46 protein-coding genes (1 of these 46 running past the window's edge) are annotated in these 57,671 nt (G+C 72.9%); 29 read left to right on the top strand and 17 right to left on the bottom strand.

Features of this window, described 5'->3' with window-relative positions:
- The 3 genes from ABGB14_RS14930 to ABGB14_RS14920 all read right to left on the bottom strand — a co-directional run.
- Window positions 1–555, bottom strand: partial view of an aldehyde dehydrogenase family protein gene (locus ABGB14_RS14930; protein ID WP_347644216.1) — the 5' portion only. 984 nt of this gene lie to the left of the window's left edge; the window shows 555 of its 1,539 coding nt (coding positions 1–555); it begins with the start codon at window positions 553–555; its stop codon lies beyond the left edge, outside the window.
- 70 nt (window positions 556–625) lie between these two features.
- Entirely contained in the window at window positions 626–1,504 is an 879-nt protein-coding gene (locus ABGB14_RS14925; protein ID WP_347644215.1) for an aminoglycoside phosphotransferase family protein, read from the bottom strand.
- Between the two features lie 76 nt (window positions 1,505–1,580).
- Entirely contained in the window at window positions 1,581–2,126 is a 546-nt protein-coding gene (locus ABGB14_RS14920; RefSeq protein WP_347644213.1) for a cupin domain-containing protein, read from the bottom strand.
- 132 nt (window positions 2,127–2,258) lie between these two features.
- Here ABGB14_RS14920 and ABGB14_RS14915 point away from each other — a divergent pair, with 132 nt between their 5' ends.
- From ABGB14_RS14915 to ABGB14_RS14875, 9 genes are all read left to right on the top strand, one after another.
- On the top strand, window positions 2,259–3,620 hold the full coding sequence (locus ABGB14_RS14915) for an SWIM zinc finger family protein (RefSeq protein ID WP_347644212.1): 1,362 nt from the start codon (window positions 2,259–2,261) through the stop codon (window positions 3,618–3,620).
- The gene (locus ABGB14_RS14910) at window positions 3,617–4,990 is read left to right on the top strand and encodes a DUF5691 domain-containing protein (protein WP_347644211.1); all 1,374 of its coding nucleotides are present in this window, start codon (window positions 3,617–3,619) and stop codon (window positions 4,988–4,990) included. The genes ABGB14_RS14915 and ABGB14_RS14910 overlap by 4 nt, the downstream gene beginning before the upstream one ends.
- Window positions 4,987–6,051, top strand: coding sequence for an AAA family ATPase (locus tag ABGB14_RS14905; protein WP_347644210.1), 1,065 nt, complete (start codon window positions 4,987–4,989; stop codon window positions 6,049–6,051). The genes ABGB14_RS14910 and ABGB14_RS14905 overlap by 4 nt, the downstream gene beginning before the upstream one ends.
- Window positions 6,048–8,396 carry a DUF5682 family protein gene (locus ABGB14_RS14900; RefSeq protein ID WP_347644209.1) on the top strand — a complete coding sequence of 783 codons (2,349 nt, stop codon included), beginning with the start codon at window positions 6,048–6,050 and terminating at the stop codon, window positions 8,394–8,396. The genes ABGB14_RS14905 and ABGB14_RS14900 overlap by 4 nt, the downstream gene beginning before the upstream one ends.
- On the top strand, window positions 8,393–9,553 hold the full coding sequence (locus ABGB14_RS14895; protein WP_347644354.1) for a VWA domain-containing protein: 1,161 nt from the start codon (window positions 8,393–8,395) through the stop codon (window positions 9,551–9,553). Before ABGB14_RS14900 ends, ABGB14_RS14895 begins: the two co-directional genes overlap by 4 nt.
- A 141-nt stretch (window positions 9,554–9,694) precedes the next feature.
- Complete coding sequence (locus tag ABGB14_RS14890; RefSeq protein ID WP_347644208.1) at window positions 9,695–11,080, top strand: MFS transporter; 1,386 nt, start codon at window positions 9,695–9,697, stop codon at window positions 11,078–11,080.
- Between the two features lie 98 nt (window positions 11,081–11,178).
- On the top strand, window positions 11,179–12,183 hold the full coding sequence (locus ABGB14_RS14885; protein ID WP_347644207.1) for an enolase C-terminal domain-like protein: 1,005 nt from the start codon (window positions 11,179–11,181) through the stop codon (window positions 12,181–12,183).
- A gap of 166 nt (window positions 12,184–12,349) precedes the next feature.
- Window positions 12,350–14,674, top strand: a complete 2,325-nt coding sequence (locus ABGB14_RS14880) for a LuxR C-terminal-related transcriptional regulator (RefSeq protein ID WP_347644206.1) — start codon at window positions 12,350–12,352, stop codon at window positions 14,672–14,674.
- The gene (locus ABGB14_RS14875; RefSeq protein ID WP_347644205.1) at window positions 14,671–16,731 is read left to right on the top strand and encodes an NB-ARC domain-containing protein; all 2,061 of its coding nucleotides are present in this window, start codon (window positions 14,671–14,673) and stop codon (window positions 16,729–16,731) included. The genes ABGB14_RS14880 and ABGB14_RS14875 overlap by 4 nt, the downstream gene beginning before the upstream one ends.
- 15 nt (window positions 16,732–16,746) lie before the next feature.
- On the opposite strand, the gene ABGB14_RS14870 is transcribed toward ABGB14_RS14875, so the two are convergent.
- The gene (locus ABGB14_RS14870) at window positions 16,747–17,883 is read right to left on the bottom strand and encodes an ROK family transcriptional regulator (protein WP_347644204.1); all 1,137 of its coding nucleotides are present in this window, start codon (window positions 17,881–17,883) and stop codon (window positions 16,747–16,749) included.
- Window positions 17,884–17,991: 108 nt separating this feature from the next.
- Here ABGB14_RS14870 and ABGB14_RS14865 point away from each other — a divergent pair, with 108 nt between their 5' ends.
- Genes ABGB14_RS14865 through ABGB14_RS14850 form a run of 4 tightly spaced genes read left to right on the top strand, consistent with a single transcriptional unit; the run spans window position 17,992 to window position 21,337 of the window.
- Window positions 17,992–18,900 carry a glutamate ABC transporter substrate-binding protein gene (locus ABGB14_RS14865; protein ID WP_347644203.1) on the top strand — a complete coding sequence of 303 codons (909 nt, stop codon included), beginning with the start codon at window positions 17,992–17,994 and terminating at the stop codon, window positions 18,898–18,900.
- Window positions 18,900–19,544 carry an amino acid ABC transporter permease gene (locus tag ABGB14_RS14860; RefSeq protein WP_347644202.1) on the top strand — a complete coding sequence of 215 codons (645 nt, stop codon included), beginning with the start codon at window positions 18,900–18,902 and terminating at the stop codon, window positions 19,542–19,544. Before ABGB14_RS14865 ends, ABGB14_RS14860 begins: the two co-directional genes overlap by 1 nt.
- Window positions 19,545–19,575: 31 nt before the next feature.
- Window positions 19,576–20,397, top strand: a complete 822-nt coding sequence (locus ABGB14_RS14855) for an amino acid ABC transporter permease (protein ID WP_347644201.1) — start codon at window positions 19,576–19,578, stop codon at window positions 20,395–20,397.
- Window positions 20,390–21,337, top strand: a complete 948-nt coding sequence (locus ABGB14_RS14850; RefSeq protein WP_347644200.1) for an asparaginase — start codon at window positions 20,390–20,392, stop codon at window positions 21,335–21,337. The genes ABGB14_RS14855 and ABGB14_RS14850 overlap by 8 nt, the downstream gene beginning before the upstream one ends.
- Window positions 21,338–21,362: 25 nt before the next feature.
- On the opposite strand, the gene ABGB14_RS14845 is transcribed toward ABGB14_RS14850, so the two are convergent.
- Entirely contained in the window at window positions 21,363–22,847 is a 1,485-nt protein-coding gene (locus ABGB14_RS14845; RefSeq protein WP_347644199.1) for an LCP family protein, read from the bottom strand.
- A 238-nt stretch (window positions 22,848–23,085) separates the two neighbouring features.
- Here ABGB14_RS14845 and ABGB14_RS14840 point away from each other — a divergent pair, with 238 nt between their 5' ends.
- Together ABGB14_RS14840 and ABGB14_RS14835 are read left to right on the top strand one after the other, a co-directional pair.
- The gene (locus tag ABGB14_RS14840) at window positions 23,086–23,955 is read left to right on the top strand and encodes an enoyl-CoA hydratase-related protein (protein ID WP_347644198.1); all 870 of its coding nucleotides are present in this window, start codon (window positions 23,086–23,088) and stop codon (window positions 23,953–23,955) included.
- 1 nt (window position 23,956) lies between these two features.
- Window positions 23,957–24,886, top strand: coding sequence for an alpha/beta hydrolase (locus ABGB14_RS14835; protein ID WP_347644197.1), 930 nt, complete (start codon window positions 23,957–23,959; stop codon window positions 24,884–24,886).
- On the opposite strand, the gene ABGB14_RS14830 is transcribed toward ABGB14_RS14835, so the two are convergent.
- A complete protein-coding gene (locus tag ABGB14_RS14830; RefSeq protein WP_347644196.1) occupies window positions 24,859–26,352 on the bottom strand; it encodes a prolyl oligopeptidase family serine peptidase in 1,494 nt (497 codons plus the stop codon). The genes ABGB14_RS14835 and ABGB14_RS14830 overlap by 28 nt on opposite strands.
- A 107-nt stretch (window positions 26,353–26,459) precedes the next feature.
- Between ABGB14_RS14830 and ABGB14_RS14825 the strand changes: the two genes are divergently transcribed.
- Together ABGB14_RS14825 and ABGB14_RS14820 are read left to right on the top strand one after the other, a co-directional pair.
- Window positions 26,460–27,569, top strand: a complete 1,110-nt coding sequence (locus ABGB14_RS14825; RefSeq protein WP_347644195.1) for an exonuclease SbcCD subunit D — start codon at window positions 26,460–26,462, stop codon at window positions 27,567–27,569.
- Window positions 27,570–31,517, top strand: coding sequence for an AAA family ATPase (locus ABGB14_RS14820; RefSeq protein ID WP_347644194.1), 3,948 nt, complete (start codon window positions 27,570–27,572; stop codon window positions 31,515–31,517). It begins immediately after the preceding gene.
- Between the two features lie 41 nt (window positions 31,518–31,558).
- On the opposite strand, the gene ABGB14_RS14815 is transcribed toward ABGB14_RS14820, so the two are convergent.
- From ABGB14_RS14815 to ABGB14_RS14790, 6 genes are read right to left on the bottom strand one after another with little or no spacing between them, the layout of a single operon-like run.
- A complete protein-coding gene (locus tag ABGB14_RS14815; protein WP_347644193.1) occupies window positions 31,559–32,608 on the bottom strand; it encodes an ADP-ribosylglycohydrolase family protein in 1,050 nt (349 codons plus the stop codon).
- Entirely contained in the window at window positions 32,605–33,567 is a 963-nt protein-coding gene (locus ABGB14_RS14810; RefSeq protein WP_347644192.1) for a carbohydrate kinase family protein, read from the bottom strand. Before ABGB14_RS14810 ends, ABGB14_RS14815 begins: the two co-directional genes overlap by 4 nt.
- Window positions 33,564–34,547 (bottom strand): ABC transporter permease, encoded by a 984-nt coding sequence (locus tag ABGB14_RS14805; protein WP_347644191.1) that lies wholly within the window; start codon window positions 34,545–34,547, stop codon window positions 33,564–33,566. Before ABGB14_RS14805 ends, ABGB14_RS14810 begins: the two co-directional genes overlap by 4 nt.
- A complete protein-coding gene (locus ABGB14_RS14800) occupies window positions 34,544–35,536 on the bottom strand; it encodes an ABC transporter permease (protein WP_347644190.1) in 993 nt (330 codons plus the stop codon). The genes ABGB14_RS14805 and ABGB14_RS14800 overlap by 4 nt, the downstream gene beginning before the upstream one ends.
- Entirely contained in the window at window positions 35,533–37,029 is a 1,497-nt protein-coding gene (locus ABGB14_RS14795; RefSeq protein WP_347644189.1) for a sugar ABC transporter ATP-binding protein, read from the bottom strand. Before ABGB14_RS14795 ends, ABGB14_RS14800 begins: the two co-directional genes overlap by 4 nt.
- Before the next feature lie 7 nt (window positions 37,030–37,036).
- Window positions 37,037–38,062, bottom strand: a complete 1,026-nt coding sequence (locus ABGB14_RS14790) for an autoinducer 2 ABC transporter substrate-binding protein (RefSeq protein WP_347644188.1) — start codon at window positions 38,060–38,062, stop codon at window positions 37,037–37,039.
- Between the two features lie 202 nt (window positions 38,063–38,264).
- Here ABGB14_RS14790 and ABGB14_RS14785 point away from each other — a divergent pair, with 202 nt between their 5' ends.
- Window positions 38,265–38,978, top strand: coding sequence for a GntR family transcriptional regulator (locus ABGB14_RS14785; protein WP_347644187.1), 714 nt, complete (start codon window positions 38,265–38,267; stop codon window positions 38,976–38,978).
- A gap of 24 nt (window positions 38,979–39,002) precedes the next feature.
- On the opposite strand, the gene ABGB14_RS14780 is transcribed toward ABGB14_RS14785, so the two are convergent.
- Window positions 39,003–39,635, bottom strand: a complete 633-nt coding sequence (locus ABGB14_RS14780; protein ID WP_347644186.1) for an HAD family hydrolase — start codon at window positions 39,633–39,635, stop codon at window positions 39,003–39,005.
- 114 nt (window positions 39,636–39,749) lie between these two features.
- On the opposite strand from ABGB14_RS14780, the gene ABGB14_RS14775 reads away from it, so the two are divergent.
- Window positions 39,750–41,036 carry an MFS transporter gene (locus ABGB14_RS14775; protein ID WP_347644185.1) on the top strand — a complete coding sequence of 429 codons (1,287 nt, stop codon included), beginning with the start codon at window positions 39,750–39,752 and terminating at the stop codon, window positions 41,034–41,036.
- Window positions 41,037–41,192: 156 nt separating this feature from the next.
- Here the strand turns inward: ABGB14_RS14775 and ABGB14_RS14770 are convergent, their stop codons facing one another.
- Window positions 41,193–42,413, bottom strand: coding sequence for a hypothetical protein (locus ABGB14_RS14770; protein WP_347644184.1), 1,221 nt, complete (start codon window positions 42,411–42,413; stop codon window positions 41,193–41,195).
- 53 nt (window positions 42,414–42,466) lie between these two features.
- Between ABGB14_RS14770 and ABGB14_RS14765 the strand changes: the two genes are divergently transcribed.
- From ABGB14_RS14765 to ABGB14_RS14740, 6 genes are all read left to right on the top strand, one after another.
- Window positions 42,467–43,750: a citrate/2-methylcitrate synthase gene (locus tag ABGB14_RS14765; RefSeq protein WP_347644183.1), complete on the top strand. Its 1,284-nt coding sequence runs from the start codon at window positions 42,467–42,469 to the stop codon at window positions 43,748–43,750.
- Window positions 43,751–43,841: 91 nt separating this feature from the next.
- Window positions 43,842–44,219 (top strand): hypothetical protein, encoded by a 378-nt coding sequence (locus ABGB14_RS14760; RefSeq protein WP_347644182.1) that lies wholly within the window; start codon window positions 43,842–43,844, stop codon window positions 44,217–44,219.
- A complete protein-coding gene (locus ABGB14_RS14755; RefSeq protein WP_347644181.1) occupies window positions 44,209–44,526 on the top strand; it encodes a hypothetical protein in 318 nt (105 codons plus the stop codon). The genes ABGB14_RS14760 and ABGB14_RS14755 overlap by 11 nt, the downstream gene beginning before the upstream one ends.
- Complete coding sequence (locus ABGB14_RS14750) at window positions 44,510–45,496, top strand: hypothetical protein (protein WP_347644180.1); 987 nt, start codon at window positions 44,510–44,512, stop codon at window positions 45,494–45,496. The genes ABGB14_RS14755 and ABGB14_RS14750 overlap by 17 nt, the downstream gene beginning before the upstream one ends.
- A 199-nt stretch (window positions 45,497–45,695) precedes the next feature.
- Window positions 45,696–46,013 carry a hypothetical protein gene (locus ABGB14_RS14745; protein WP_347644179.1) on the top strand — a complete coding sequence of 106 codons (318 nt, stop codon included), beginning with the start codon at window positions 45,696–45,698 and terminating at the stop codon, window positions 46,011–46,013.
- Window positions 45,997–47,004: a hypothetical protein gene (locus ABGB14_RS14740; protein ID WP_347644178.1), complete on the top strand. Its 1,008-nt coding sequence runs from the start codon at window positions 45,997–45,999 to the stop codon at window positions 47,002–47,004. The genes ABGB14_RS14745 and ABGB14_RS14740 overlap by 17 nt, the downstream gene beginning before the upstream one ends.
- Window positions 47,005–47,024: 20 nt before the next feature.
- Here ABGB14_RS14740 and ABGB14_RS14735 read toward each other — a convergent pair whose 3' ends face one another.
- The 3 genes from ABGB14_RS14735 to ABGB14_RS14725 are packed head-to-tail and all read right to left on the bottom strand — an operon-like array spanning window position 47,025 to window position 52,950.
- Window positions 47,025–50,348, bottom strand: a complete 3,324-nt coding sequence (locus ABGB14_RS14735) for a chromosome partitioning protein ParA (protein WP_347644177.1) — start codon at window positions 50,346–50,348, stop codon at window positions 47,025–47,027.
- A gap of 41 nt (window positions 50,349–50,389) precedes the next feature.
- Window positions 50,390–51,754, bottom strand: coding sequence for a hypothetical protein (locus tag ABGB14_RS14730; RefSeq protein ID WP_347644176.1), 1,365 nt, complete (start codon window positions 51,752–51,754; stop codon window positions 50,390–50,392).
- On the bottom strand, window positions 51,751–52,950 hold the full coding sequence (locus tag ABGB14_RS14725) for a hypothetical protein (RefSeq protein WP_347644175.1): 1,200 nt from the start codon (window positions 52,948–52,950) through the stop codon (window positions 51,751–51,753). The genes ABGB14_RS14730 and ABGB14_RS14725 overlap by 4 nt, the downstream gene beginning before the upstream one ends.
- A 341-nt stretch (window positions 52,951–53,291) precedes the next feature.
- Between ABGB14_RS14725 and ABGB14_RS14720 the strand changes: the two genes are divergently transcribed.
- The 4 genes from ABGB14_RS14720 to ABGB14_RS14705 all read left to right on the top strand — a co-directional run bounded on the left by ABGB14_RS14720 (window position 53,292) and on the right by ABGB14_RS14705 (window position 57,556).
- A complete protein-coding gene (locus ABGB14_RS14720) occupies window positions 53,292–54,314 on the top strand; it encodes a MoxR family ATPase (RefSeq protein WP_347644174.1) in 1,023 nt (340 codons plus the stop codon).
- A gap of 262 nt (window positions 54,315–54,576) precedes the next feature.
- Window positions 54,577–55,155, top strand: coding sequence for an RNA polymerase sigma factor (locus ABGB14_RS14715; protein ID WP_347644173.1), 579 nt, complete (start codon window positions 54,577–54,579; stop codon window positions 55,153–55,155).
- On the top strand, window positions 55,148–55,930 hold the full coding sequence (locus ABGB14_RS14710) for a hypothetical protein (RefSeq protein WP_347644172.1): 783 nt from the start codon (window positions 55,148–55,150) through the stop codon (window positions 55,928–55,930). The genes ABGB14_RS14715 and ABGB14_RS14710 overlap by 8 nt, the downstream gene beginning before the upstream one ends.
- A gap of 66 nt (window positions 55,931–55,996) precedes the next feature.
- Window positions 55,997–57,556: a heparinase II/III family protein gene (locus tag ABGB14_RS14705; protein WP_347644171.1), complete on the top strand. Its 1,560-nt coding sequence runs from the start codon at window positions 55,997–55,999 to the stop codon at window positions 57,554–57,556.
- Window positions 57,557–57,671 lie beyond the last annotated feature (115 nt).

The raw sequence follows: 57,671 nt of genomic DNA, 5'->3' as shown, positions 1-57,671 counted from the left end.
CATGGCCTCCGCGGAGGCGGCGGCGTACTCGGCGGGCTTCCAGACGACGGCGTTGCCGCAGAGCAGGGCCGGCACCAGATACCACGAGGGCACGGCGACCGGGAAGTTGCCCGCGGTGACGACCGCCGCCACGCCGATCGGGTTGCGGAACGTGAACAGGTTCTTGTCCGGCATCTCCGACGGGACCGTCTGGCCGTACAGCCTGCGCCCTTCACCGAGGAAGAAGTCGCAGGTGTCGACGATCTCCCGGACCTCGCCCAGCGCCTCGGCGTACGGCTTGCCGATCTCCTCCGTCACCAGCCGGGCCAGCCGCTCGGCGTTGGCCTCCACCAGCCGCCCGATGGAGGCGATCACCCGGCCGCGTACGGGGGCCGGCACCCTGGCCCACTCGCGCTGGGCCTCCTTGGCGGTACGGCAGGCGGCGGCGAACGTGCCCGCGTCGGCCAGCCCGACCCGGGCCACGACCTCGCCCGTGCGGGCGGGGTTCAGCGATGTGTACGTGCCGGCGACGGCGGCTTCCTTGCCACCCACCACGGAAACGATCTGACGGCTCACCGGTGCCCTCCTCATAGTTCCTCCGGACAGACAATCATCTCGCCGGAAAAAACCCAAGAAAACCGCGTCGTCAGCCGGTCAGCACGGCGTCGATCACATGCCGCGCGCCGGCGGCGATCGAGGGACTGGTGTGACGGTAGTAGGGGAGCTGGATCAGGGCCATGGACAGCGCCCAGCCGCGCCCGCGGGCCCAGGCCGCGTCGTCGGCGCCGAGCGCGTCGCGGAAGGTCCGCCGGGCGTCCGGCGGCAGCAGGTTCCAGGCCGGGATCAGGTCGCAGGCGGGATCACCCACGCCCGCGGTCGCGAAGTCGAGCACGGCGGCGAGCCGGCCGTCCTCGACCAGCAGGTTGGCCGGCATCAGGTCGGAGTGCGTCCACACGGGAGGGCCCGCCCACTCGGGGGCCCGCAGCGCCTCCTCCCACGCAGCAGTCGCCGCGGCGGTGTCGATCAGCCCTTCCAGCTCGCCGATCGCGGTCCGCGTCCCGGCGTCCACCGTCGACAGCGGCCCCGCCCGGTAGGCGACCGGCCCGCCCGGCAGATCGACGCGCTGGAACGCGGCGACGAACCGCGCCAGATCCTTGGCCAGCGACTCGGCGTCGGCGAGGTGGGCCGGGTCGGGGCCGGCGCCGTCGAGCCAGCGGTAGACGTACCACGGCCAGGGGAAGCCCTCGGCGGGCTCGCCCAGGCCGAGCACCGTGGGGACGGCGGCGGGCAGCAGCGGGGCGAGCCGCGGCAGCCAGTGGTGCTCCTTCGCCACGTCGCCGGCGCCCCACGGGACGCGCGGCAGGCGTACGGCCAGGTCGTCACCGAGCCGGAAGATCGCGTTGACCGTGCCGCCCGAGGGGAACGGCTCGATCGGCAGGCCCGCCCACTGCGGGAACCGGCCGGCCACCAACCGGCGGACGAGCCCGGCGTCGATGTCGAGCTCCTCGTCGTGCATCCTGTCCATGGGCACCCTTCTCGTTCGGACCGTGCTCATGTCAGCGTTCTCCGGCGTCGCCCGTCAACGCCCGGGCCGGGCGCGGTCAGACGGTGAAGTCGGCGAAGTCGAAGCCCGGCGAGACGACGCAGCTCACCAGCACCGGTTCGTCGCCCGCCGGCCTGGCCGACTGCCACACCCCGCCGGGCACGACGGCCTGCGGCACCTGGCCGCGTTCGACGTCGGGCCCGAGCATGATCGTGTCGTCCCCCACGGTCAGGGCCAGCGGCCCGCCACGATGCCACAACCAGACCTCGTCCGACCTCACCGCGTGCGGGACCGACTGCTCGCCCGGCTGGAGCAGGAAGTAGATGCCGGTGGCGCTGGCCCGCTGCCCCGGGTAGCCGTCCGGCCGGAACGTCGCCGCCGACCGCCACGTCTCCCTGAACCAGCCGCCTTCGGGGTGGGGGAGCAGGTCGAGGGCCTCGGCGATGGGCGGCCGCTCGACGAACGCCACCGGGGCGCCGGTCACATCCCTGCGCAGGAAGCGGTTGCCGCCGAGGACGAGCTGCCCGTCGAGCCGGCTGGCCAGCGCCGCGGCCTCGTCAGCCACCTGGACGGACGGGCCGCTGGGGTAGATCCGTAGCTCCACCCGGCCAAGTTTATGGGCAGTCGAACGTTGGCCGGGGCGGGCCCGGGGCTGTCCTGCGCCGGCCGGCCGGCGCTTTCGGTGATCTCCCGGACGGGGGGCGAAATGTCGGTCGGGCTGGCTAGTCTGCGGCAGGTGATCGAACGGTGGAGCCGTGACCAGGTGCTAGCTCTCGCCCCCGACGCCTCCTCCCGGAAGGCGGCCCAGGGGCTGGCGACGCCCGGGAGATGGGCGTCGCGCGGCACGACGGGCACGATGCTGTACGGCGAGTGCAAGGGCAGCGGGGCCGAGCCCTACCTGGCCTGTGTCGATCTCACCGAGCCCGCCTACCGATGCAGCTGCCCGAGCCGTAAGTTCCCGTGCAAGCACACGCTCGGGCTGCTGCTCCTGTGGTCCGCCGACGATGTCCCCGCCCAGGAGGCGGCGCCGCGGTGGGTGAGCGAGTGGGCGAAGGCACGCGCCGAGCGGCCCGCCGGGGAGGAAACGTCCGGGCGTGGGCGTGGTCCGGGCGGGGAGTCCGTACGCCATGGGCGGGTCGCGTCCGGGCTGGCGGAGCTGGAGCGGTGGCTGGCCGACCAGGTGCGGCAGGGGCTGGCGGGAGCCGCGGAGCACGACTGGGAGGGTCTGGCCAAGCGGCTCGTCGACGCCCAGGCGCCCGGAGTGGCGGGCATGGTCTCCAAGCTGGCCCGGGTCCGTTCCGAGGAGGGCTGGCCGGGGCGGCTGCTGGAGGAGTACGCGCTGCTCAACCTGCTGGCCGTCGCCTACCGGCGGCGGGCCGAGCTGCCCCCGGCGCTGGGGCGGACCGTGCTGATCCGCACCGGGTTCCCCGTCACGAGGGAAGAGGTGCTGGCGAGACCCGCCGTGCGGGATCACTGGGACGTTCTCGGCCGGCGTGACGAGGTGCAGGATCGGCTGACGGCACGCAAGGTCTGGTTGCGCGGCAGGCGCACGGGGCGGCCCGCGCTGGTCCTCTCGTTCGCTCCGCAGGGCCAGTCGCTCGACGCCTCCCTGGTCACGGGCACCACGATCGACGCCGACCTCGCCTACTACCCGGGTGCCGCCCCGCTTCGGGCCCTCGTCGCCGCCCGCCACGGCAGCGTCCCAGCGCCCGGACCCTCGGACCGCTCCGCGGCCGTGCCGGGACCGCCGCCCCTGCCCGAGTCCTCCGATCCGCCAGGTTCGTCCGACACTTCTGGGTTGTCCGGGTGCTGTGGTCTGTCCGGTCCGCCGGGGGTGTCGCAGGAAGAGGCGCTGGACGAGGTGGCCAGGGTGCTGGCGGGGGATCCCTGGACGGAGTCGTGGCCGCTCGTCCTCTGCGGCGTGGTGCCCGGGCGCACCCGGCTGGGCGGCCTGCCGCTGCACGTCAGGGCCCGCGATCCCTGGCGGCTCATCGCCGTTTCCGGCGGGCGCCCCGTCACGGTGGCCGTCGAGTGGACACCCCAGGGCCTGCGGCCCCTGACCACGTGGGACGGCGAGGGACGGGCGGTGATCCTGTGACGGGCTGGGAGGAGCTGGCGTCGGCGGCGCTGGTGGGCACCGACCGCCGACCGTACGCGGGAGATCTGCTCGCGAGCGCCGCCGTGGAGGTGGCGCGGCGGCGGGCGGGCCGGCCGCTCGCGGAGGGCGCTGAGAGCATGGGGCAGGCCCCCGACGAGGAGCGGCCGGCCGTCGGCGGGCGCGCGGCCGGGCGGCTGATGAGGATTCTGGGCGGCGAGCAGGAGCGGCTGCTGGCGGAGTGGCTGGCCGCGGCCGCCGCGACCGGCCGCAGGGTGCCCCCGTACGCGCTGCCCGACCTGCTCGAACGCGGCCGGCGCGACCGTTCGATCAGGGTGCACCTGGGCGTTCTCGCCGGGCAGCGCGGCCGCTGGCTGGCCGGGCTCAATCCCGCCTGGGCCTACCTCCTGGAGGAGCCCACCGGCGAGACCTGGGAGCTGGGCTCCGCCGCCGATCGGCGGGCTCACCTGCGCCGCGTCAGGTCGGCCGATCCCGCGCGGGCCCGGCGGCTGCTCGAGAGCACGTGGGAGAGCGAGACGCCGGACGACCGGGCCGAGTTCGCGGAGGTGCTGGCCGACGGGCTGAGCATGGACGACGAGCCGTTCCTCGAGCAGGCGCTCGACGACCGCCGCAGGGAGGTGCGCCAGGCCGCCGCCAACCTGCTCACCCGGTTGCCCGGGTCGCGCCTGTCGCAGCGCATGGCCGAGCGGGCGCGAGCGTGCGTGACGATCGCCGGCGACGTCATCACCGTCGAGGCCCCCGGATCCTGCGACAAGGCGATGGAGCGCGACGGCGTCAGGGCCAAGCCGCCCAGGGGCATCGGGGAGCGGGCCTGGTGGCTGCAGCAGGTCATCGCCCGCGCCCCGCTGGCGATCTGGGGCCACCCGCCCGCCCGGCTGCTCCGGATGACGATCCCCGACTGGGACGCCGAGGTGAAGACGGCCTGGGTGCGCGCCGCCGTGCTGCAGAAGGAGCCGGATTGGGCGCGGGCGATGTTCGGCTGGGACCCGATCGCGGACCTTCTCGAATGCCTCCCGCCGGACGAGCAGCAGGAGCTCGCCGCTGGTTTCGTGAAAAAGCATGACCTGGACAGCCAGTTGATCATGGTGCTGGGCGGTGTCTCGTCCCACTGGCGCGACGAACTGGCCACGGCCGTGCTCCGCAAGATCGTGAAGGTGGCCACCACGCAACCGTGGAACCTCGGCGAGCTGGTCAAGCTGGCGGGAGAGCACATCGACCCGGCCCTGTTCCCGCTGGCCGAGAGCTACTCGCCCGTGGAGCCCATCCAGCAGGTCGCCGCCCTGCTGCGTTTCCGTGCCGACATGTACAAGGAGCTTTCCGTGAGTGAGACAACGATGAGGGAGGGCTCATGACCGTTCTGCGCCCGCACGCGGAAGACCAGTACTCCGAGGAGCTGGCCCTGCTCGCCAAGGACGACGACCGGCCGAGGCCGCCCGGCTGGAAGTTGTCCCCGTGGGCCGTCACCACCTACATCCTGGGCGACGGCGAGCGCGTCACCCCGAAATACGTCGGCGCGCGGCGCATCGTCGAGGTGGCCGTCGCCACGCTGGCGACCGACCGCGCGCTGCTGCTGCTCGGGGTGCCCGGCACCGCGAAGACGTGGTTGTCGGAGCACCTCGCCGCGGCCATCAGCGGCGACTCGACGCTGCTCGTGCAGGGCACCGCGGGCACCGCGGAAGAGGCCATCAGGTACGGCTGGAACTACGCGAGGCTGCTGGCCGAGGGGCCGTCGATCGAGGCGCTGACCCCGTCGCCGGTGATGCGCGCGATGGCCGAGGGCCGCGTGGCCCGCGTCGAGGAGCTCACCCGCATGCCGACCGACGTACAGGACGCCCTCATCACCGTGCTGTCGGAGAAGACGCTGCCGATCCCCGAGCTCAACCGCGAGGTCCAGGCCGAACGTGGCTTCACCGTCATCGCCACCGCCAACGACCGTGACCGGGGCGTCAACGAGCTGTCCAGCGCGCTGCGCCGCCGCTTCAACACGGTGGTGCTGCCCGTGCCCTCCACCGCCGAGGAGGAGGTGGACATCGTCGCCCGCCGCGTCACCCAGCTCGGCGCCTCACTGGAGCTGCCGGAGACGACGACCGGACTGGCGGAGATCCGCCGGGTGGTGACGGTGTTCAGGGAGCTGCGCGCGGGCGTCACCGAAGACGGCCGCACCAAGGTCAAGTCGCCCAGCGGCACCCTGTCCACGGCTGAGGCGATCTCCGTCCTCACCAGCGGCATCGCGCTGGCGGCGCACTTCGGCGACGGCGTGCTGCGCCCGTCCGACGTGGCGGCCGGGATCGTGGGCGCGGTGGTCCAGGAGCCGGTGTCGGACCGGGTGGTGTGGCGCGAATACCTGGAGACCGTCGTACGCGAGCGGCCGGACTGGCGCGACTTCTACCGCGCCTGCCGCGAGGTCTCGTGACCTCCCGCCCACCCTCCGCCGCGGCGGGTGTGCCGAGGGCCGGGCGGGCGGACGTCTTCGTGCTGGGCGTACGCCACCACGGGCCCGGGTCGGCGCGGGCCGTGCGCGACGAGCTTGAGCGGCTGCGGCCCGACGCGATCCTCATCGAGGGCCCGCCGGAGGCCGACCCGATCGTCTCGCTCGCCCCCGGCATGGAGCCGCCCGTCGCGCTGCTCGCCCACGTGCCGGGACAACCGTCCCGTGCGGCGTTCTGGCCGTTCGCGGTGTTCTCCCCGGAATGGCAGGCCATCGTGTACGGCACGTCCGCCGGCGTCCCGGTGCGCTTCTGCGATCTGCCCGCCGCCCACTCGCTGGCAGGCGACGGCGACGAGCGGGTGGCCGGCCTGCGGGCCGATCCCATCGGGGCGCTGGCCGCGGCCGCCGGACACGACGACCCGGAACGCTGGTGGGAGGACGTCGTCGAGCACCGCGGTGACACGCCCTTCGCCGTGATCGCCGAGGCCATGGCCGCGGTGCGCGAGGGCCACCAGCCGGACGAGCGGGAGGCCCGGCGCGAGGCGTACATGCGCAAAACCCTCCGCGCGGCGATCAAGAAGGGCTACGGGCGCATCGCGGTGATCTGCGGCGCCTGGCACGTGCCCGCGCTGGCAGAGCCCCTGCCCCCGGCGGGCGCGGACAACGCGCTGCTGCGCGGCCTGCCGAAGGTGAAGGCGGAGCTGGCGTGGGTGCCGTGGACGTACGGGCGGCTGGCCTCGTGGAGCGGCTACGGCGCGGGCATCTCGTCGCCCGGCTGGTACCACCACCTGTTCGACGCGCCCGACCGGCCCGTGGAGCGGTGGCTGGCCGGGGCGGCGGGGGTGCTGCGCGACGAGGGCCTGCCGGTGTCGTCCGCGCACGTCATCGAGTCCGTACGCCTCGCGCACGGTCTCGCGGCCCTGCGCGGCAGGCCGCTGGCCGGGCTCGGCGAGGTCACCGAGGCGGCCAGGGCCGTGCTGTGCGAGGGCGACGACCTGGCCGTGGCGCTGATCCAGCGGCGCATGGTCGTCGGCGACCGGCTCGGCCACGTCAGCGACGGCACGCCGATGGTGCCGATCCAGCGCGACCTGCGCGAGCAGCAGCGGCGGCTCAGGCTCAAACCCGAGGCGCTCGACCGGGAGATCGACCTCGACCTGCGCAAGCCGCTCGACCTCGACCGCAGCCACCTGCTGCACCGCCTGCGCGTCCTCGGCGTCGGCTGGGGGACGCCTGGGCAGGCGCGGGGGAAGGGCACGTTCAGGGAGACCTGGACGCTGCGGTGGCGGCCGGAGCACGACCTGGCGCTCATCGAACACGCCGCCCTCGGCACCACCGTCGAGACCGCCGCCACCCAGCGGGCCAGGGGCCTGGCGGCGGCGGAGCCGGTGGCGCTGGCGGATCTGACGTCGCTGGTCGAGCTGTGCCTGCTGGCCGAACTCCCGGAGGCGCTGCCCGAGGTGCTGGCGGCGCTGTCGGCCAAGGCGGCCCTGGACACCGAGGTCACGCATCTCATGGCGGCGCTGCCGGCGATGGTCAGGGCCCACCGGTACGGCGACGTGCGCGGCACCCCGGCGGAGGGGCTGGCGGCGATCGTACGGTCGATGCTGGACCGGATCTGCGTGGGGTTGCCGGTGGCGGTCACGGGGCTGGACGACGAGGCGGCGGCGGGGCTGCTCAAGCACGTGGACGGCGTTCACTCGGCCGTCGCCCTCCTCAACGAGCCGGCCGGTCCCACCCCGGCCACGCCCGCCGCGCCGGTGACCGATGGGGGCGAGGAGGAGGTGATGCCGAGGGGGCAGTGGCTGGGCACACTGCGGGGCATCAGCGACAGGCAGGATCTGCACGGGCTGATCGAGGGCCGGCTCACCCGGATCCTGCTCGACTGCGGAGGCCTCGACGACGCCGGCGACCGTATGTCCAGGGCCATGTCGCGGGGCCAGCCGCCGGCGCGGGCGGCGGCGTGGGTCGAGGGGTTCCTGGCCGGGGGAGGGCTGCTGCTGGTGCACGATCCGCGGCTGCTCGGCCTGGTGGACGGCTGGCTCACCGGACTGTCCCCCGACCAGTTCACCGACGTGCTGCCGCTGCTGCGCCGTACATTCGGCACGTTCGCCGCGCCGGAGCGGCGGGCGGTCGGCGAGCGGCTGCGCTCGGCCGGTCGTGAGGCGGGAGAGAGTGCTCAGGCCGTCGACGAACGCCGCGCCGCGCCCGCCGTCGCGACCGTGCTCTCCATCCTCGGCGCTCCCCATCCCCGGCACAGCGGGCCGGTGAGCGCCCCTGGGCAGGCGGACCGGGCACCCTGGGGACGATGGCGTGGGAAGGCGGAGCGATGAGCGCGGCGGACGAGCGGATGCGCCGGTGGCGGCTGGTGCTGGGCGGCGGCGACGCCGACGGGACCGGGTGCGCACTGGAGGGCGCCGACGCGGGGATGGACGCGGCGCTGGCCGCCGTCTACGAGCCCGTTCACGAGAGGGGCGGTCGCGCGGGCGGGCTGGGGGCGTCGGCCCCGAGAGTGGCCCGCTGGCTGGGCGACATCCGCACCTATTTCCCCTCGACAGTCGTTCAGGTCATGCAGAAGGACGCGATCGAGAAGCACGACCTCACCCGGCTGCTCCTCGAACCCGAGATGCTCGAGGCGGTGGAGCCCGACGTTCACCTGGTCGGCACCCTGCTCGCGCTCAACAAGGTCATGCCCGACCAGGCCCGCGAGTCGGCCAGGGCGCTGGTCCGCCGGGTGGTGGCGGAGCTCGAACGCCGGCTCGCGCAGAAGACCAGGGCCGCGGTGACGGGCGCCCTCGACCGTTCGGCCAGGACCCACCGCCCGAAGCGGGTGGCCGACATCGACTGGAACCGTACGATCAGGGCGAACCTCAGGAACTATCTGCCCGAGCGGAACACCGTCGTCCCGTCACGCCTGGTGGGTTATGCCCGCAGGCAGCGGTCGGTGCAGCGCGAGGTGGTGTTGTGCATCGACCAGAGCGGTTCGATGGCGGCCTCGGTCGTCTATTCGAGCGTGTTCGGGGCGGTGCTGGCGTCGATGCGGTCGTTGAGGACGTCGCTGGTGGTGTTCGACACGGCGGTGGTGGATCTCACCGACCAGCTGCACGACCCGGTGGAGCTGCTGTTCGGCACGCAGCTCGGCGGCGGCACCGACATCAACAGGGCCGTCGCCTACTGCCAGGGCCTCATCACCAGGCCGGCCGACTCGATCGTCATCCTGATCAGCGACCTGTACGAGGGAGGCGTCAGGCAGGAGCTGCTGCGCAGGGTGGCGGCGATGACGCAGGCCGGGGTGCAGGTGATCGTGCTGCTCGCGCTGTCGGACGAGGGCGCGCCGTTCTACGACCACGAGAACGCCGCCGCGCTGGCCGCGATGGGCGTGCCCGCGTTCGCGTGCACGCCTGACGCGTTCCCCGACCTGATGGCGGCGGCGATCGAGCGGCGCGACATCGCCCGGTGGGCGGAGCGCCACGCCGCGGTCAGGGGCTAGGCGCCTCGGCCCTTGGGCGCCACCGGCTCGATCTCCTGCTCGACGGGATGGAGGGGCGCATGCCGTGACGGTGCCTTAGGTCCAAGGGCCTAGGGCCCGCGCCCGATGTGCTGACCTGTGGGTTCGCCATAGCTTGCCACCATGACGACAACTGTTGACGGGCCCGCGGCCGCCGCTCCGGTGAGCGTGGTGTCCCCGCCCTATCGAGCGCTCAGCGTGGGCCTGGTCGCGCTGATCATGTTGACGGCCTTCGAGGCGATGGCGGTGGCCACGGCGATGCCTGTCGTGGCCCGCGACCTCGGCGGCATGCACCTGTACAACCTGGCCTTCAGCGCCACGCTGGCGGCCAGCGTGATCGCGACGGTGCTGGGCGGGCGGTGGAGCGACGTGCGCGGGCCGTTGCCGCCGATCGCCGTCGGCGTGACGAGTTTCGTGGCCGGGCTGCTGCTGGCCGGGTTCGCGCCGACCATGGAGGTGTTCGTCGCGGGCCGGTTCGTGCAGGGCCTTGGGGCGGGTTTGATCCAAGTCGCGCTTTACGTGCTGGTTGCCAGGGTCTATCCGAGCGCGATGCATCCCAAGGTGTTCGCCCTGTTCTCCGCCGCCTGGGTGGTGCCCTCGATGGTCGGCCCGGCGATCGCCGGGTTCGTGGTCGAGAACATCGACTGGCGGTGGATCTTCCTCGGCGTCTCCCTGATCGTCATCCCGGCGGCGTTGCTGCTCTGGCGCGGCACCGCGGGACGTCAGGTGCGGGACGGCGTTGCCGGGCCCGCACCCGGCCTGGGACGCAAGCTCGTCTGGGCCATGCTGACCGCCGTCTCCGCCGCCCTCATCCAGTACGGCAGCGCGCTCAAGCTCGCCGGCCTGCCCCTGCTGCTCATCGGGATCGTGCTGCTGGTCGTGGCGCTGCCCAGGCTGCTGCTTCCCGGATCGCTCAAGGCCGCCCGCGGCCTGCCGACCGCGCCCGTGCTGCGCGGCCTGGCCTTCGGCGCGCTGACCGCGGCCGAGGTGCTCGTCCCGCTCATGCTGATCAGCGAGCGCGGCCTGACCCCGACCGGGGCCGGCATCGTGCTCACCATCGGCGCGCTCGGCTGGTCCGCCGGCTCGTGGATCAAGGGCCGCGGCGCGATCAGCGACATGACCGCCATCCGCGGCGGCGCCGCCATGATCGCCCTGGGCATCTCCCTGGTGTCGCTCGTGCTGATCGACTCGGTGCCGATCGCGGTCGCCTACGTGGCCATGGCCACCGCCGGCCTCGGCATCGGCGCCCTGCACCCCACGGTGTCCGTCCTGGTGCTGGAGATGTCCGAGGAGGGAGAGGAGGGCCAGAACAGCGCGGCCGTCGGCGTCGGCGAGTCGGTGTTCACCGTGGTGGCCGTCGCGGTCAGCGGCGCCCTGTTCACGGCCGCCGCCGAGAACTATCTCGCCGGTCTGACCTTCACCATCGTGCTGGCGGTGCTGGCCTTCCTGCTGGCCCCGCGTTTTGCCAAGCCCGCGGTACCAGGCACTATGGAGGGAAGCGCGTCATAGAACGACGAGAAATCTCCCCTTCCGCCGCCCGCTGCTGACCGGGCACGACCGTGGGGCGGCGGCCGGAGGGGCGGGGCTCTCGCCGGTGAGGGGGATACATGCCGCGAGTGCGGGAGCTTGAGGTCTTCCGACTGGCACTGCCGTTCGGCAAGAGGTCGGAGAGCCTGCTCGTGAAGCTCACCGACCACGGCGGCATGAGCGGCTGGGGCGAGGTGACCTCACCCCAGCCGAAGACCTGGTCGAGGCTGGAGGAGTCGCTGGCGGCCCTGCTCATCGGCGTGGACTGGGAGCATCCCGACACCGTGCCGAGCGGCGACTCCGCGGTCGACATGGCCTGCTGGGACCTGTGGACCAAGATGCGGGGCGTGCCGCTCGCCGAGGCGATCGGCGGCACCCGCACCTCGCTCATGGCGACCGTGCGCATCGCCCCCGACCTGTCCGTCGAGAGCCTCGTGTCCCGGGTCAACCAGCAGGTCTGCGCCGGCTACGGGCACGTCACGCTGGACATCAGGCCCGGATGGGACGTCGAGCCCGTACGCGCGGTGCGGCAGGCGTACCCTGCGCTGACCCTGGCCGTCGACTGCGGCAACGCCTACTCCGACCTGGACCAGCTCGTCGCGCTCGACTCCTACGGCCTTGAGGTCATCGAGCGGCCCTTCGACGCCGGCGACGTCCAGTCGCACGCCCTGCTGCAGGACCAGGTGGCCGCCTCGGTCGCCGTCGAGGTCGGCTCGATCGCGGGTCTCGACGACTACCTGACGCTGCGCGCGGCGCGGGTCCTGCTGCTGCGGCCCGCCGCGTTCCCGTCGTTGTCGGAGGCCAGGCGGGCGCACGACCGGGCCGCCGCGGCGGGCTGGGACATCCAGTGCGCGGGCGGTCAGGGCGCGGGGCTGGCCAGGGCGGCGACGGTGGCGGTGGCGAGCCTGCCCGGGTGCACGCTGCCGTGCGACGTGACGCAGCCGCCGCGGCAGAACCAGATCGTCACCCCGATCGTGGGCGCGAACGCCGGCGTGATCGCCGTGCCGTACACCCAGTCGGGTCTCGGTCACGACATCGACGAGACACGCCTGCGCAAACTGGCGAAGGACTCCTTCCACGCGTGACCGCGACGCGGCGCGAACCCCGGCGGGCACGCCGTTCGGCGACCCTGAGCAGGGGTTTCCCGTCCGCCCGGCGCGCTCACGTGTAACGGCCAGGGCTTAACCTGGGTTAGGGGAGGTCCGACACTGACGGCTCAGCGCGTGCTGGGCCGCTGGAGTGATCAAGGCCATGGCTGAGTCGAACATCGCGAACGACTGCCGGCTGCCGGCGGAGCTGAACAGCTTCGTGGGCCGCCGGCATGAGGCGGCCGAGGTGAAACGGCTCCTGTCCGAGTCCAGGCTGGTGACGCTCGTCGGCGTGGGAGGAGTCGGCAAGTCCCGGCTGGCCCTGCGGGTGGCGTGCGACGTGCGGCGTGCCTTCCCCGACGGTGTGTGGCTGGTCGAGCTGGCCGCGCTGGAGAGCCCCGAGCTGCTCGCCCAGACGGTCAGCGAGGCCCTGGGCATCCAGGACCGGTCCGTACGCTCCCCGATCGACGTGCTCACCGGCCACCTGCGGGACAGACACCTGCTCGTGGTCCTCGACAACTGCGAGCACCTGCTGGACGACTGCGCGGTCCTGGCGGCCACGCTGATCCGCGCGGCGCCCCGCCTGAGCATCCTCGCGACGAGCAGGCAGGCGCTCGGTGTCATGGGCGAGGTGACGATGCCGGTGCCGCCGCTGGTGGTCCCGGGCCTGGACAGCGATCGCCCGTCCACCGCGTCGCTGCGGCAGTCGGACGCGGTGCGGCTGTTCGTCGACCGCGCCCACGCCGTGCTCCCCGGCTTCGAGCTCACCGACGCCAACGGCGACAGCGTGGCGCGGATCTGCCGGCGGCTGGACGGCATCCCGCTCGCGATCGAGCTGGCCGCCGTGTCGCTGAGGGCGATCTCCGTCGACCAGTTGCTGGCCCGGCTGGACGACCGCTTCCGGCTGCTCACCAAGGGCGCGCGGACCGCCATGCCCCGCCAGCGCACGCTGCGGGCGCTGATCGACTGGAGCTACGGGCTCTGCACCGAGCAGGAACAACTGCTCTGGGCCCGGCTCTCCGTCTTCTCGGGAGGCGTCGACCTGGAGGCGGCCGAGCAGGTGTGCTCCGGCGACGGCATCGAGCCGGACGAGATGGTCGACCTGGTGAGCGGCCTCGTCGGCAAGTCGGTGCTGGCCCGCGAGGACCACGGCTCGTCGGTGCGGTACCGGCTGCTGGAGACCATCCGCCAGTACGGCCGCGACCGGCTGCGGGAATCGGGCGGCGAGCAGGAACTGAAGCTGCGGCACCGCGACTGGTGCCGGGAACTGGTCGACCGGGCGCAGCGGGGCTGGTACGGCCCCGACCAGCTGACCTGGTTCGCCCGCCTGCGCGCCGAGCACGGCAACATCCGCGCGGCCCTGGACTTCTGCCTCACGACGCCGGGCGAGACGGAACCCGGCCTGGACATCGCCATGGCGCTGCGCTTCTACTGGATCGCGTCGGGCTCGTTCCGCGAAGGGCGCAGCTGGCTCGACCGCCTGCTCGCCGCGGACCACGAGCCGAGCGCGGCCCGTGCCCGTGCCCTCGTCGTCGACGCCAGGCTGGCCGTCCTGCAGAGCGACTTCGCGGTGGCGGCGGCCATGCTGGACGAATGCCACAGCCTGGTCGTGCGGCTCGGCGAGGAGTCGATCCTGGCCAGGTCCGCCTATGTCGCCGGCTTCTCGGCCCTGCTCCAGCGTGACCTCGACGGCGCCCTGAGGATGCTCGGCGAGGCGGTGGAGCGCAGCCGCGACGAGGACGACCAGACGGGCGTGGTGAACGCGCTGATCTACCTCGCCACCGCGCACTCGCTCCTCGACCATTCCGAACAGGCCGTCACGCACTTCAAGGAGTGCCTGGAGATGTGCGAGGCCCGCCAGGAGCACTGGTTCAGGTCGTACACGCTGTGGGTGTTCGGGATCGAGAAGTGGCGGCAGGGGGACACCGCGGAGGCGGTCGGGATGGAGCGCCTGGCCATCCGGCTCAAGCAGCCCTTCGACGACCGCCTGGGCATCGCCCTGTGCATCGAGGCCCTGGCGTGGATGGCGGCCGAGGACGAACCCGAGCGCGCCGCCGTCCTGCTCGGGGCCGCGCGGGAGAACTGGCGCTCGTTCGGCGGACCGCTGTTCGGCAACCTGTCCGACTACCACGACGCCTGCGAGGCGTCCACGCGGGAACGCCTCGGCGCACGGCGCTTCGACACCGCCTTCCGCAAGGGCACCGAGTTCGGCTCCACCGCCGGGGTCGCGTACGCCATGGATGAGGACCCGCGGCCGGGCAGGCAGGCGGCCGATTCGTCGCCGCTCACCCGAAGAGAGACGGAGATCGCCCGGCTCGTCGCCCAGGGAATGAGCAACAAGGCGATCGCCGCCTCGCTGGTGATCGCCCAGCGGACCGCGGAAGGACATGTCGAGCACATCCTGAACAAGCTCGGGTTCACCTCACGGGCCCAGATCGCCGCCTGGGTCGGCGAGCAGGACCACCGCGACCCCGGGAGTTCCTCATGAAGTCCAACGGCGGCCTGCTGACCGGCGGAGCCTCCTTCGTCGGCCGGAGACGCGAGCTGGCCATGGCCAGGAAGGCGCTGATCCACGGACGGCTGCTCACGTTGACGGGGGCGGGCGGCGTCGGCAAGACCCGCCTGGCCCTCCAGATCGTCGAGCACGTCAAGGGGGCGTACCGCGACGGCGTCGGGGTGGTCGAGCTGGGCACGCTGGAGACCGGCGAGCTGCTGGAGCCGGCCGTCGCCTCGGCGCTGGGGTTGCGCGACACGGGCCCCGACCCGATGAACGTGCTGGTGGACCGCATGTCCGGCAAGCGGATGTTGCTCGTCCTGGACAACTGCGAGCATCTGAGGGCGATCTGCGCCCGCTTCGTGGACCGGCTGCTGCGGGTCGCCCCCCGGCTGCGCATCCTCGTGACCAGCAGGCAGACGCTGGGCGTCTACGGCGAGCAGGTGCTGACCGTGCGGCCGCTGGCCGTGCCCGACCCGGGCCGGCCCCTCGGGGAGATCGCCCGCCACGACTCCGTCCGCCTGCTCGAGGACCGCATGGCGGACGTCCTGCCCGGCTTCTCCCTCGCCGCGGACAACGCGTGTCGCGTGGCCCGGCTGGCCCAGCGCCTGGAGGGGGTGCCGCTGGCGATCGAGCTGGCCGTGGCCAGGCTCCGCACGATGCCGCTCGACCAGCTGATACGCGAACTGGACAAGCCGATCGACGTGCTGGAGGCCGACACCTGCGCCACGCTGCCGCGCCACCACTCGGTGCGCGCGACCACGGAATGGAGCTTCGGGCTGTGCTCGGCGGCCGAGCAGCGGCTGTGGGCCCGGCTGTCGATGTTCCCCGCCGGGGCCGATCTGGACACCGCCGAGTCGGTGTGCTCCGGCGACGGGATCGACGCCGGCGACGTGCTCGACCTGCTGGCCGGGCTGGTGGACAAGTCGGTGCTGTGCTGCGAGCGCAGGGAGAGCGGGCTCAGATACCGCATGCTGGAGAGCCTGCGCGCGTACGGCTGCGAGCGGCTGACGCCGTCCGAGAAGGACCGGCTGCGCGAGCGCTACGTCGATCACCACCGGCGGCTGGTGGAGGACAGCCAGATCGACCGGATGGTGCCCGACCAGCTCGAACGCTACCGGCGGCTGCAGGTCGAGCTGCCCAACGTGCGGGTCGCCCTCGAAGCGTGCCTGAGCACGCCGGAGCTGACGCGCGTGGGGCTGGACACCGCCTCGGCGTTGTGGTGCTACTGGCTGCTGGCCGGATCGCTCATCGAGGGGAGATACTGGCTCGAACGCGGCCTGCACCTGGTGCGGGAGCCCGGCAGGATCCGCGCGACGGCGCTCTGGGTGGACAGCATGCTCGCCCTGCGCCAGGGCGACCTCGTGATGGCGCTGCCCAGGCTGGGGGAGTGCCTCGACCTGGCCCGTCGCCCCGGCAACGAGGCCGTCCTGCCGTACGCCATCAGGACCGCCGGAGTCGCGGCGTTCTCCAGCGGAGACCACGAGCGCGGGCTCTCGCTGCTGCAGGAGTCGCTGGCCCTGCACCGCGCGGGCGAGAACCTCGACGGCGTCATGCTCAACCTCTACTACGCCTCCGCGTACGGCTCCGTCGGCCACCCCGAGCGCGCCGCCGAGTTCGGCGAGGAACTGCTCACGCTCTGCGAGAAGCACCATGCGCGGGTCTCCCGCGCGTACGCCCAGCTGGCGCTCGGCGTCGCCCGCTGGAACCTGGGCGACTGCCGCCGGGCCGAGGCGCTGGTGACGTCGGCGGCCCTGTTCGCCGGGGAGGTCAACGACCGCTGGTGTCTCACCCAGTGCCTGGAGGTGCTGGCGTGGATCGCGGGCGCCCGCGAGGAGCACGGGCGGGCCGCCGGGCTGATGGGCGCGGCCCACGCGCTGTGGCAGGCGATGGGAGCCTCGCCAGAACGGCTGTGGTATCACGCGGCATGGCACGAGCAGTGCAGGGAGCGGGCGCGCCGGGCGCTGGGCGGGAGGGCGTTCGCGACGGCCTTCCGCCAGGGGGCGCGGCTCGGCCAGGACCGCGCCGTGACCTACGCCGTCGCGGGCTGAAGCCCAGGTGGCACGTCAGGTCAGCGCGGCCTCCAGGAGCAGGGCGCCGGCGCCCAGGAGCGCGGCGTCGCGGCCGGCCCGCGCCGGCACCACCTCCAGGTCCCTGGTGGCCAGGGGGAGACAGCGTTCCCAGACGGCGGCCCGGATCGAGGTGATCAGCGGCTCGGCCGCCGACAGGCTGCCGCCCACCGCCACCACGTCCGGGTTGAAGAAGTTCACCAGCACGGTGAGGACCTCGCCGATCCGCCGGCCGGCGTTGCGCACCAGGCTGGTCGCCTCGGGGATCGCGTCGTTGACCAGGCCCACGATGTCGCCGGTGCGGGTCACCGGGATCCCGGCCTCCGACAGGGCGGCCATCAGGGCGGCGCCGCTGGCGTAGGCCTCCAGGCAGTCGGGATGGCCGCAGGCGCAGATGACGGACGAGTCCGAGCGGACGCGGACGTGGCTGATGTCGCCGGCGGCGCCCCGGCCCCTGTGCAGGCGGCCGTTCACGACGACGCCGCAGCCGATGCCCGTGCCTGCCTTGACGACCATGAGGTTACGGCGGTCCGGCCAGCATCGTGTCTCGCCCGCGGCCATCAGGTTGGCGTCGTTCTCGACCAGGATCGGCAGGTCGTAGCGGGTGGCCAGGTGCTCGGCCACGGGGAAGTCGTTCCAGCCGGGCATGCGCGAGGGCGTCACGACCCGCAGGGTGAGCGGGTCCACGGGGCCGGGGATGCCGGTGCCGATCCCGCGCAGCGGCACCGCCGCGGGCACGTGCTCGGCCAGCAGCGCGTCGAACGCGTCGGCGATGCGGTCGAGCGTGGCGCGGGGACCGTCGGCGATCTCGCAGGGCCGTTCCTCGATCACGATCGGGGCGCCGCTGAGGTCGAGCAGGCCGAGGCGCACGTGGTGGGCGCCCAGATCGGCGACCGCGAGCACGCCGGCCGTGTCCGACAGGCGCAGCAGCCGGGGCCGCCGCCCGCCGCGCGACGTGCCGGAGCCCTCCTCGGCCAGCAGGCCGGCGTCGAGGAGCTCTTCGACGCGCAGCGACACGCTGGACGCGGCCAGGCCGGATAAACGCGCCAGGTCCGCGCGTGACTCGGCTTTGCCGGTGGCGACGAGTCGCAGCAGGTCACCCTGTGCCCCCTGCACGGGCAGCCGCTGGTTCATGTGAAAATACCTACCATGCGTTGACTTCAGACGACAACGTATTGACTTAGTGCGAAATATCCCACTACGGTCCGGCTTATCTTCGATATCGAAGGAAGTGAGCTGTTCATGAAGAGGTTTGTCGCCGCCGCCGTCCTCGCGGTGTTAACCCTGGCGGCCTGCGGTGAGTCGAGCAGCCCAGCCGTGCCGGGCGAGTCCCCGAGCAGCGGCCCCGACGTGCTGGCCAAGGCGCCCGTCGCGACGGCGGCCGAGATCCTGCCCGGCTCGACCATGGAGAAGATCAAGAAGCGCGGCGAGCTCCTCGTGGGCGGCTCGCTGGACGCGCCCCTGCTCTCCCAGCAGAACCCCGTCACCGGCGAGGTCGAGGGGTTCGACGCGGAGATGGGCAAGGCGCTGGCCACCTACATCCTCGGCGAGCCCAAGGTGAAGATCGTCAACTCGGCGTCGGAGACCCGTGAGGCGCTGCTCGCCAACGGCACCGTGGACGTCGTCTTCCAGACGTACACGATCACCGAGGAACGCGCGAAGCAGGTCTCGTTCGCGGGCCCGTACTACGCCTCCGGTCTGACGATCGCGGTGAAGAAGGGCACGACGGGCATCGCCAAGCCGGAGGACCTGAACGGCAAGAAGGTCCTGGCGGGCGCGAACACCCCGGCGATTCCCGCGATCAAGAAGCTGGCGCCGCAGGCGGAGATCATCACGTTCGGCAGCGACCCCGAGTGCGTCCAGGCGCTCAAGCAGGACCGCGGCGTCGCGTACGTGCAGGACGAGACGATCCTCATCGCCGACGCCAAGGCCGACCCGGCGATCGAGATCGTCACGAAGCCGTTCACCGAGGACCCCTACGGCATCGGGCTCAAGCACGGTGACGACACGTTCAAGAAGTTCCTCAACGACTGGCTGAAGAAGACGCAGGACACCGGGGTCTGGCAGCAGATCTGGAAGAAGTCCATCGGCACCGTCGTGACCGGCGAGGCTCCGCAGCCGCCGCGGATCGGCTCCGTGCCGGGGTCCTGATGTCCGTCCTGCTGGATCATCTGCCCGAGCTGTGGCAGGGACTGGTCGTGACGTTCCAGCTCACCGCCGGGTCCTTCGCGGGCGCGGCGGTGCTGGGCGTGCTGGTCTGCGCCCTGCGCGTCAGCCCGGTCGGGGTGCTGCGCGCCCTCGGCACGGCCTACGTCGAGGCGTTCCAGAACCTGCCGCTGCTCGTGCTGCTCGTCCTCGCGTTCTTCGGCCTGCCGGAGATCGGCATCCAGGCCGGTCTGCTGGAGACGGCCATCGTGGTCATCGCGGTGTACGAGGGCGCCTACGTCGCCGAGGCCCTGCGCTCGGGGGTGAACTCGGTGTCGAAGGGCCAGGGCGAGGCGGCCAGGGCGATCGGCCTGACGTTCGGCCAGTCGCTGCGGCACGTCATCCTGCCGCAGGCGCTGCGCACGGTCGTCCAGCCGCTCGGCAACATCTTCATCATGACGACCATGAACACCGCGCTCGCCGCGGCCGTCGGCGTCGTCGACCTGACGGCGGCGGCCAACCGGGTCAATCTCGTCGAGGCGCAGCCGATCCCCATCTTCGTGGGCGCGGGCGTGGCCTACGCCCTGATCGCCGCCGTGGCCGGGTTCGTCACCGGGCGCCTCGAACGGAGGCTGGTGATCCTCCGATGACTTTCCACCCACTCCCGAGGCGGGCACTCCGATGACGAGCACCGCGCTCTTCGACGAGCCGGGGCCCAGGGCCAGAAGGCGCATCCGGATCGCGACCGTGCTCGGCACGCTCGCCGCCGTCGCGCTCGTCGCCCTGGCCGTGCGGCAGTTCGCCGCGAACGGGCAGCTCGACGCCGCGCGCTGGCAGCCGTACGCGACCTGGCCCATGTGGCGTTACCTCCTGGACGGCCTGTGGTCCACCTTCCTCGCGGCCGTCGTCTCGGCGGCGCTGTCCATGGCGCTCGGCCTGCTGCTGGCGCTGGGCCGGCTCTCGCCGCGCCGGTGGGTGCGGCTCCCGGCCGCCGGATACGTCGAGGTGGTCAGGACGATCCCGGCCCTGCTGCTGGTGTACGTCGTGCTGTTCGCCCTGCCGCGCTACGGCATGGACCTGCCGCTGTTCTGGAAGCTGGTCGTGCCGCTGACGGTCTCGAACGCGGCCGCCTTCGCCGAGATCTTCCGCGCCGGCATCAACGCGATCGAGCGCGGCCAGACCGAGGCGGGCCTGGCCGTCGGGCTCACCCGCTTCCAGACGATGCGGCTGATCGTGCTGCCCCAGGCCGCCCGGCGGGTGCTGCCGTCCATCGTCAGCCAGTCCGTCGGCCTGCTCAAGGACACCTCGCTGGGCTTCATCGTCAGCTACGGCGAACTGCTCTACAGCGGCAAGGTCCTGGCCGCCTACAACCACCTGGTCATCCAGACGTACCTCGTGGTCGCGCTCATCTACCTGGTGGTCAACGCCTCGCTGTCCAAGCTGGCCCGCACGCTGGAGGCCCGCCGGCCCACCCCGCTCAGAAGGAGACCCGCACGTGCCTGAACTCGCCCTGCTCGCCGAAGTGATCCGGTCGGGGTTCGTGGAGAGCGTGCACTACGGCAGCGCCGTCGGCCTCGGCCCTTCCGGGCGCACGGAGGTGGCGTTCGGCCCGGTCGACGCGCCGGTGCTGCCCCGCTCCTCGGCCAAGCCGTTCCAGGCGCTGGCCTGCCTGACGGCGGGCGCCGCCCTGGCGGGGCCGAGGCTCGCCATCGCGGCGGGCAGCCACACGGGCGAGGACTTCCACGTACGCCTCGTCCGCGAGCTGCTCGACGACTACGGCCTCGGCGCCGAGGCGCTGGCCTGCCCTCCGTCGTGGCCCGAGGACCAGCCCACCATGCGCGAGCTGGTCAGGCAGGGCCAGGACGTCTCCCGCGAGCGCATGAACTGCTCGGGCAAGCACGCCGCCATGCTCGCCGCCTGCGTGGCGGCCGGCTGGGACGTGCCCGGCTACCTGGCTCCCGAGCATCCCCTGCAGCTGCACGTGCGCGCCGTCACCGAGGAACTGGCGGGGGAGAAGGCCGCGCACGTCGCGATCGACGGGTGCGGGGCGCCGCTGTACGGGCTCACGCTGACCGGCCTCGCGCGGGCGGTGCGGGGGCTGGTGACCGCCGCGCCGGGCAGCGGGCCGCGCCAGGTCGCCGACGCGATGCGCGAGCACCCCGAGTACGTCGGCGGCACCGGCCACCAGAACACCGGCCTGATGCGGGCGCTGCCCGGCGCCCTGGCCAAGGGCGGCGCGGAGGGCGTGCTGGTCGTGGCGCTGGAGTCGGGGCACTCGGTGGCGGTGAAGGTCGTCGACGGCAGCCCGCGCGCCACGACCGCCATCGCGATAGAGGTGCTGCGCCTGATGGGCTGCGACGTCGGCGGGGCGGCCGCGTTCGCGCGGGTGGACGTGCTGGGCGGCGGCGTGCCGGTGGGCCGGATCGTCACCAGGCTGTCCTGACCGCGCCCCCCGGGGGAGCGCCTGGTCAGCTGTTCGCCAGTGAGGAGCCGCAGCCGTCCGTGAGGCCCTTGGCCGGGTCGCCCGGGTCGCCCGGGTCGTCGCCGGTCTTCTTCGCCGGCGGCTCGGTGGTCTCCTTCGACGGCTTGTCCGCCTTCCCCGTTTTTGCGGGCCGCTCCGGCGACGGGGTGGCCGAGGCGGCGACGGCGGGCTTGGTGTTCTTCGAGTCGCGGATGGCCTTGTCGGCGACGTCGCGGATCTTGTCCCAGTCGGGGTAGCCGGTGTTGATGAGCGGCGGCACGAACTGCACGCTCGACACCTTCGCGTTCTTGACCTTCAGCGCGAGCGGGACCAGGTGTTTGAGCATCGGCCGGGGGATGTCGGTCCTGATCAGCTCTTTGGTGGCCAGCGCGATCTTGTTGAACCTGGTCAGCACCGTCGCCGGGTCGGCCTGGTCGAGGATGGCGCCGAGCACGCAGCGCTGCCGGCGCATCCGCGTGTAGTCGTCGCTGTACGTGCGCGAGCGGGCGTACCACATCGCGTCGGCGCCCTTGAGCTTGCGCGTGCCGGCCTTGACCAGGCCCTCGTTGTACCTGCCGAACACGACGTCCTTCTCGACGGTGATCGTGACCCCGCCGATGGCGTCGATGAGCCGGGCGAACCCCCACATGTTGACCAGGGCGTACCAGTCGACCTTGACACCCAGGGTGTAGCCGATCGTGTCCATCAGCACCTGGGCGCCCTGGTGCTCCTTGCCGCCGAAGATCTCCGGGTGCGAGTCGGCGTACTCCCAGACGCTGTTGAGCAGGTCGCTCCGGCCGCCGCCCGGGTCGGCGGGCAGGCGGAAGCCGCCGGGGAAACGCTCGGCCATCGGCGTGCCTGGACGGAAGCGTACGTCCTCCAGGTTGCGCGGCAGGCTGAACAGCACGGTGTTGCCGGTCTCCACGTCGACGCTGGCCAGGTTCATGCTGTCGGTGCGCACGCCGACCCGGTCGTCGTCGGCGTCGCCGCCGAGGAGCAGGATGTTGACCCGGCGCCGGCCCGCCCACGGGTTCTCCGGCTCCGGCTCGGCCGCTTCCGGGGCCCCGTCGTCGGCGGGGGGCTGCTGGAAGATGCCGTCGAGTGTCTGCTGCGAGGTCCAGACGAACTGCGCGACCACGCCGAACGGCACCACGACGACGACGGCGAGCAGCCCCGCGAGCGTGCCGGTGACGATCTGCCCCGCCTGCGGCAGCCGCCCCGGCCGCAGCACGACGAACGAGTGCACGATGAGGGCGAACCACCCCACGCCCAGCGCGGACGCGCCGACGAGGATCGCCGTCAGCCAGGAGTTCTCGGTCAGCGAGCCGAGCAGGTTGTCGGTCAGCAGGCCCAGGGCGAGCAGGCCCAGCAGCAGCGCGGCGTAGCAGGAGAGCAGCACGAGGCCGGTCTTGCGCCATCCGGCGCGCAGATGAGCGGCGCCGGGTGCGAGCGCACCCAGCACCAGCCAGCCCAGGACCGCTCCGGCGCTCATCGGTTCCTTCGCCTGCCGCACGCCTTCCCCGTTTCCCCGCGATGTCCACCATAGGCGCGATCGCCGCGTCTTGTGGTGGACCCGGCGGTGTGGCTCGCCGAAGACGCGGAGCTCGCTGCCCGAGGCAGGCCGCTGACGTGGCCCGTCTCAGGTCTGATCGAGGCGGCAGCCTACGCAGCGAATGCGAAATGTGTCCTTATCGGAGGATGAACATCAGCAACCGAATATGATTCTACTCATGGTCTTCACCGAGATCGGATACCAGGTGGCCGATCGTGTCGCCACCGTGACGCTGCGCCGCCCGGAACGCCTCAACGCCTTCACCCTCACCATGCGCGCGGAGCTGATCGAGGCGTTCGACAGGGCCGACGCGGACGACGACGTACGCGCCGTGGTGGTGACCGGGGAGGGCCGCGCGTTCTGTGCGGGAGCCGACCTGAGCGGCGGCGGCGACACGTTCGGACGCCGCGGCGAGCCCGGCGAGCGGGAACGCGTGAACGGCGCGCCCCGCGACGGCGGCGGCACGGTCGCGCTCAGGATCGCCAGGTCGCTCAAGCCCGTCATCGGCGCGATCAACGGCCCGGCCGTGGGCGTCGGGGTCACGATGACGCTGCCCATGGACGTCCGTCTCGCCGCGGACACGGCCAGGTTCGGGTTCGTGTTCGCGCGGCGCGGCATCGTCACCGAGGCCGCGTCCAGCTGGTTCCTGCCCAGGATCGTCGGCATCGCCCAGGCCATGGAGTGGGCGGCCACCGGCCGGATCTTCCCCGCGTCCGAGGCGCTCGAAGGGCGGCTGGTCTCGCGGGTGTACCCGGCGGACGAGCTGCTGCCCGCGGCGTACGCGCTGGCTCGGGAGATCGCCGCGAACACCTCCGCCGTCTCCGTGGCCGCCGTCCGCAGGCTGATGTGGTCCGGCCTGTCGGCGGCCTCCCCGTGGGAGGCGCACGCGGCGGACTCTCGGCTCATGACCGAGCTCGGCGGCGCGCCCGACGCGGTCGAAGGGGTGACCGCCTTCCTGGAGAAACGGCCCGCCGAATTCCCGATGACGGTCAGCCAGGATCTCCCGCCAGGCGTGCCGTCGTGGCCCGACGATCCCTATGGTGTCTAGCGTGTACGAGATCACCGTGCTGCCCCTGCCCGACGACTTCGAGGGCGCGGTCGTCGCGACGCTGGTCGCCAGGAGAGCCACCACCCCCACCCGCAGGGCCGTGCTCTACCTGCACGGGTTCACCGACTACTTCTTCCAGGACCACCTGGCCGAGCACTACGTGAGCCGCGGCATCGACTTCTACGCCCTCGACCTGCGCAAGTACGGCCGCTCACTGCTGCCCCACCAGACCAGGGGCCTGATCAGGAGCGTCACCGACTACTTCCCCGAGATCGACGAGGCCGTCCGCATCATCAGGCAGGACCACGACGAGCTGACGATCAACGCCCACTCCACCGGAGGCCTGATCGTGCCCCTGTGGGCCGACCGGGTGCGAGGCCGCGGCCTGGTGCAGGGGCTGGTGCTCAACAGCCCGTTCTTCGACCTCAACGTGCCCACGCCGCTGCGCCTGGCCGCCGACCTGCTCAAGACGCCGCTGTCCTACACCCGCCGGGTCATCCCGCTGGGATCCAGCACCGTCTACGGGCAGACGCTGCACCGCAGCCTGCAGGGCGAATGGGACTACGACCTGGAGCTCAAGCCCCTGGGCGGCTTTTCGGTGCACGCCATGTGGCTGGCCGCCATCCGCAGGGCCCAGCGGCGGCTGCACGCCGGCCTGTCGGTGGACGTGCCGGTGCTCGTCCTCACCTCGGCGACGGGCCTGCGCGTACGCGACTTCGTTCCCGAGGCACGGGCGGCCGACATCGTGCTCGACCCCCGGCACATGGCCCGCTGGTCCACCTCGGTCGGGCCGCACGTCACGTGCGTACGCATCGCGGACGGCCTGCACGACCTGGTGCTGTCGGCCGAACCGGTGCGCAAGCAGGTGTTCGGCGAGCTCGACCGCTGGATGAACGCCTTCGTCTACCACGGGAACGAGAAGAGCCCGTAGTAGGCCGCCGCCACCATCAGCAGGCCGGTGCCGCCCAGCACGCCCGCGATCGCCACGTGCTGCCAGCGGCTCGGCCGCATGCCCTCGCGCAGCGCCGACACGAGCGCCGCCACCGCCGTGACCTCCTGGACCAGCATCCACACCGCCAGCACCCGCACGACCAGCCAGCCGGCCAGCACGGCGGGCCAGGCGCCCGCCTGGTTCACCGAGAACAGCACCAGCAGCGTGATGAACGCCACGACCGACATCAGCAGGCCGAGGCTCGTCCACGCGATCCTGCTCAGCCTGCGCCGCAGCGGCGGCCAGAGGCGGGCGTTGGCCTCGGCGGTGACGCCCGCGCGGCCGCGCAGGCGGACGACCATGGCGGCGACCGGCCCCGCCACGTAGCCGACGGCGGCCAGGCAGATCGTCAGCCCCAGCATCGTGCCGCCCGCGTACCAGGGGGCGGCGGGCACGTCGCTGGCCTCGAACCGCTGGACCGGGGTGGCGCCCGCCATGTGCACCGACGGCTCCGCGGTGCCCGGCAGGCCGATGATCCAGTTGGCGAGGGTCTCCAGATAGCCCTGGGTGAAGTCACCGCCGTGGACCCGCATGGCGTGGTCGCCGCGCGCCATGAAGCGGATCGTGTAGTCGTCGTTGCCCGCCTTCTTCATCGCCGTGATCAGCGCCTGGGTGGACTCGACGAAGGGGATCGAGGGGTCGGTGGTGCCGTAGAACGCCAGAACCGGCTGCTTGACCTGGCTTAAAGCCGGCATCGCGTCGTAGCGCAGGAAGTCGAAGCCCACCCCGCCCATCGCCCTGGTCAGCAGGTCGCGTACGCCGATCGGGGCGTGCAGCCTGAGCAGCTGCTCGTTCAGCGCCCACGCGACCTGGCGCAGCGGGGAGACGTTCGGCGAGGACACCATCACCAGGAACTTCACCGCGCTGCTCTTCGCCGCCGCGACGGGCACCACCCAGCCGCCCTCGCTGACCCCCCACAGCCCGATGCGCGAAGGATCCACCTCGGGAAGGGTGCGCAGATACTCCACCATGCGCAGCGCGTCGTCGGCGAGCAGCCCGAAGTCGCGGTCGCGGAAGTTGTAGCCGATCGTGCGCTTGTCGAACGCGATCGTCACCACGCCCGCCATGGCCAGGAACTCGGCCTGCGGCGTGAACTCGGTCCGCGACCCGTTCCCCGAGCCGGAGACGAACACCATCGCCGGATGCCGCCCAGGCGTCAGCGGCACCCGGAGCGTCCCCTCCAGGCGCTGCCCCTCGCCGGCGACCGAGATCTGCTCCCTGCGGACGGAGGCGGTCGCCGCCACAGGTTCCAGTTCGGCCACCGGCTGGGCCGGGATCGACTGGAAAGCTGGATCGGCTTTGAGCGGCGGCGGGTCGAATGCGGGTGGCAGGACGTATCCGACCGTCGCGAGAGCCACCAGCACCAGACCGGCGGCCACGCTCAAGGTGCCACGGCCCGTGCGCATCGGCCTCCCCATGTGCGTTGGTTTGCCCGCCGATCGTCCAGCGTACTCCCGGCTCCTGAGACGGGTGAGCCCGCATTTGTCGGTGAGACCTGTTAGCTTCCTGCGACATGCGCATCCTGCACACGTCCGACTGGCATCTCGGGCGTTCGCTCCACCGCGAGAGCCTGCTCGCGGCGCAGGCGGCGTTCGCCGACCACCTGGTGGAGACGGTGCGGGCCGAGCGGGTCGACGTCGTGGCGATCGCCGGAGACGTCTACGACCGGGCGCTGCCGCCGGTCGACGCGGTCGCGCTGCTCGACGACGCGCTCGCCCGGCTGCGCGCCGCAGGGGCGCGGGTGGTGCTGATCAGCGGCAACCACGACTCGGCGCTGCGGCTCAGGTTCGGCTCGGCGCTGTTCGAGACGGCGGGGGTGCACGTGCGCACGCGCCCCGACCAGGCGTGGGAGCCGGTGCTGGTCGGCGACGTCGCCTTCTACGGCATCCCCTACCTGGAGCCCGAGCTGGTCCGGGCCGGCTGGGAGTTGCCCGACCGCAGCCACACCGCGGCGCTCACCCACGCGATGACCCGCGTCAGGGCCGACGCCGCCCGCCACCGCGCCTCCGTGGTCCTGTCGCACTGCTTCGTCACCGGCGGGCAGGCCAGCGACAGCGAGCGCGACATCAGCGTGGGCGGGGTGGCCCACGTGCCCCTGCCGGTCTTCGACGGGGTCGACTACGTCGCGCTCGGCCACCTGCACGGGCGACAGCGCATGTCCGAGACCGTGCGCTATTCGGGCTCGCCGCTGGCCTACTCCTTCTCGGAGGCCGGCCACGTCAAGGGCTCCTGGCTGGTCACGCTGGGCGGGGAGACGGAGTTCGTGGCCGCCCCCGTGCCCCGTCCCGTCGGCACCCTGAAGGGCCGCCTCGACGAGATTCTCGCCTCTCCGCTGCACGCCCGTCTCGAGGACCACTGGCTCCACGTCACCCTGACCGACGCCGTCCGGCCCAAATCCGCGATGGAGCGGCTGCGCGCCCGGTTCCCCCACACCCTCGCCCTGGCCTTCGAGCCCGACGGCGCCCTCCCCGCCGTCCGGCCCGCGCGCCTGAGCGGGCGGCCCGAGGCAGAGGTCGCCCTCGACTTCGTCCGCGAGGTGCGCGGCGAGCCTGCGGCGCCTGATGAGGAATCCCTGCTAAGACAGGCCATCGAGGCATCGAGGGTGAAGGAGACGATGGCATAGATGCGGCCGCACCGGCTCACGTTCACGGCCTTCGGGTCTTTTCCCGGCACCGAGACCGTCGACTTCGACGCCCTTGCGGAGGCCGGCCTCTTCCTCGTCCACGGGCCCACGGGGGCGGGCAAGACCACGATCCTCGACGCGCTCTGCTTCGCCCTCTACGGCCAGGTCCCCGGCCAGCGCAACAGCGCCCGCAGCCTGCGCTGCGACCACGCCCCGCGCACGACAGGGCCTGAGGTCACGCTCGAGGTGACGATCCGCGGCCGCTTACTCCGCATCCAGCGCTCACCCACCTGGCAGCGGCCCAAGCTGCGCGGCACCGGGTTCACGGAAGAGAAGGCCAAGGTCGTCGTCTCCGAGCGGCGGGGGTCGTCCTGGCAGGGGCTGACCACCCGGCTCGACGAGGCGGGGCACCTGGTGGGCGAGCTGCTCGGCATGAACGCCGACCAGTTCTGCCAAGTGGCGATGTTGCCGCAGGGGGAGTTCGCCAAGTTCCTGCGGGCCGGCGGCGACGAGCGCGCCAAGCTGCTCGAACGGCTGTTCACCGTCAAGATCTTCACCCAGGCGGAGGCGTGGCTGGCCGAGCACCGCAAACAGGCCTGGCGCGCGGCCCAGCAGCTGAGGCAGCAGGTCGACTTCGCGATCAAACGCGTCGAGGAGGCCGCCGGCGACGCCGCCGACCAAGCCGGGGACGCGGAGCGGCTCACGCCGGAGGCCGACCCGTTGCGCTGGGCCGGGGCTCTGCTCGACGCCGCGCGGGCGGTCGTGCACGGCGCCACCGAGGAGCGGGCCGCAGCCGGCCAGGCGCTGCGCTCCGCCCGCCTCCGGCACGAACGGGCCGCCTCCCTGGCCGACCGCCGGCGCCGCCACGCCGAGGCGCTCACCCTCCGCCGCACCCTCGACGAGCGCGCCGACGAGAGAGCCGACCTGCAGGCCATGCTCGACGACGCCGCCAGGGCCGACCGCGTCATCCCGCTCGTCACCGCCGCCAGGCAACGCGCGGAGGCCGCCACCAAGGCCCGCACCCTGGCCGCCGACGCCCTCGCCCGGGCACGCCCCCTCCTGACCACCACCCCACCCGCCCCCGGCACGGAACGGCCGGCCCTCGGCGCTCACTCCTCCGGGCGGCCCGCGAACCACCCGCCCGATCCCATACTCCAAGGGGACGGCGCCGCGGTCTCCGGAGGGCGGGGAAGCCGTCCGGTGCACCAGGGCGACGGCGCCGCACCTTCCGGAGGGCATGAGAGCGATCCGTCGGCCGGGGCGCACGAGGGTGTCGCGACCCCCGACGGGCGTGGGGACGCTCGCCCGGGCCCGGGGCGTCACGGGGGATCGACGGTCCCTTCGGCCGCCGAGCTGGCGGTGCTCGAACGCGAGCGGCAGGCCGAGATCGCGCGGCTGTCGGAGCTGCTCACGGAAGAGGCCAGGCTGTCGGTGGTCAGGCGTGACCTTCTGCGCGTGGAGGGGGAACTGGCCGCTCTTGTCGAGGCCGACGAGGCCGTCGCGGAGCGGCTGGCCGTCCTGCCCGGCCTCGTCGAGCGGGCCGAGCGCGTGCTCGCCGAGGCGCGTACGGACGCCGCCAGGATCCCGGCGGCGCAGGCCATGCGCGACGCCGCCGCCCACCTGATCGAGATCGACGACGAGCTGGCCAGGCTGGCGGCCGAGCTGGTCGAGCTGTCGGAGCGCGAGGCCGAGGTGTTCGCCGCCCAGGCCGAGCTCCCAGGCCGGATAGCCGACGCGAACGCGGCCCTGGCCGACGTACGCGCGCAGGCGGCGGCCATCCCCGCGGCGGCCGCGAGCCTCGACGCCGCCAGGCTCGCGCTGGAGGCCGCGCACCGCCGGGAGAGCCTCGCCGCCGAGCTGGACGCGGCCGTCGCCGCCCATCAGGTGCTGGTCGACCAGGCCCAGTCGCTGCGCGAACGGTGGCTCGACCTGCGCCAGGCCCGCATCGACGGCATGGCGGCGGAGCTGGCCCGCGACCTGGCCGACGGGCAGCCGTGCGCGGTGTGCGGCTCCGACCACCATCCCGATCCTGCCGCTCCCGCCCCGAGCGCCCCTTCGGCCGACGACGAGCACGCGGCCGAGACCGAGCACGAGGCCGCACTCGCCGAACGCGAGGCGGCGGAACGCGCGCTCGCCTCGCTGGAGTCCAGGCACGCCGACGCGGTCGAGGCCACGGGAGGCCTTGATGTGGCGGAGGCCGGGGAGCAGGTGCTGCGGGCGGAGGAGGAGGTCGCCCGTCTGGAGGCGGTGGCGGCCCGCGAGCCTGCCCTGGCGGACGCGCTCGACCGCGTCGAGACCGAACGCGAGCAGGTCGGGGACCGGGCCATGGAGATCGCGGAGACCCTCGCCGCGCACCGCGCTCACCTCACCCAGCTCCGGTCCGAACGCGCCCGCCTCCGGACCGGCCTCGCCACGACCGGCCTCGCCACGACCGGCCTCGCCACGACCGGCCTCGCCACGACCGGCCTCGCCACGACCGGCGCCGCCGGACCGCCAGGGCAAGCCGGCGCCCTTCCGCGTCCAGGCGCCGCGGACAACGGCCCCGCCGCGCCGGCGGCGGCCGGTGGTCTCGCGCGTCCGGGTGCCGAGGGAGGCGACCGTGGCGCGGGGCCACGCCCTATCGGTCAGGACACCGCTTCGAGCGAGATGGCGGGCGACGGGGGTTCCCACGGCGCGCAGGAGGTCGATGGCGCGGTCGTGCTGGCCGAGGCCGAGAAGGAGCTGCGGAGGTTGCGGGAGTCGGCCGGGCGGGAGGACGAGCTGGCCAGGGAGGCGGCGCGGCTCCATCGTGAACGGCAGGACCAGGAGGAGGAGCGCCGCAGGGTCGGCGCGAGGCTGGCGGCCTGCCGTACGAGACACGAGGAGCTGAGCGGTGACGCCGGAAGGCTCGGGGCGCGCCTGGACGCGGCGCGGGGCGGCGACCCGACCCTGACCGCCCGCCTGGCCAGGCTCGGCGACGAGGCCGAGCTGCTGCGGGAGGCCCGCGAGGCCACGCAGGCGGCGGCAGCGGCCCATGACGAGCTGAACAGAGCCCGGCAGGCGGCGGAAGAGGCGGCGGCCGAGGCCGGGTTCGCGGACGTCGCGGAAGCGGAGGCGGCGGCCAGGAGCCCGGACGAGCGGGAGCGCAAGGCGGAGCTGCTGCGCCGCCTCGACGACGAGCACGCCGCCGTCATGAGCACCCTGGCCGACCCCGAGCTGGTCGCCGCCGCGGCCCAACCCGCGCCCGACCTGGCCGCGATCGAGGCGGAACGCGACGCCCTGGAGGAGGCGCACACGCGGCTGTCGAGCGTTCGCGACAGGGCCGTGGCGAGGGTGGCACGGCTGGAGGATCTGTACGGCGAGCTGGCCGGCCGGCTCGAACGCTGGCGCCCGGCCGCCGACCGGCACCGCCTGGCGGAGCGGCTGGCGGCGCTGGCCGGCGGCACGTCCGGCGACAACCGGTGGAGCATGAGCCTGTCGTCGTTCGTGCTGGGCGAGCGGCTGCGGCAGGTCGTGGACGCCGCGAACGAACGCCTCGACCACATGTCGGGCGGGCGCTACCTGCTACGCCACGACCTGCGGAAGACGGCGGGGTCCCGGGCGCGCTCCGGCGGCGGGCTGGGGCTGCGGGTGGCCGACGGCTGGACCGGCGTCGACCGCGATCCGGCGACGCTGTCCGGGGGCGAGAGCTTCATCACCTCGCTCGCCCTGGCGCTGGGCCTGGCCGACGTCGTCACGGCGGAGGCCGGTGGCGCGGAGCTCGGCATGCTCTTCGTGGACGAGGGCTTCGGCACCCTCGACGAGGACACCCTCGACAGCGTCCTCGACATCCTCGACGGGCTGCGCGACGGAGGGCGGGCGGTGGGCATCGTCAGCCACGTCGCCGAGCTCAGGTCCCGGATCCCCGCCCAGCTCAAGGTCACCAAGACCCGCACCGGATCCACCCTGGCCCCGGTGCGCGCCGGCTGAGACCGTCCCCCAGCCCGGCGCCGGGCGGCGCCGGGCTGGGCTCATGTCCCGCTGCCCACGGGGACCGGGCGGGCGACGGCGGCCAGCCGGGCGGCCACGCGGGACAGGTCGAGCCCGTTGGCCTCCTCCACCCGGGCGACCGCCGCGGCGGGCACCGCGGCGATGCCGTTGAGCGCGCCCGCGACCGCGGCGGCCATGCAGCCGACCGTGTCGGAGTCGCCGCCCGCGGTGGCAGCGGCGACCGCGGTCCGGAACGGGTCGCCGCCGGCCGCCACCAGCAGGCCGATGGCCGCCGGGCAGGCCTCGGCCGCGGGCAGGCCGGTGCCGATGACGGAGGCTATCCGCTCGATGGCGTCGTCCAGGTCGCGGGACTGCACGGCGAGCGTGACGGCGAGGTCGATGCGCTGGGCGACGGAGGGGCCGGGGACGTGCCGGCCCTGCTCGCCGCCGAGGGCCTCGCCGAGTTCGGCGCCGCGCCGCGCCGCCCGTACGACCTGGAACAGGTCGGCGCCGTCCACGCAGGCGGCGGCGGTCGCGGCGGCGATGGCCGCGGCTCCGGCGACGCCGATGTTCGTGTGGTGACTCGGCACGCACGTCAGGTGTGCCGCGCGGACGGCGCCCTCGACGTCACCGGGGTGCACCAGGCCGGCGGGGGCGACCCTCATGGCGCCGCCGTTGCTGGCGCCCTCGCTCATGACGCGTCCCGCCTTGCCCACCTCCCAGGGGTCGTCCCCGGCCTTGAGGCGTTCGATGGCCTTGCGCGTGGTCGGGCCGGCGAAGTGGGGATAGTAGGAGGGGTTGCCTGACCAGCCGATGAGCAGGCGCGCCATGACCTCGGGGGTGACCTCCCCGTCGTGCTCGGCGAACGCCTCGGCGAGCAGCAACATCTGGCTGGAGTCGTCGGTGATCTGGGCCGGTCCGCGCCCGACCGCGTACGGCGCGTCGGGCAGCGGCGCGTGGAAGCTCTCGACCCTGCGGCCGAACAGTTCCCGGATCTCCGGGATGGAGCGTTCCTCGGTGGGCGCGCCGAGGGCGTCGGCGATGCAGGCGGCGGCCAGGCTGCCGTGGATGCGGTCGAGAAGTGTGGTCATCGGATTCCTTGTGGACGGGGTGCGGCGTCGAGGGTGACGTTCCGCAGGGACGTCTCGAGGCCGGTGCCGGCGTCGAGGTAGGCGCGCGAGCCGAGGCGGCCCACGCAGAGGGAGGCGGTGGCGACGCCGGCGCGCAGGCTGCCGGCGAGGGAGCGCCCGAGGATCCAGGACCCGGTGAACGCCCCGGCCAGGGCGTCTCCGGCGCCGGTCGTGTCGACGACCTCGGCCTCCGGCCCGCGCGCGTGCCAGCTTTCGTCCCGGCTGTGGCAGGCCGCGCCGTCGCGCCCGCCGGTCACCACGACGACGGACGCGCCGGCGGAGATGAGCAGCTCGGCGCAGCGCCCGGGGTCGCCGCCGGCCAGCACCTCGACCGCGCCCTGGTTGCAGAAGACGAGGTCGCTGGCGTGGGCGAGGTCGAGCGTCCTGTCCAGGCGCCCGGTGACGGCGTCGGGTTCGAGGTCGACGGCCACGGCCGCGCCGTTCGCTCGGGCCCGGGTGGCGAGGTCGAGCGCCCAGTCCAGGTCGTCGGCCAGCGGGGCGACGACCCGCGCCGTACGGAGCAGGTCGTCGGAAACCTGTCCCGTGGCCGGGATCTTGACCTCGGTCACCGCTCCGACGAGGGACTTCTCGCCGGTGTCGTCGAGCTGGACCACGCAGAACCAGGTGTGCCCGCCGGCGACGGTGACGCTCGCGGAGACGTCCACGCCGTGGGCGGCCAGCCGGTCCAGCGCCTGGCGGCCGGGCTCGTCGGAGCCCACGGCGGTGACCAGGCCGCTGCGGGCTCCGGCGAACCGCGCGGCGGCGGCCAGGTTGGCGCTCATGCCCCCGCCCTGGATGCTCAGCAGCCGCCCGATCGCCTTGCCGTCGGCGGTGGCGATGTGCGGCACCCGGACGAAGTAGTCGACGCTGGCGTCTCCGACCGCCAGCACGTCCAGCGGCCGCGGGTTCGTGGCGGTCATCCGGGAGCCCTCCGGCTGAGGAGGTTGTTCAGCAGGGCGGCGCCGACCAGGACCAGGCCGAGGATGCCGGTCTGCACGGAGTTGCCGACCTGGGCCAGCTGCAGCCCCCAGGACAGCACCACCACGACGACGAGCGCCAGCAGGACGCCGCTGAGGTGCCCGCGGCCGCCGAAGATGTGGATGCCGCCCAGCACCGCGATGGTGATCGCCTGCAGCTCCATCCCGAGGCCGGCGCTGGGCCGGGCCGTGAGCAGCCACGCGTTGGTCACCACGGCGCCGAGCGCGGCCAGCGCGCCGGACAGGCAGTACAGCCGAAACCTGAGCTTGTCCACGTCGACCCCGGCCAGGGCCGCGGCCCGGTCGCTGGTGCCGATCTGGTGCAGCCGCCGGCCGAAGGCGGTGCGGTTCTGCGCCCAGATGGCCACGGCGAACGCGGGCGCCAGCACCAGGAGCACCTGCGCGGGCACGCCGAGGATCGCGGTCTGCCCGAGGGCGGCGAAGCCCTCCCGGTTGAACCCGCCGAGCTGGCCTCCGTGGGTCAGCACCTGGGCGAGCGCGCCGTACAGGAAGAGCGTGCTCAGCGTGACGATCAGCGGGGGCAGGCCCAGCCGGGCGACCATGAAGCCGTTGACGGAGCCGAGCAGCGCGCCGAAGGCGACGGTCACCAGCGCGGCCAGCCACGGGCTGAGCCCGAGGTTCTGGGCGAGCAGGCCCATGACGATGCCCGACAGGCTCAGCGCGGACCCGACGGACAGGTCGATGCCGCCCCGGCCGCCGAGGATGACCAGCGACACGCCGAGGGCCAGCAGGCCGATGACCGCGCCGTACTGCGTCATCGCCAGCAGGTTGCCCACCTCGAGGAAGTACGGCGACAGCAGGCTCATCAGCGCGCCGAGGGCGACGATGAGCACGGCGAGGAACACCCTGCGATCGCTCACGCGGTCCCGCATCGACCGCCGGGGCAGGGCTCCCGTTGTCATTTCTTCGCTCCGATCCGCTTGTCGAGGGTGCGCCGGGTCAGCACGTCGAAGGCCACCGCGAGGGCGACGGCCGCCCCGACCAGCACGCCGTTCCACAAGGGCGGCACTCCCATCAGGACGACGCCGTTCTGCAGCAGCGCGATGAAGGCCAGGCCGCCGAGGGTGCGCAGCACGCCGCCCTCACCGCCGAGGATGCTGGTGCCGCCGACGACCACGGCGGCGATCGCGGGGAGGGTGAGCTCGTTGCCGGCCGTGGCCTGGACGACGCCCACCCTGCCCACGTAGATGAGCGCCGCGACGCCGACGAGGACGCCCACGAGCACGTACGCCGCGAACGCCGTCCGGCCGACGGGTACGCCGAGCAGCCGCGCGCCCTCCGCGTCGTTGCCGATGGCGAACAGCCGCCGGCCAAACACCCGGTGCCGCAGCACGTACGCCAGCACGCCGAACACGGCCAGCACGACCAGGCCCACCAGGGGGATTCCGCCGGCGCGGGCCGGGCCGAGCGCGGGCACGACGGGGCCGGCGAAGACGTCGGTGCTGTTCCAGAGGACGAACAGCACGGTCTTGAAGACGGCGGCGGTGCCCAGCGTGGTGATGATGGGGGAGATCCGCCCGCCGACGACCAGGCCGCCGTTGATCGCGCCGAGCGCGCCGCCGAGCAGCACGGAGATCACGACGACGAACGGGGGCGGCATGCCGGCGACGACGAGCGTGGCGCCGACCCACGCGACCACGCCGAGCATCGGCCCGACGGACACGTCGATCCCGGCCAGCAGGACGACCAGCGTCACGCCGGCGGCCAGCAGCGCCAGGTCGGCCGAGTTGATCACTACGTTGGCGAGGTTGGCCGCGGACAGGAAGCCGGGGGCGGCCACGGTGAAGAAGATCACTTCCGCGATCAGGAGGATCGGCAGCAGCGCGTTGCGCAGGAGGACCAGCATCCGCGCGGAGGGCGCGAACGCGGAGGGGACGGTGGTCGTGGTCACCGGTTCACCCCCATCGTGGCGCGCAGCACCGCGTCCTCGGTCAGGTCGTCGCCGCTCAGCTCGGCGGCCATGCGGCCCTCCCGCATGACGTAGACGCGGTCGGAGACGGCGAGGAGCTCCGGCAGGTCGCTGGAGACGACCAGCACCGCGGTGCCGTCGCGGGCCACCTCGACGAGGCGCTGCTGGATGTCGGTCTTGGTGGCCACGTCGATGCCCCGGGTCGGCTCGTCCAGGATGAGGATCTTGGGTTCTGTGGCGAGCTGCCGGGCGAACAGCGTCTTCTGCTGGTGGCCGCCGGACAGGCCGGTGACGGGGAAGGCGGGTGACGGGGCCTTGATGCGCAGCCGGTCGATCCACGAGGTCGCGAGCTCGCGCTCCTCGGCGCGGCGGATGACGCCGAGCCGGCCCAGCAGGTCCGGCAGCTTGACGGCCGTGATGTTGCTGAGGGTGTCCATGCCGGGGAAGATGCCGAGCGTCTTGCGGTCCTCCGGCAGGTAGGCGATGCCGCGGGCCATGGCGTCGCGCGGGCCGCGCGGCGTGTGCGGCTCGCCGTCCACCCGCATGGTTCCCGCGCTGGGGCGCAGCACGCCGAAGACGGTCAGCGCCAGCTCGGTACGCCCGGCTCCGACGAGTCCGTACAGGCCGACCACCTCGCCGCCGCGCACGGTCAGGTCGACGTCCGACACGGCTCCCGGCACGGTGAGCCCCGAGGTCTCCAGCATGACCGGCCCGGGCCGGGCGGGTGAGCGGCTGATGGCGGAGTTGACCGGTCGGCCGGACATCATCTCCAGGATCCTGTCGTGGTCGGCCTCCGAGGCGGGCAGGTCGCCGGCGAGCCTGCCGTCCTTCAGGACGATGAACCGGTCCGCGACGTGCTCGAGCTCCTCGAAGCGGTGGGTGATGTACAACACGCCCACCCCGGCCTCGGAGAGCCGCTGCACGATGAGGAACAACCTGCGGACCTCGGCGTCGGTCAGGATCGAGGTGGGCTCGTCCAGGATCAGCACCTTGGCTTCGACGTCGACCGCCCGGGCGATCAGCGCCAGCTGCTGTTCGGCCAGGCTGAGCGCGTCCATGCGCCGGGTCAGCAGTTCCACGGGGACGTCGAGCCGCCGGAACAGCTCCTCGCCCCTCCCACGCATCCGGCGCCAGTCGACCTGGCCCGCGCGGTCGCGGGGCTCGCGGCCGACGTAGAGGTTCTCCAGCACCGACAGCCGGGGGAAGAACGACGGCTCCTGGTAGACGACGCTGACGCCGCCGGCCAGCGCGGCCCCCGGGGAGGCCGGCCGGTGCGGTGCGCCGTCGAGGACCATCTCGCCGCCGTCGGGCGGATACACGCCAGCGATGATCTTGATGAGGGTGGACTTGCCGGCGCCGTTCTCGCCGAGCACCGCGAGCCGCTCGCCCGCCCCCAGCGTAAAGCCGACGTCGTCGAGTGCGGTGGTGGCTCCGAAGCTCTTGGACAGGCCGGACGCCGAGAGGATGGGCCGCACGTCGCTCCTAGTAGTCATACTGGGCGATGTTCGCCTTGGTGAAGACCATCGGCGGGCCCATGACGAGCGTCGTGGTCGCCGCGGAATACTCGACGGGGTCCTTCAGCCCCGGCACGGTGTTCTTCGGGGCGAACTCCTTGCCGTCCATGAGCTGCTTCATCGCCCAGACGGTCAGCACGCCCAGGTTCGGCACGTCCCAGAGCACGGTGGAGCTCATCACCCCGGACTCGACGTACGGGCGCGCCGTCCGCGGCGAACCGAAACCGGAGACCGCCACCTTTCCCGTCTTGCCGGCGTTCTGGACGGCCTGCGCCACCCCGGGGACCGCGGTCGACGGCACCGCGATGATCGCCTTGAGATCGGGGTAGGCGGTCATCAGGTCCTGCGCCTCTTTGAGCGCCTGCGCGGTGTCGGTGGTGTAGCGCACGCCGCCCACCAGTTCCATGGCGGAGTAGGTGGACTCCTGCCGCTTGCGCGCCTCGGCCACCCAGCTGTTGAACGTCTGCGTGTCGGCCGCCCCCGACACGATGCCGTACTTGCCCGTGCCGCCCATGGCCTTGGCGATCTCGTCCATCACGGTCGCGCCGAGCGCGGCGTCCGAGGCCTGCTGCACGAACACCTGGCGTTCGCTGTCGGGCGCGTCGGCGTCGGAGGTGACCACGACGATGCCCTTCTTCCGCGCGGCCGCGATCGCCGGGTTCATCGACCGGGGGTCGAGCGGGGACACCGCGATCGCGTCGTAGCCCTGCTGGACGAGGCTGTTGAAGATGCGCAGCTGCTCGGTCGCGTCCGCGGTGGAGGGCCCCGCCTGGGTGTACGACATGCCGAGCGACTTCGCCGTCTTCTCCGCGCCCTCCTTGAAGGCGGAGAAGTAGGGTACGCCCTCCACCTGGGAGACGAAGGCCACCTTGGGCCCCTCGCCGTCACCGGTGCTGGGAGCGGCGCTCTGGCCGGCCGGCCCTCCCACGGTCGAACAGGCCGCCAGGGCGACGGCCGTGCAGATGGCCACGAGCCCGGCACTGATGTTTCGCATATCGCATCCCGAGGAGACGAACGGACAGGTCTGTAGGCGCGCCCCCTTATTCGCCCGACGCGGCCACCGTAAGAATTAGTACCAACGAGTGTCAAGAGTTGTAGGTACAAATCTGGATGTTGTTGGTATATGTTGTGCATGGAGCTAGTTGACTGGTACTTCGGTCTGCGCCGGGTTCGCGAGCGAGGGGAGATGGGCCCGCATGACCAAGCGCCATGCGCACGAGATCGTGGCTGATTCGCTGCGCACGCACATCCTCGAAGGCCGCTACAAACCGGGGCAGCGCCTGCCGTCGGAGGAGGCGCTCACCGACGAGTACGGCGTCAGCCGCAACACCGTGCGGGTGGCGCTGAACCACCTCGCCGCGGCCAACCTGATCACCCGGCGCCGCGGATCCGGCAGCTACGTCAACGCCGACCTCGGCATCAGCCACTCCCTCGGCAACCTGCGCAGCTTCACCGTGCTCCTGCGCGACCTGGGCCTGCAGCCGGGCATCACCGAGGTCGAGGTGCGCCTCGACCCCAGCCCTCCCCTGGAGATCCTCGGGTTCCTCCCCTCCGAGGTCGCCTGGCTGGTCCGCAGGGTGCGGACGGGCTCGGGCTCGCCCTTCGCCCTGCTCGACTCGTGGCTTCCCGACCGCATCGGCTCGCGGATCGACCCGGAGGCCCTGACCCGCCGCCAGTCCCTGTACGCCTCACTCGCGGAAGACCTCGACATCAGGGTCGCCGAGGCCACGGAGAGCATCCACGCCGAGGCCGCCGACGAGCGCGAGGCCCGTGTCCTCGACGTCCCGGTCGGCAGCCCGATCATCGTCATCAGGCGGTGGACCTATGACCGCGCGGGCAGGCCCGTCGAATACACCCGGTCGGCCGCCCGCGGTGACCGCTACCGGTACGTGGTCAAGCTCCGCGCCTGACGGCGGCGCGCCTGTGACGTCTGCTCAGCCGAGCGACGTGATCAGCCGCGGCAGGGTCGCCGGGTCGTGGAAGAGCGTGGCGCCCAGGCCCGCGAGGCGGCCGGCGGGGGTGAAGCCGCCGGCGTAGGCCAGGCAGCGCATGCCCGCGCTCATCGCCGCCGTCACCCCGAACGGGCTGTCCTCCACCACCACGCACCGCTCCGGCGGCACCCCCATCGTGTCCGCCGCGTGCAGGAACAGGTCGGGCGCCGGCTTGCCCCTGGCCACGTCCTCGGCGCTGAACACCCGCCCGTCGAACCATTTGGCCAGCCCTGTGAGCTCCAGGCTGCGGCGGATCGTGGTGTGCCGGCCGTTGGAGGCCACGCAGGCCGGCACCGTGAGCTGGTCGATCGCCGCCTCGATGCCCTCGATGGCCCGCAGCTCCGCCATCATCGCGGCCTTGTGCTCGGCGTTGAGCTGCTCGCGCCAGCCCGGTGGCGTCTCGCCGACCTGCTCGGCCCAGTATTCGTTGGTGCAGCCCACGAAACGCTCGGCGTACTCCGCCTCGTCGATCGTCCAGCCCAGACGCCGCAGCGCGGCGGTGCCCACGCGCGTGGCGATGGGCTCGCTGTCCACGAGCACGCCGTCGCAGTCGAAGATGACCAGGTCGATGGCCAAGCCTGCTCCTTTCCCGGGGAGGTCCGGCTACGAACCTATCTGATGTGACATAGCGCCAGGTGATAGCGTTCGCGTATCGCTTCACAAGACGCCCGTCCGCATAGTGAGACCCGTATGACGACATCCCCCCAGACCGTGGCCCCCAGCAGGTCAAGGGTCGCGGCAGCCAGCCTCATCGGCACCGCGATCGAGTTCTACGACTTCTACATCTACGGCACCGCCGCGGCCCTCGTGCTGAACGCCGCCTTCTTCCCCGACCTCGACCCGGTGGCGGGCACCCTGGCGTCGTTCTCGACGTTCGCCGTCGCCTTCATCTCGCGCCCGCTCGGCTCGGCGGTGTTCGGGCACTGGGGCGACCGGATCGGCCGCAAGTCCATGCTCGTCGTGTCGCTGCTGGTGATGGGCCTGTCAACGGTGGCGATCGGGCTGCTGCCCGGATACGCGGCGATCGGCGTCATGGCGCCCGTGCTGCTGGTGTTGTTGCGGTTCACGCAGGGCATCGGCCTCGGCGGCGAGTGGGGTGGTGCGGCGCTGCTGGCCACCGAGCACGCGCCGCCCGGCAAGCGCGGGCTCTACGCGATGTTCCCGCAGCTCGGCCCGTCGGTCGGCTTCATCGTGGCCAACGGGCTGTTCCTCGTGCTCGGCGAGACGCTCAGCGACGACGCGTTCGGGAGCTGGGGGTGGCGGCTGCCGTTCGTGGCGAGCCTGCTGCTCGTGATCGTCGGTCTCTACGTACGGCTCAAGATCTCCGAGACGCCCGTCTTCCAGAAGGCCATGGACCAGCGGCGCATCGCCAAGGTGCCGTTCGCCGGGCTCATGCGGCACCAGTGGCGGCGGGTGCTGCTCGGCGCCGGCGCCATGACCATCGCGTACACGCTCTTCTACACCGCCACCACCTACTGCCTGGCGTACGGGACCGGCGAGCTGGAGATCCCGAAGACCACGATGCTCGCGCTCACCATGATCGGCGTGGTGTTCATGGCGGCGGGCACCGTGGTCTCGGCGATGGTCTCCGACCGGCTGGGCCGGCGCCGCACCCTGATCGCGGGCACCGGCGTGGCCGTCGTGTGGGGACTGGTGATGTTCCCGCTGATGGAGACCAGGTCCGTCTTCCTCACCGGCCTTGCGCTGGCCGGGGCGCTGGCGCTGATGGGATTGATCTTCGGGCCGATGGGGGCGTACCTGCCCGAGCTGTTCAGGACCGAATACCGCTACAGCGGCGCGTCCGTCGCCTACAGCCTCGGCGGTGTGCTCGGCGGCGCGGTGCCGCCGCTGGTCGCCACCGGCATGCAGGCCGGCGGCATGGGAGCGCTGGCGGTCGGCGGCTACGTGTCGGCGATGGCGCTGCTGAGCCTGCTCTGCTTGCTCGCCCTGCCCGAGACGGGCGACGAATCCCTATGAAACCAACAAATCGCGGCGGCGGGCTCGGTAACATGAGGGTCATCAACACGGCGGTCGAACAGAGCCGTGGCGCCCACGGCCGCGCTGACTTCACGGGCTGACTTCACGGGCTGACTCCTTCAAGCCGGCCCGTGAAGTCAGCGCGGCCGGAACGCCTCAACCGCTCTCGTAACCCGGGAAGAGCAGAGCCAGCTCCCGCGGGTACGTCCCGATCAGGCGCAGCTCGTCGTCCGTGAGCGGCCTGCCCGTCATCGCGTTGCAGAGCTGCACCAGCCGGAAGGCCAGCTCCTCGTCGGGCGTCTCGATCCCCAGCCCGTCCATGACGTGCCCGAACCCGGCCTTGCCGCCGTACTCGCCGGTCAGCACCACCCGCCCGCTCCTCGCGTGCCAGTCCTCGGGGAACGGTCCCAGCGTCGCCTCGTCGTACAGCTCGTAGTTGCCGTGGTCCTTCAGCGCGCCGTCGGCGTGGATGCCCGACTCGTGCGCGAACGCGTTGCGCCCCACCCCCACCTGGTTGTACGGCAGCGGCTGCCCCAGCGCGTAGCTCGCCCACAACCCGAACCTGCGGGCCCACGACAGGTCGAGCGCGTCGCCGATCTCGGCGTCGAGCCCGAAGCCGTGCTCGAAGGCCAGGATGGTGGAGAGCAGGTCGGCGTTCCCCGAGCGCTCGCCGACGCCGTTCACGCACGTGTTGATCCACGCGTCCTGCCCCGCGTCGAGATCGCCCAGAGCGCCCGAGACCGAGTTGGCCACGGCCATGCCGAGGTCGTTGTGGCAGTGGGTCTCGACCGGCATCGCGGTCGCCGCGGCCAGCTCGGCGAAGCGCTCGCGGATCCGGCCGGGCGTGTCACCGCCGATCGTGTCGCAGTAGCGCACGCGGTCGGCGCCCGCCTCCTTGGCCGCCAGGGCGAACTCCAGCAGGAAGGCGCCGTCCGTACGCGAGCCGTCCTCGGCGTTCACCCCCACGGTCAGCGCGCCCCCGGCCTTGGCCGCGCGGACCGCGGCCGCCATCTCCCTGAGGATCGCCTCCCTGTCCAGGCGGCCGCGGAACTTGTTCTGGATCATGTAGTCGGACGTCGAGATGGACAGGTTGTAGTGCTTCAGCCCGAGCGGCGCCGCCTTCTCCACGTCCTGCGGCACGCCCCGGCACCAGCCGGACAGCCGCAGCGCACCGAACGCCCCGGCCTCGGCCAGCGCCACCTGCGCCCTGACGTACGGGACCTCGTGGAAGAGGAACGGGAAACCGATCTCGGACTGAGCCACGCCGAGCCTGGCCAGATAGAAGTTGACCATGGTCTTGCCGAACTTCGACAGGCCGGTGCGTGCGGTCTGCACGCCGTCCCGGTTGGTGACATCAAGGAAATGAACGTTGGGCATGCCCTCACGTTGACATGGTTGCTCAACGTGTATCAATATTGATTTTCATCAACATGCCGGAGGGCTTCCCCGCGATGGAGTGGATCGACGCGGCCACGGCCGCCGAACGGCTAGGCGTCAAACCCGCCACGCTGTACGCGTACGTGAGCAGGGGAGTGCTGCGCCGGCGGCACGGCGACGACGGGCGGCGCAGCCTCTTCTCCGCCGAGGAGGTCGAACGCCTCGCCCGCCGCGGCCGCCCCCGCAACCGGCCGCCCGAGCTCGTGATCGAGTCGGCCGTCACCGCCCTCGGCGTCGACCGGCCCTACTACCGGGGGCGCGACGTGCTGGAGCTCGCCGCGACCAGCGGCTTCGAGACGGTCGCCGCATGGCTCTGGACCGCCGGCCCCGCCCTCCCGCACCAGCGGCCCGCACCCGCCGGCTCCCCTGCGGGAAGCGGCGGTCACGGCGAGGAGTCTGCGGCGCCCTCCGGCGGCGCGGTGTGGCGGTGCGAGCCGCAGGCGCTGCGGGCCGCCGTCGCCGCCCAGCAAGGGCTGCCGGAGGACCTGCTGCCGCTCGATCGCCTCCAGGTGATCGCCACCGTGCTGGGCGCCTCCGACCCCCTCCGCCACCAGCTCGATCCCGCCTCCGTGAGCGACACGGGCCGCCGCCTGATCGCCGGCCTGGTCGACGCCATGCCGCAGCTCAGCGAGCCGCAGGGCGAGTCGATCGCCCAGCGCCTGTGGTCCCGCCTGTGCCCGGCGCCGCCCGCTCCCGGCCTGCTCCACGCCCTCCAGGCGGCGCTGGTGCTGCTCGCCGACCACGAACTGGCCGCCTCCACGCTGGCCGCCAGGGTCGCCGCCTCCGCGCGGGCGGACCCGTACGCCGTGGTCCTGACGGGCCTCGGCGTGCTGGGCGGCCCGTTGCACGGCGGTGCTTCGTACGGCGCGGAGCGCCTGCTCGCCGAGGTCGCCGAGCCACGCCAGGCCGCGCGCGCGATCACCGATCGCCTGCGCCGCGGCGAACGTGTCCCCGGCTTCGGCCACAGCGTCTACACCAACGGCGACGGCCGCGGCGGCGCCCTGCTGGACCTGGTCAAGGAGGCCGCGCCGGAGCACGAGCGGATCGCCGCGGGACAGGCCGTGCTGGCCGAGATGCGCCGCAGGCGGCTGCCCGAGCGCAACATCGACTTCTCCCTCGCCATCCTGGCCGCCGTCAGCGGCATGGTGAGCGGCGCGGGCGAGGCGATCTTCGCGGTCGCCAGGGCGGCGGGCTGGCTCGCGCACGCCATGGAGGAGTACGAGCGCGGCACCCTCCTCCGCCTGCGCGCCTCCTACACCGGCCCGCCGATCACCTGACGTCGGCCGGGTGGTCATGCAGCGATCAGGACGGGTTTAATGCCTATGAACCAGATGTGCCAAAGGTGAGCAACGAGACTGGAGTGATGACGTGCGAGCGGCCCCTGAGGACGATCCGCCCACCGGAGCGGGGGAGGCTGCCGGTGGTCAGGTCAGGGCGGCCGTCGGTGAGGACGGCCTGCTGGCCAGGCTGAAGCTGGACCCGCGGGCGATGCGCCTCGGGTCGCACGAACTGGCCGGCCACATCGTCGCCGCCGTGCGGGCGGCGCAGCAGGATCGGCTGGCGCGGGTCGCCGAGCCCGCCACGCCCGCGGAGGACGGCCCGGACACGGAGGAGTTCATCCGCCGCGTCAACGACATGGAAGCCCAGGCAGCCAGCGATTTCGCCCGGTTGACGTCCAGTCTGGAAGAAATGTTGCGCCGCCTGGACGATCCGCCCTCAGGAAAGATGCACCGTGATGACAGATGAAGAGATCACCTGGGACGTCGCCGGCCGCGAAGCGTCCGCCCGGCACTTCCGTACGCTGACGGACGAGCAGCAGCAGGTCCACGAGGGCTTCCGGGGGCAGGTGGCGGGCAGCACGGGCCCGTTGCCCTACCCCGACTTCGCCGGCCCCTACCAGGACTACCTGGTCGCGCTGTTCGGCGGCTCCGCGGAGGTGATCGCCGGGCTCGGCGGGACGGGACAGGGCCAGGCGCTGATGGCGGCGACGAACGCGGAGGCGGAGGCGGCGGCGATGGGAGAGGTGAGCGCCGATCATGGCCACCGGGCTTGAGGAGGCCGGTTTCGGCCTGCTGGGTGTTCCGCGCCCGCCGGACACCACCGAGTTGGAACGCCAGGCGGGCGTTCTGGAGTCGCTGGGCCGCGCGCAGGCGTCGGTCGCCGGCGACGGCGCGCGCGCGTTCCGGCTCGGCGGTGCGAACACGGGCGCCGCTTCGGACGCGCTGGCCGAGCACGTGTCGGGTCAGGACGGTGTGCTGCGGCGCAGCACCGCCCAGGCGCAGCTCGCCTCGCTCGGAGCGGGCGCCGCGCAGGTCGCGTGGAACGCGGTCAAATGGGCCGGCAGGATCCTCGTCGGGCTGGCCGGGATTGCGGGCCTGGCCGCTCTCACGCCGCAGGGACGGGCGCTGATCAGGCCGCTGCTGCGGCCGGTCGCCCAGCGCATGCAGCAGTGGCTGCTCACCGCCACCCGGTTCATCGGACGGATCTACACCCGGCTCGCCGAGCGGCTCAGGGGGACACCCGCCAAGGCGGCGCGCACTGCGGCCATGCGTGCCGGCAACTCGACGAACGAGGCCACCATGAGCATGAACTGGGCCGGCAAACGGCTGAGCGAGGTCGAAACGCACGTGCGCAGCGCCAGAGACACGCTCAGGGCCGCGTACGCCCACAACAGGACCGACGCCGCCACCATTGCCCGGCTCGACGCACAAGGGCTCGCGAACCACCCGTATCTCGATGACATGACCAAACGGAAACTGCAGGGGCAGGGACGCCGGCTGCAACAGATCGAGAGGCAGCTCAGCAGGCACAGCGCCGAACACCTGGACGACGCCCGGCGGCACGTGGACGAAGGGCTCGGGATCGCCAGGGCCAACGGGCTGGACGCCTCCGACCTGAACGGCGTGCGGCAGCAGGTGAGCGACTTGACCTTCCAGCGCGCTGAAATGGCCGACCGCGCGTGGTCCGCCCGCATGGACATCAACGGTCCCTTCGAGATCCAGGACATGTACCGGATCGTGTGACCAAGCGGGCCGTGACGGGCACACCGCGGGGGCCGGCCACGCGACCGGTTGCCACCGTGTGAGGGCTGGTGATGTTCCTGCTGACGAGTAGTCATGCGCACGCTGGGACGGGTTTAATGCTGTTGACTCTGATGTAGACAGATGGTTTCGAACTGGAGTAATGATGTACCTGCGGCGCCTGAGGACGACGCGCCTAGCGGTGCCGGGGAGACCGCTGACGCTCTGGTGGGGCGATCGTGGCGAGGGCGGTTTGCCGGCCAGGCTGAGGCTGGACCTGCGGGCGATGCGTTTCGGGTCGCACGAGCTGGTGGGCCACATCGTCGCCGCCGTGCGCGCCGCGCAGCAGGATCGGCCGGCGCGGGCGGCCGACGATCTCGCGCTGTTCGGCGGCTCCGCGGAGGTGATCGCCGGGCTCGGCGGGACGGGACAGGGCCAGGCGCTGATGGCGGCGACGAACGCGGAGGCGGAGGCGGCGGCGATGGGAGAGGTGAGCGCCGACCATGGCCACCGGGCTTGAGGAGGCCGGTTTCGGCCTGCTGGGTGTTCCGCGCCCGCCGGACACCACCGAGCTGGAACGCCAGGCGGGCGTTCTGGAGTCCCTGGGCCGCGCGCAGGCGTCGGTCGCCGGCGACGGCGCGCGCGCGTTCCGGCTCGGCGGTGCGAACACGGGCGCCGCTTCGGACGCGCTGGCCGAGCACGTGACGGGTCAGGACGGTGTGCTGCGGCGCAGCACTGCCCAGGCGCAGCTCGCCTCGCTCGGAGCGGGTGCCGCGCAGGTGGCGTGGAACGCGGTCAAATGGGCCGGCGGGATGCTCGTCAAGCTGGCCGTGTTGGCAGGCGCGGCCGCTCTCACGCCGTCGGGACGGGCGCTGATCAGGCCGCTGCTGCGGCCGGTCGCCCAGCGCATGCAGCAGTGGCTGCTCACCGCCACCCGGTTCATCGGACGGATCTACACCAAGCTCGCCGAGCGGCTCAGGGGCACGCCCGCCAAGCCGCCGGCCACCGGGCAGCCGGCGGCCGCCCGGACCGCGTCCGCCACGCAGCGGGGGACGGGACAACATCCCGTCACGGCGGCGCAGTCCAGGGCCATGCAGGCACAGGCCCGTGCCGGGGAGTCCATCCGACAAGCCAGGTCCATCATCGTCCGCGCCGAAAAAGGATTGGCACAGGCACAAAAGCACGAGCAGGACGCCAAGATGACCCTCGATGTCAGGCTGAGGGGCGCGCAAGGGCGCGGAGAGATCAGCGAAGACAGGAGAAGGCAACTGGCTGGGCAACCGCTGGCGGACCATCCGTATCTTGACGAATGGATGAAGCAGCGCCTCCGGCAGCAGGCTGCGTCGCGGCAACAAATCGAATCAGAGCTCGGGCTGGGCGGCAGACATCTGGACGACGCCGGCCGCCGGGTGGACGATATCGCCAGGGCGAACGGGCTGGACGCGTCCGACCTGCAGAATCTGCGCCGCGAGGTGAGCGACTTGAAGCGCCGGTTCTCCCGACTTGGCTGACAGTCCGGCCGGCACAGCGCTCACCTCGGCGGGACACCGCGGTCCACGTACGCGGCGAGCGCCCGCACGCGCTCGCCGTGCTGGTCGTGCCCGACGATCACCGGCGGCTCGTTGTACGGCATCGCGTCGGACGAGCGCCGCAACTTGATGTACTGGCCGCAGGCGTCGATCGCGTACGGCTCCATGTCGTCCTGCAGCGCCCCGATCACCGTGATGCCGTACGTCTCCCCGATCCTCCTGAACAGCGCCACCGCCTCCCTGCGGTGCTCCTTGCCCAGGTTGCGCCCCAGCTCGTCGAGCACCAGGCACAGATGCCCGCCTCCGGACGAGGCGATGGCCGCCGCGCACACCAGCTTGACCGCCTTCTCGTCCATGAGCGCGGTGTTGGCCCGCCGGTTGTAGGGCACGAACCCCTGCCCCTCGCCGCGCCGCCACTTCGGCGTGACTCGCCACTGCCAGCGTTGCTCGGGATCGGCGGGCGCGGGCGGCACCGGGAACTCGAGCGTCGCGCCGTAGCCGCCGTACGAGGTGTCGAGCTTCTCGAACTCCTCGGCCACCCGCGTCAGCCGCGCCCTGATCGCGGCCGTCAGCGCGGCCCGGTGCACGGCCGTGGACTGCGCCGCCTCCTCGGCCCCCCTGGCCGCCGCCGCCAGGTCGCGCTGCCTGGAGACCAGCTGGGCCTCGATCTGCCGGCGCTGGTGGCGTTCGTACTCCTCCTGACCTCGAAGGTAGGAGGCCAGCGACCCGCACACCGCCGCGAACGTCGCCTGCTCCCGCGCCGTGCTCCCGCCCCGCTCCTCCAGCAGGAACCGCAGCTCTTCGGGGACCTCCGCGTCGTCCTCGGGGAAGGTGTCGCGCAACGCCTGGTCGAGGTGGCGTTCGGCGATCCGCCACCACTCCTCGGTCGTACGGGGCCGCTCCTCCTCCGGCAGCGCCGCCAGCCATTCGCGGGCCGTCTCGACCGTGCCGCCCCAGTCGGCGGCCAGCGCGTCGAGCTTGAGCGACTCGCGTTCGGCGGTGACCTTCGCCGCCTGGTCACGGGCCTGCGCCCGCTCGGCCTCGTGCCGCTGCCGCCGCCCCTCGAGGCGTTCGATCTCCATGTCCCGGGTGCGGGCGCGGAAGTCCAGCGCCCCCGCCTGGCGTTCGGCCTCGGCGACCTTCGGCGCGAGCTCCTCGATGGCGGAATTGAGCTCGCCGAGCCCGGCCCGGCGCTCGGCCAGCTTCGCCTCCAGCTCGTCCAGGCGCACGCCCGCCCTGGCCCCCTCCAGACGGCGTTGCGCCTCGGCGACGGACTCCTCCCCGTCGCGCACGGCCTGCGCGGCCGTCTCCTGGACGTCCTTCGCCCGGTTGAGCCGCTGCTCGGCGGCCTTGATGCGGGCCTCACGCCCCGTCGCCACCCCGTCGAACGCGCCGACGACGCTCACCCCCGCGGCACTCACCAGCACCGAACCCGGCAGCTCCGCCAGGGCCGCGGCGGCGGCGTCGAGCTGCGCCGCGTCCACGATCACCGCATGCTCGTTCGGCCACCCCCGCAGCTCGCCCAGCGGGACCGCCCCCGGCCGCCCGTCCTGCTGCCCGCCGGCCTTGCCATAACGCGCCTTGAGCGCGGCGCCCAGGTCTCCGGCGTCGTCCGGCGCCTTCTGCCGTGCGGACTCCTGGGCGGGCTCCTGGGCGGGCTTCTGGGCGGGCTTCTGGGCGGGCTCCTGGGCGGGGCTCGCGGAGTCGCGGGCCTGTTCGGCCACGTCGAGGGCGTCGAGGAGGCCCGTCGCGCCGATCCCCGCCGCCGTCAGCGCGTCGAGCTGGGCCGCAGCCGGTCCGCCCTCGGCATCGTCGAGCGCCGCCTGAGCGGACGACACCTCCTGGTCGGCCACCCCGAGCGCCTTGAGCGCCTCGTTCAGCCGCAGCCGCGCCTCCCGCAGCTCCCGCTCGGCCGCGGGCACGTCACGCCCGTCCGCGAACCTGCGGCTCTCCTCCAGCGCCGGGATCAGCCCGCGCAGCTCGTCGGCGGAGTTCTCCGCCACCGCGCGGTCGGCGTCCAGCTTCGCGGCCCGCGCCTGCATCGCCGCCAGCTCCTTGCGCGCCTGGGAGACCTGCCGGTCGAGGGTGTCCTCCCGCAGGGTCGTGATCTCCGCCTTGACCATGGCGATCGACCCGGCCGCGGCCTCCTCCGCCGCGACGTGCCGCTGGAGGCCGGCGGCCAGGACGTCGTCCTTGCCCGCGGCGTCGGCCAGCTTGCGCGCCAGCCTGCCCCGCCAGCACCGCAACGCGCCCGCCAGCCGCACCCTGGCCTGGTCGCGCCGGTCGAACGTGGTCAGCAACGCCTTCGACTCCGACTCGAACTCGGCCAGCCGATCGGCGGCCCGCGCCGCGCGCACCCGCCTGGCGTGCTCGTCGCGCCGGGCCTCCCGCTCCTGCTCCAGCTCGGCGTCCAGGCCGGTGAGCGCGGCGATGGCTTCGAAGACACGCTCGGGGGAGATCTCGTTGAGCGGCTGGGAGAGCAGGTTGGTGGCGACCTTGCTGCGCACGGACGTGGACAGGAACGACACGCACCTGACCCGGTCGCCGTAGAGCACCTTGGTCAGGTCGCGGGCCACGACGTCGCGCCGCCCGGCCGACTTCGGCAGCGACGCCCAGATCTCGTCGGCGCGAGCCACCCGCTCGGCCTCCGACGGGGACGCCGCCAGGTGCACACCCTCCCGCCACCTGATCTCCAGGTGGGGCGCCTCCTGGTTGACCTTGAGCCACACGGTGAGCGCCCCGCCCGAGGTGTCGGGCACCTCGAACAACTCCGCGCCCGCTCCGGGATCCCCGAGAACGAACGCCGCCTCCCCTCCGGAGGCGGAGCTGCCGGACCCGGCGTCCGCGGTCACGGAGAGGTCGGACACCGGGCCTTCTGATGCGGCACGGCGGGGGACCGGGCCGCCGGATGCGGCGTCGTCCGGAGCGCCGGACGCCGCCCCGGTCTCCGGGGCGTGGGCCGTCGGAGCGGCGCCGTGGTCCGCCGGTGCGAAGCCGTCCATGCCGGGCGGCCCGAACACGCCCACGATGTAGCCGTGGTCGGCGCTCGCCCACTGGCGGGACCCGGCGCCGCTGGCCAGCTCGGCGTTGAACAGCAACTCGGACACCGCCTTCGCGCCCGACGCGAATCGCCACTGCTCATCACCGAGCAGCGCCGTGATCGAGGCGATGAACGATGACTTGCCGGCGCCGTTGGAGTCTTTGGGCCCGGCGCCGGCCACGACGATGAGCGTGCCGGGCACGGTGGGCACCGGATGGGTCGAGAGCCGCGAGATGTTGACCGCTTGCACGGCGATCAGCACGCGGTCTCCGACGACGTTCTCCACCTGCGACACTCGTACCCCCGTTACCCTTGCATCCGTCATCTTCACCGCGCTGACCTGCGCGCGCGTACGGCCGCCGCGAGCGGGGTGCTCGGCCCCGCGGCCAGGATCAGCTCCTCCTGCAGGCGGCGCCGAGCAGCCGGGGTGAGCCGGTGGAACTGCGGCCCCGGCACGTAGCCGCCCGCCTCCTCACCGGCCTTCACCTGGCCCAGCAGCCCTGCCTGCCGCAGCGCCCGCAACGCCGCCTCCAGCTCGCCGATCGGCAGCTGGGTGTGGCGGCGCAGTTCGTCGGCCGGCGTGGGGTGCGGTGACAGCCAGCTGTCCTCGGGCAGCAGCCCCTCGGCCCTCGGGATCGCCACGGAGTGCACCAGGACGAGCGTCAGCACGGCCCGCTCGCTCACCCCGAGCCGCGCCCCCGCCTCGGCGAGGTGCGCGTCTCCCCGGGCGTGCGCGCCCTCGCCATGGTCCGCCGGCTCGGCCTGGGCGGGCACCTCGACGGCTCCGGCACCACCGACGCCGATTTCGATGCCCGGGGTGGGCACGGTGGACACGGTGGACACGGTGAGGGCGGCGGCGCAGGCGTCGTCGTAGCCGGAGATCCAGCGTTCGCGGTGCTGGACGAGTGTACGGCCGCGCCGGGCCAGCATCTCGCCCAGCGTGTGCCGCAGCGCCGGGTCGCGCAGGGCGGCGAAGCGAGCCTCCTGCACCGGCTCTGCCGCGTGCTCCACCACCATGAACGCCGCCACCAGCTCCGCCCGACGCCGCTCGTCGTAGCCGCTCAGCAGGTCGTCGAACTCCGCCGCGCCTGCCTCGACCCGGCCCCCTGGCTCCGCCGCTGGCTCCGGCGCGCTTTCCGAGGCGGCGGCCACGATGTCGGCATCGCCCACCACGGTCAGCTCGGGGCGCTCGGGCTCGGGCAGCCGCCGGACCAGCTCCTGCAGCTGGGCATGGGACTCGACCGGCCAGAGAGCGCAGCGCGGGCCCGGGCAGACGACGCCGTCGTCCATGACGATCCAGGCCGAGTCGTGCAGGCGGCGCAGCGCGCCGACCGCCCAGTTGCGCATCAGGTCGTCGGTGCGGCCGATCAGCGCGCGGTAGGTGTCGAGCACCAGCTCCACCGGCGCGGGACGGCCCGGCCACGGGTCGGCGGACAGGTCGGTCCAGCAACATTTGAGCACGGCGGCGAGCACCCGCCGGGTCTCGCCGGAGCGCTCCACTGGCAGGGGAGCGACCTGGTGCTCGTCCAGCAGGGAGGGCGTCACCCCGTCGGGCCACACCGGCAGCGCCTGCCCGGTGGAGTCGGGGCGCGTCAGCCGCGCCATCCCCGGTGGCGGGACGGCCCCTGCCCTCAGCCGCAGCGGCCCGGTGGATCGTGCCCGCACGTGCGCCATCGCCGCGTCTTCGGTCATCGGGCGCGCTCCAGATAGCCGTGGGACAACCAGGCGGGCTCGCGCTCCGGGGCGATCGTGAGCCCGTCGGCCCACGTCAGCCGGTAGGGCAGCTCGGGCCGCAGGTCGAGCGTCGTCAGGTCGGCGAGCACGCGGCGCGCCGACGGCCAGTCGGAGCCGAGCACGTCGGCCAGCGCCACCCGGGAGGCGTCGCCCAGCAGCGACTCGGCGACCTGCGTCAGCCGCTCCGTGGCCGCGTCGGGCGAGGTGTCGAGCGCGTCGCCGGGCCCCGGATCGGGCAGGTTGGAACGCGGGGGAGTGGGCTGGGCGGGCGCGGGCCGCGGCGCCTCGTCGACGGCGCGGGCGATGGCGGCGGGATCGTGCCAGGGCGCGGGCGCGTCGAAGACGACCCCGTCGAGCACCGCCGCCAGCTGCTCCCTGGAGGCGGTCTGCGCGAACGTGCGCCACGTCTCGGTCGGCAGCAGCGTCAGGTTGCGCGTGGTGCCCGCGGAGTCGGCCAGCCGCCCGGCGGCCCGGCGCGAGGCGTCGCTGTAGGCGTAGATCGCCGCGCGCAGGTCGGTGCAGACCCGGTCGAGCTGCGGCCAGCGGGTCAGGATCGTGCCGTGCAGCCCCTGCGCGCGCCGCGCGATCTCCTCGGTGCCCCACAGCTTGGGCGCCTGCTCGCGCAGCTCCTCGATGGTGCCCATGGTGAGAGTGATCAGCTCCAGCGCCCACAGCCGGAACGCCCGCGTCAGGTTGACCGCGCTCTGCTCCGCCTCCTCCATCGTGGTGCGCGGGTCGGCGACGTTGAGGTCTTCGAGCGCGAGCAGCCGGTGCATCTCCGACTGGCCGCCGTCGTCCATCATCCGCCGGATGAACATCAGCCCGACCACGCTGGTGAACGACGCGCGGTAACGCAGCTGGTTGGGCTTGGGGAACACCTCGCGGATCGCCCCGAGCCCCTTGAGCACCCGCAGCCGGTTGTCGAACTGGTCGGTGGGGTGGGCCCGGCAGGCGAAGCGCATTTGCTCGTGCGTCAGCCACTCCTCGCCCGCCTCGGCGAACGCGGCGAACAACGTCTCGGCGATGTCGACCAGGGCCGGATCGTCGACCACCGCCCCGCTGTCGCGGGCCAGCGCGGCGAACATGCGGCGGTAGGTCGACAGGACCGCCTCGTCGGTGAGGACGGCGTCGAGGGTCAGAGGCTGTTCTGGCACGGGGACTAAGGTACGGCTTCGCACCGACACTCTCCGCCGTCTCCTGGCGAACCCATGCCCCTACCAGCGAGTACATACGCGCAAGCGACGGCTGAGCGCTAAGGTGATGCCCGGTAAGGCGGGGGCAAAAGCTCTGTAACTGTGCATACGGGGAGTTAGCGGTGCGGACGCGCATGCTCCGAGGTGATCGGGGCACGGCGGTGATCGCCTCCGTGGTGGCCGCGTGCCCGGTCGCGGCGCCCGAAGGCGACGGTCCCCTCGGGAGACTCTGATGGCCACACCGCGCGGCGGGTTCCCGGCCGCGCAGCTCTACGAGTGCACCGGCTGAGAAGGGGACTCAGTTGACCCAGTACAACCACCAGGACCAGTTCGAGCAGACGGTGCAGCCGTACCAGCAGCCGCCGCAGCAACCGGCCCAGCTGGCCGGCCAGTTCGCCCAGCGCTTCCAACTGCTCGCCGCCAACATCGAGCGCATCATCCGCGGCAAGCACGAGGCCATCGAGCTGGCCCTGATCTGCCTGTTCTCCGAGGGGCACCTGCTCGTCGAGGACGTGCCGGGCACCGGCAAGACCACGCTCGCCCGGTGCGTCGCCGCCAGCGTGGACGCCGAGTGGCGGCGCATCCAGTTCACCCCCGACCTGCTGCCGAGCGACATCACCGGTGTGTCGATCTACAACCAGGCGCACCAGAAGTTCGAGTTCCACCACGGGCCCGTCTTCGCGAACATCGTGCTCGCCGACGAGATCAACCGGGCCTCGCCGAAGACCCAGGCCGCGCTGCTGGAGGTCATGGAGGAGCGCAGGGTCACGGTGGACGCCGAACCGCATCCGGTGCCCCGTCCGTTCCTGGTGGTGGCCACGCAGAACCCCGTCGACATGGACGGCACGTACCCGCTGCCCGAGGCCCAGCTCGACCGGTTCCTGATGAAGATCTCCGTCGGCTACCCCGACCACGTCTCCGAGGTCGAGGTGCTCAAGGGCATGCCGACCGGGCCGCAGGTCGAGCGGCTGCCCGTGGTGGCGCGGGCGTCGGACGTGTCCGGGATGATCGACTTCGCCTCGCACATCCACGTGGCCGACCCCGTCTACGACTACATCGTGGCGGTGTGCGCCGCCACCCGGACCAGCCCGCACCTGCGGCTCGGCGCCAGCCCTCGGGGCAGCCTCGCGCTGCTGCGCGCGGCCAGGGTCAAGGCCGCCGCCGCCGGACGCCACTACGTCGTCCCCGAGGACGTCAAAGCGCTGGCCGTACCGGTGCTCGCGCACCGCCTGATCCTCACGCCCGAGGCGGAGCTGCGCGAGGTCACCGCCGCGGCGGCGCTCGGCGAGATCCTCGCCGGGATGCCGGTGCCGCAGGCGGCGTAGGGCCCCGCCCGCGCCTCCCGCGCCGCCGGGCCGCCTGCGTTCGGTACGCACCCGGCGACGTCATCGACGCCGCCACCGCGGCCTGGCAGCGCAGCGACGCCATCCGCGGAGCCGTCCGCGCCGGCACCCCGCTCACCACCCGCCTGCGCGACCGCCCCCTCCTGCGCTGACCCCCTCCTGACCCCCGGTACAGCGCCACCGTGAAAGCAGAACGGCGTGTCGGGTGATATCAGGTGACGACTGACACACCGGAAGGGTGCACATGACGGGGGAGACGATCGTGAAGCCGGTGCCCTGGGCGGCCGCACATCCACCAGGCGTGCTGGACGGCACCGAGGCGTTCGCGGCGGTGTTCGACGCCCACTTCGCGGAGATCCACACCTACGTCGCGCAGCGGCTCGGCGCCGACCACGCGGACGACATCGTCGCCGAGACGTTCCTCACCGCGTTCCGCAAACGCGATCGTTACGATCCGTCGAGAGCGGGCGTGCGCGCCTGGCTGTACGGCATCGCCACCAACCTCATCGGCAAGCACCGCCGCCTCGAGGCCCGCACCCTGCGCGCCCTCGGCCGCTGCGGCCCCGACATGGACACGCCCGGGCACGAGGACTCGGTGGCCGTCCGGGTCAGTGCCCAGAGCCTGCGGCCTGAGCTCGCCGCCGCCCTGGCCGAGCTCGACCGGCGCGACCGTGACGTGCTGCTGCTGGTCGCGCTCGCCGGGCTGAGCCACGACGAGATCGCCTCCGCGCTCGGCATTCCGTACGGCACCGTCGGCTCCCGCCTGAACCGGGCGAGGAAGAAGCTGCGGGCGCTGCTCGGGGAGGTGCGCGTCCATGGATGAGCTGGCACGCGTGCGCGACCTGTACGGTGAGCCGCGCCCGGGGCCGCACGACCAGGCCAGGGTGTGGCGGCGGGTGCAGGCGGGGCGGCGGCGCAGCCGGCTGCCATGGCTGGCGGTCCCCGCCGTCGCGACGGCCCTCGCGCTCGCCTTCGTCATACCTGGGCTTCCGGAACGCCACATCGACGGCCGCTCGGTCCTGTTGTCGGCGGCCACCACGGCGGCGGCCACCGGGTCGGAAGGCACCTACTGGCACGTCAGCAAGCTGCACGGCGGCACCAGGGTGACCGAGCTCTGGGTGACCAGGCAGGGCCGGGCGTGGATCGCCGAGCAGGGCGAGATCACCCGCGTCACCGGCCGGTCGCCGTTCAGCATGGCCGGGCGCGACCTGACGTACCAGCAGATCCAGGCCCTGCCGTCCGACGCCGCGGCGCTGCGCGCGCGCGTCGCCGCGATCCTGCCCGCCGGTTCGGAGGGGCTGCTGGCCGACGCGCTCAGCGGCCTGCTGTGGACCAAGCCGTCCACGCCGGGGGTGCGCGCGGCCGCCTACCGGGCGCTCGCCGACCTGCCCGAGGTCCGCTACCTGGGCGCACGGCAGGACGCGCGGGGGCGCGCCGGCGAGGCGTTCTCGTTCGACCTGCCCTCCGGCGTCGAGCGGACCCTGATCATCGACCCGGTCACCTCGCAGGTGCTGTCCTGCGAGGACGGCGGCCACGGCGGGCGCTCCGAGATCGTGCTCGGCGCGGGCTGGACCGACCGCGGACCGGACCTCCCCTAGCCTTCCCCGCCCGCATCCATCGGCGCGGCGCGCGGGTCTCGCGCGCCCTCTCACAGGAGCCACGACGTGTTCCGGCGTGCCCGCACCACGTCAGGCAGGGCCATCTGCCTGAGCGACCAGTTTCCCGTGATCAAGGTGGAGGAGGTGATGCGCGGGCTGGTCAGGTTCGCCGGGCAGCCGGCCGTCGAGCTCGGCACGGACGTCGACTGGGCCGCGAACCCGCACGGCAACCGCTCGTGGGCGCTGAACCTGCACACGCTGCGCTGGCTGGGCCGCCTGGTCGCCGAGTACGAGCGGACGGGGGAGCCCGCCTACCTCGACCGCGCCCGCACCCTGGTCGGCCACTGGGCCGGCGCGAACCCGCGCGGCGGCCAGGGCGTCAGCCCGTGGGCGTGGGCCGAGCACGCGGTCGCGCTGCGCGCGCCCGTGCTCGTGTGCCTCAGCGAGCACGTGCGCGCCCGCTGGTTGTGGGACTCCCTGGCCGCGCACGGTGAACTCCTGGCCGACCCGGCGCTCTACCGCGAGGGCCACAACCACGGCCTGGACCAGGACATCGCGCTGCTGGCCGTCGGCTGCCGGCTCGGGCGGACCCGGTGGCGGGACCTCGCCGTGCGCAGGATGACCGCCTCGGCCGAGCTGGCCATCGACGCGCAGGGCGTGCTGCACGAGCAGGCCCCCCGCTACGGCCTGTACGTGCACCGCAGGCTCGGCGTGGCCCTGCGGGCGATCCGCGAGAGCGGCGCGGAACCGCCCGCGCGGCTGGTCGCCAGGCGGGCGGCGCTGGAGGCGTACGTCGCGCACGCCACCCAGCCCGACGGCCGCCTCGTCCCGATCGGCGACGGGCCCGCCGACGTGCGCGCGGTCGGCTTCCCCTGCGAAGGGCCGGTGGTGCGGGTGTTCGACGGCGGTTACGTCTTCGGCAGGACCGCGTGGGACGACGCCGCCTCCGCCCACTACTCGATCAGGTTCGGTCCCGGGCGGCGGCTGCACGGGCACGAGGACCATCTGGGGGTCACCTACAACGCCCACGGCAGGCGGATCCTGGTGGAGGCCGGCTTCCACTCCTACGAGCACACCGGGTACGCGCAGTGGACCCGCTCGCCGGAGGCGCACAACGTGCCGGTCGTCTCCGGGACCTTCCGCCCCGGCACCGCCACGCGCCTGGTGAGCTCCGCGATCGGGCCGTCGCGCCAGTCCTTCGAGCTGGCCGACGACGCCTACGGGGTGCCCAGGACCCGGCGTGTCCTCGTCTGCCACAACCCGGATCTGATGGCCGTGCACGACTCCGTGCCTTCGGGCGCCCTGCGCAGTCTGTGGCACTTCGACCCCTCCCTCAGACTCGTGTCCCGGCGCGAGGGGACGATCGTGCTCGGTGACGGGGACTTCCACGTGACGCTGCTGCAGTTCCCCGGCGCCGGCCAGGCGGTGCGCCCGGGCCTGATCTCGCCCGGTTACCTGCGCACGTCGGAGGTCGTCACCGTGCTGTCTCCCGAGACCGCCCGCGTGCTGACCGTGATCGTGCCCGGCGTCGCCGAGCCCTCGCTGTCGCGCTCCGACGGCTCGCTGACCGTGCGCACGCCCGGCGGCCCCGTCACCCTCCAGCCGCCGTACAGCCAGTGTGGCTGATCCTCGACCAGCCGAGCTGCGCTCCTCCTCCACATGCCGCGCGACCGGGCCTGGACCTCAAGCCCTTCTCCGGCACCGTAGTCGGGAGAAGGACGAGCTCAGGACGGATCAAGGA

Source organism: Nonomuraea sp. B10E15 (assembly GCF_039871615.1).
Classification (GTDB): Bacteria; Actinomycetota; Actinomycetes; order Streptosporangiales; family Streptosporangiaceae; genus Nonomuraea.
This window is presented reverse-complemented; position numbering and strand designations above follow the sequence as displayed.

What these genes read in the sequence shown, in the direction of transcription:
- ABGB14_RS14905 (WP_347644210.1), top strand. Translation starts at nt 4,987, where the DNA reads ATGACCGTTCTGCGCCCGCACGCGGAAGACCAGTACTCCGAGGAGCTG.
- ABGB14_RS14740 (WP_347644178.1), top strand. Translation starts at nt 45,997, where the DNA reads ATGGCCACCGGGCTTGAGGAGGCCGGTTTCGGCCTGCTGGGTGTTCCG.
- ABGB14_RS14770 (WP_347644184.1), bottom strand. Translation starts at nt 42,413, where the DNA reads ATGCCCAACGTTCATTTCCTTGATGTCACCAACCGGGACGGCGTGCAG.
- ABGB14_RS14715 (WP_347644173.1), top strand. Translation starts at nt 54,577, where the DNA reads ATGACGGGGGAGACGATCGTGAAGCCGGTGCCCTGGGCGGCCGCACAT.
- ABGB14_RS14860 (WP_347644202.1), top strand. Translation starts at nt 18,900, where the DNA reads ATGTCCGTCCTGCTGGATCATCTGCCCGAGCTGTGGCAGGGACTGGTC.
- ABGB14_RS14815 (WP_347644193.1), bottom strand. Translation starts at nt 32,608, where the DNA reads ATGACCACACTTCTCGACCGCATCCACGGCAGCCTGGCCGCCGCCTGC.
- ABGB14_RS14875 (WP_347644205.1), top strand. Translation starts at nt 14,671, where the DNA reads ATGAAGTCCAACGGCGGCCTGCTGACCGGCGGAGCCTCCTTCGTCGGC.
- ABGB14_RS14825 (WP_347644195.1), top strand. Translation starts at nt 26,460, where the DNA reads ATGCGCATCCTGCACACGTCCGACTGGCATCTCGGGCGTTCGCTCCAC.
- ABGB14_RS14805 (WP_347644191.1), bottom strand. Translation starts at nt 34,547, where the DNA reads ATGACAACGGGAGCCCTGCCCCGGCGGTCGATGCGGGACCGCGTGAGC.
- ABGB14_RS14890 (WP_347644208.1), top strand. Translation starts at nt 9,695, where the DNA reads ATGACGACAACTGTTGACGGGCCCGCGGCCGCCGCTCCGGTGAGCGTG.
- ABGB14_RS14785 (WP_347644187.1), top strand. Translation starts at nt 38,265, where the DNA reads ATGACCAAGCGCCATGCGCACGAGATCGTGGCTGATTCGCTGCGCACG.
- ABGB14_RS14755 (WP_347644181.1), top strand. Translation starts at nt 44,209, where the DNA reads ATGACAGATGAAGAGATCACCTGGGACGTCGCCGGCCGCGAAGCGTCC.
- ABGB14_RS14885 (WP_347644207.1), top strand. Translation starts at nt 11,179, where the DNA reads ATGCCGCGAGTGCGGGAGCTTGAGGTCTTCCGACTGGCACTGCCGTTC.
- ABGB14_RS14790 (WP_347644188.1), bottom strand. Translation starts at nt 38,062, where the DNA reads ATGCGAAACATCAGTGCCGGGCTCGTGGCCATCTGCACGGCCGTCGCC.
- ABGB14_RS14775 (WP_347644185.1), top strand. Translation starts at nt 39,750, where the DNA reads ATGACGACATCCCCCCAGACCGTGGCCCCCAGCAGGTCAAGGGTCGCG.
- ABGB14_RS14855 (WP_347644201.1), top strand. Translation starts at nt 19,576, where the DNA reads ATGACGAGCACCGCGCTCTTCGACGAGCCGGGGCCCAGGGCCAGAAGG.
- ABGB14_RS14810 (WP_347644192.1), bottom strand. Translation starts at nt 33,567, where the DNA reads ATGACCGCCACGAACCCGCGGCCGCTGGACGTGCTGGCGGTCGGAGAC.
- ABGB14_RS14820 (WP_347644194.1), top strand. Translation starts at nt 27,570, where the DNA reads ATGCGGCCGCACCGGCTCACGTTCACGGCCTTCGGGTCTTTTCCCGGC.
- ABGB14_RS14710 (WP_347644172.1), top strand. Translation starts at nt 55,148, where the DNA reads ATGGATGAGCTGGCACGCGTGCGCGACCTGTACGGTGAGCCGCGCCCG.
- ABGB14_RS14765 (WP_347644183.1), top strand. Translation starts at nt 42,467, where the DNA reads ATGCCGGAGGGCTTCCCCGCGATGGAGTGGATCGACGCGGCCACGGCC.
- ABGB14_RS14870 (WP_347644204.1), bottom strand. Translation starts at nt 17,883, where the DNA reads ATGAACCAGCGGCTGCCCGTGCAGGGGGCACAGGGTGACCTGCTGCGA.
- ABGB14_RS14880 (WP_347644206.1), top strand. Translation starts at nt 12,350, where the DNA reads ATGGCTGAGTCGAACATCGCGAACGACTGCCGGCTGCCGGCGGAGCTG.
- ABGB14_RS14865 (WP_347644203.1), top strand. Translation starts at nt 17,992, where the DNA reads ATGAAGAGGTTTGTCGCCGCCGCCGTCCTCGCGGTGTTAACCCTGGCG.
- ABGB14_RS14845 (WP_347644199.1), bottom strand. Translation starts at nt 22,847, where the DNA reads ATGAGCGCCGGAGCGGTCCTGGGCTGGCTGGTGCTGGGTGCGCTCGCA.
- ABGB14_RS14750 (WP_347644180.1), top strand. Translation starts at nt 44,510, where the DNA reads ATGGCCACCGGGCTTGAGGAGGCCGGTTTCGGCCTGCTGGGTGTTCCG.
- ABGB14_RS14925 (WP_347644215.1), bottom strand. Translation starts at nt 1,504, where the DNA reads ATGGACAGGATGCACGACGAGGAGCTCGACATCGACGCCGGGCTCGTC.
- ABGB14_RS14830 (WP_347644196.1), bottom strand. Translation starts at nt 26,352, where the DNA reads ATGCGCACGGGCCGTGGCACCTTGAGCGTGGCCGCCGGTCTGGTGCTG.
- ABGB14_RS14895 (WP_347644354.1), top strand. Translation starts at nt 8,393, where the DNA reads ATGAGCGCGGCGGACGAGCGGATGCGCCGGTGGCGGCTGGTGCTGGGC.
- ABGB14_RS14840 (WP_347644198.1), top strand. Translation starts at nt 23,086, where the DNA reads ATGGTCTTCACCGAGATCGGATACCAGGTGGCCGATCGTGTCGCCACC.
- ABGB14_RS14730 (WP_347644176.1), bottom strand. Translation starts at nt 51,754, where the DNA reads ATGACCGAAGACGCGGCGATGGCGCACGTGCGGGCACGATCCACCGGG.